This is a genomic window from Desulfatiglans sp. (genome assembly GCA_012513605.1).
In the GTDB taxonomy this organism is placed as follows: Bacteria; Desulfobacterota; DSM-4660; order Desulfatiglandales; family HGW-15; genus JAAZBV01.
Genome location: JAAZBV010000130.1, coordinates 1 through 57,671 on the forward strand (window position 1 = coordinate 1; position 57,671 = coordinate 57,671).

Genomic DNA, 57,671 nt, shown 5'->3' on the forward strand with positions numbered 1-57,671 from the left:
TAGAATGCTGTCTTTCGGCCGGGGACTCTAGCAAAGCGTCCTTGGCATCAGCATCAGAGGGAATATGAATATTTAATTTTTAAAAATAAGAAAGTCTGTGCTAATTTGTTGATTTTTATCATAGCAGCAGGCTTTAGGCTATAGTCTGTAGACAAAAGGCTAAAGGCTCATAGCGAAGGGTATAGGGGATACTTGTAGGGGCAGACCTGTGTGTCTGCCCGTATGTGGTGTATGGATTAATCAGATAGCCCATAGACAGGCATTATTAACCCGTACCCTTGCGAGAGTGGCATTGGACGGGGAGTCGTATCAGGAGTAAGGCCGACTAATATTATCTTTTGACAGCAATTTTTGGATATGGTTTATGCCTTTCAATTCTTCAGGTTTTTAATTAAGCTGTATTTTTCTATTTTTGTATCACGTTTTTTGAATTTTATTTTAAAAAAGCCTTAACTCATGTGGATATGTTTTTTGATGAAAAGGTAGAAATCCTATATCGGGGAATTTGGCTGCTGCTTATATACTGGTTTTAAGATGGCAGCAAAATAAATAATGGAACATGAAGGGCAAACACGAAAATTAAAAATGGCTATATATAACCATTTTTTGACCGGTTCTAGACCGGTTAATAACATGAACCCCGCAGTTAGCATCAATAATAGAAAGTAAAATAGATAATGAACTATTCAAAAAAAGAAATCTATGAAAAGCTTTTCCAGATTTTTATGAAATATAAAAGGCGTTATAAGAGTCCTCCAAAATCAAAACAAATGGCATGTATCTGGTCAACAACAAATCTTCCTGACATCATTGAAGGCACTCCCCCATTTAATGACATTGGAAAAGCTTTCAATATAATAATTGACGAAAACTTGGTGCACATTTATTATGCTGGTTGAAAACTACCCCTTTACCATTACAAGACCAGGGGATATAGCAATGCCTTATCTGCCAATCACAGTCATTAATCAAGAAAAATCAATTTTAATAGCAGGATATTACTGGATAAAATAGATGTAACTTCTATAAGCAACATCACACATACGGAGTAATTTATGGACACATACTTTGCGTCACCGGAAATGACTGATGATAAAGAGCTTTCTCATGAAATTGGCATTGTCAGTAATGACCCTGTAATGACAGGCCTGCTCCATTCAATCAGCGGCATTCTGGCCATCCTGGATGAAAACAGGCAAATTCTTGCTGTGAATGACTCGTTTCTAAAATTGGTCGGGATTGATGATCAAAGGGAAATTCTCGGGTTACGACCGGGCAGGGTTTTGCAGTGTGTCTACTCTGACGATGGACCCTCAGGGTGTGGCACAACAAAGTATTGCTCCACTTGTGGCGCTGCCATTGCAATCGTATCAAGCCTCGGGCAAAATATTTCGGAACAGAGGATATGCGCCTTATCAGCTAATAGAGATGGTAAGATAATAGATATAGCCCTTCTTGTTAAATCTCACCCGATCATGATAGGTTCGAAGAGATTTATTTTATTATTTTTACAGGATATTACAAACCAGCAGCAGAGAGCTGCACTGGAGAGGACCTTTTTCCATGATACAAACAACCTTTTGACCATATTGATGGGAACCAGTGAACTGATTGTTGATGAGGGGAATTTTATCTCTTTTTATGTGCACAACTCTCAGGAAATACCTCAGAAGATAGCAAACAGGATTTTTCAACGCAACTTCAGCACAAAAGAACAGGACGGGAGGGGAACAGGGACATTTTCAATGAAGCTATTCGGCGAAAAATTTCTTGGCGGGAAGGTAGATTTTTCAACATCAAAGGCGGACGGTACCATTTTCAAGTTTAGTTATCCTGTCTAGATATCAATGGTAGAAATATTCAATATGTGCAAAGTGTAAAACTTGACGTGTAGCGTCAGAGAGATCGGTACCACAAGAGCGTGATAACGAGGGTAACACATCAAAAAGGAGGTTATAAAAAAATGTGTGAGGTGGAAAACATGACTGCTTATTGCGGGATGAACTGCGCTAAATGCGAATGCTTTCAGGCAACAAAGGAAAATGATGATACCCTGAGGGCTAAAGTCGCTTTAAAATGGAGTGAAAACTATAATTCAGACATTAAGCCTGCCCAGATAAACTGCACAGGCTGTAAGGCCGAAGGGGCTAAATTTTATTTTACAGCGGAATGCCCTTTACGCAAATGCAACATTGAAAAGAATACACCCCACTGTGCCGGATGCAGTCAGTACCGGTGTGAAACACTTGATAATTTTATCGATAAAGCACCCGTGGTTGGCAAGGCTCTTGAGAAATTGCGGTGATATAAATTTACAGCTTGACACTATGATCATGTTAATTAAGAATCGGGCTTAATTTATACCTCTGGAGATTGTCAATGGCTTTTCAAAATATAGATATTACTGATGCGCTTTGCCGGAATGTTACTGACACCCGGTTTAATGACATAGATGAGGCAGTTATTGAAAATGCAAAATGCCGAGTAATTGATGTGCTTGGGTGTGCGACTGCCGGGGCAGACGCGGAATGCAACCCCGAACTTGTTAATCTTATCAGGGAGTGGGGCGGAAAGCCTGAGGCCAGCATCCTGATACATGGCAATAAGACTGTTGCCCATAATGCCGCACTCGTTAACAGCGTAATGGCCCGCTCATTTGATTTTGAATCACTCGGTCCGCTGGTTGATGGAAGGTCATACCCCGCCCACATAAGCGGCACTACTGTAATAACCGCTGTCACAATGGCTGAAACCCATGGTATCTCCGGTAAAGAACTATTAACCGCCCTCATTTCCGGAGACAACCTTACCGCCAGGATCATCGCAGCAGAAAGCACAGGGGGCCTGCCGCCAGGATGGGACAGCGTTGGCACCACAAACAGCTTTGGGGCCGCTGCAATAGCAGCCAGAATCATGGGCCTTACTGCTAAGCAGATTAAAAATAGCCTGGGCCTTGTATTCAACCAGATGTCAGGCTCCATGCAGAATATTTGGGATGGTGTCCCAGCCTTTAAACTACTTCAGGGTTTATCCTCCAGAAATGGGATTATCTCGGCAGAGCTTGCAAAGGCAGGGTGGGCAGGCCCGGATGACCCGCTGTTTGGTAAGCTCGGATATTTTAACCTTTTTGCGGGCGGGTGCGGCAACCCGGAGATATTAACTAAAGAGCTTGGTAAAAAATATTATTGTGACGCCCACTTCAAACTATACCCCTGCTGCGCTGTAAGCCATGCGGCAGTTGACTGTGCCCTGTATCTCGCTAATCATTATAACCTGGATTACAGAAAGATAAAGGAGGCAGTGCTCTATGTCTCTCGATCCGGCCTGAACAGCTTTCTTTCCCAGCCACTTGACGTAGGTGATTTCCCCCATGCTGGTTCTGCATTCAATTACAAATATCACATGGCAACTGTGCTCATGAATAAATCTATAAAGCCCGAACACTTTGAAAGAAGATACGTACACTCCCCTGAGGCCATTAATTTTATGAAAAAAATCCGGCTTGAACAACTGCCCGGTGTTGAAAGGGAACTTTTATGCGCCAAAATCAGGGTGACAATGAACTCGGGCGAACAGTATGAAAAGCTCATAGAATCCCCAAAGGGAGACCCGCTTGGCAATCCCCTTACAAAGGATGATATCTTTAATAAATTTTTATCGAACCTGGAGTTTTCTAAAAAGATCGATTCATTAAAAGGTAAAAAACTGATATCGCTACTGGACAGACTTGAAGAACTTGAAAACATTAATGAGGTTATAAACCTCTTAACCTGATCAGAGGAGATATGAAGGTAAAGGTTACCACATCGGCCCGGCTCCACCTGGGCTTTCTTGATCTGAACGGTGATCTGGGAAGATTATACGGGAGTATCGGTGTAACAGTTAAGGCCCCCCAGACACAACTCACTATTGAAGAGCAGGATGATCTTATAATAGGTGACATGGATGATCAGTCCAGAAAAAGGATATCATCATTTCTTAATGCCTTCTCTGAACATTTTAAGAGCTCTCCACGGGGCATTATAAGCCTGCAAAAACATATCCCTGAGCACAAAGGTCTTGGCTCAGGCTCACAGATGGGGCTCGCCCTTGCTACTGCATTGACAAGGATATGCAATATCTCTGAAAATAATCATGACCTTGCCCGTATGGCAGGCAGGGGGCTGCGATCAGGCATAGGGATCACCGCCTTTGAAAAAGGGGGATTCATTATTGATGGTGGAAAAACAATAGTCAGCGGTAAAAAACAGTGCACTGAACCTCCAAAGGCCGTAATGAGATATAACTTCCCATCATCATGGCATTTTGTGCTTGTGATCCCTGAAAAAAAGGTAGGACTCTCCGGTGAACAGGAAAAGGAGGCAATGGGCTATGTAAGCCCGTCAAGAAAGATCTCTGAAGAGATATGCAGGCTTGTAATGATGCAGTTGTTACCCGCCCTTGTTGAAGAGGACATTGAAAAATTCGGGGACGCAGTATCGGAGATAGATATAAGGACCGGTACCTTTTTTAAACCTGTACAGGGGGGTATCTATTCTGAAAAATCATCCTACACGATAATCAGGCATATGATAGAATCAGGCGCAGCCGGTGCGGGCCAGAGCTCATGGGGCCCTGCTGTATATGGTCTTGTCCATAAAAATGAGGCTGCAAAACTTTCCGAAAGGATGAAAGATTTTTTAGAGAGGAAAAATATCACTAGTGATGTCATTATTACACAGGCACGTAACAGAGGCGCCCGGATAGAGATCATTCCATAATTAATCGGAGGCATACCATGAAAAAAGTGTTGATCCAGATTGACAGCAATAAAATACCAAGCTCCTTTGACACCATTACAGCGCTTGATTCAGGGGTTGATCAGATAATTCCATATGGCGGGGTGCTCCCCGGTGAGGTGCGCGATATAGTCTATGGAGCAATGTTTACAAGGGGAGAATCAGACCTTAAAAACAGCGCCATCTTTATAGGCGGGTCAAATGTGTCTGTGGGAGAGATACTGCTGAAGGAGGCTGTGGAGAGTTTTTTCGGGACAACAAGGGTCTCTGTAATGATGGATGCAAACGGATGCAATACAACGGCTGCTGCTGCTGTAAGAAAAATACTATCATGCGGAAGCATAAGGGGTAAAAAGGTAACTGTGCTTGGAGGCACCGGCCCTGTAGGCATGAGGGCAGCAGCGCTTTTTGCAAAAGAGGGGGCCATAGTCACTGTAACATCAAGAAAACATGACAGGCTGAAGGACACCTGCGGTATTATAGAAAATCGTTTTAATGTAAAGGTAACGCCCGCTATTGTAAACGGGGAGGAGGAAACTGAATATATCATAAGTGACAGCTATGCGGTTATGTCATGCGGTGCAGCAGGAACCCCCATGCTATTCGAAGCAGGCTGGAAAAAGTTTCCGGCAATCAAGGTTATGGCTGATGTGAATGCAGTTCCACCTTTAGGCATAGAGGGAACAAAATCCCACTGGTCTGCAAAGGAAAAGGATGGAAAAATAATTTTTGGCGCCCTTGGAATAGGTGCCTTGAAAATGAAGGTGCACAGGGAATGTGTCTCGAATCTTTTTGAACAGAATGACCTTGTTCTTGATGCAGAAGGGATATACAGGGTTGCCAGCAGATTGAACTGATAAACTGATACAATGAAAACACTTATCACAGGTGTAAGCACAAGGGCTATTGCTGAATCAGCAGTAAAATCGGCCCATGACGTTTTCACTATCGATTACTTTGGCGATCACGATCAAAAACAGGTTGTTGGAAATTTTTCACTCCTAAGGGACTTTAACCTGCCATTCAGGGCAGAAAACCTCATAAAGGCATCCGATCAGTTTGAATTTGATTCTGTGGTCTACATATCAAACTTTGAAAATTTTCCAGAACTAATAAAAAAATTGTCAGCCAGGGCAGAAATACTTGGAAATACCCCGGACACCCTGAGAAAGGTGCGCGACTGGAAGGTGTTAAGAAAGTTCATGACAGAAAACCATATCCTTTTCCCGGAAACTCTGCTTCCCAGTGAGGAAGAGAGGGTGACAGACAAGCGTGGCTGGCTCCTTAAACCCACAAACAGCGGTGGAGGGTCGCGGATAAAGGTGTGGGAAGGTGAGGAACTATCCACAAATCAGATCATCCAGAGATATATTGAAGGAACCCCTGCCTCAGCATGTTTTATTGGTGATGGATGCAAAAGTGTATTGATAGGGTTATCCACTCAACTTATTGGACTTGATGAACTTGGCGCAACGGACTTCACATGGTGCGGAAACATCCTGCCCCTTCCTTTTGATGAAAAAGAGAGCCATTACATAATAGATCAGATGAAAAATATAACCTCTTTAATTACAGGGCATTTCAATCTGAAAGGTGCATGCGGTATTGATTTTGTCATAAAGAGAGATAAAAAAGGGAGGTTAACGCCATACATACTCGAAATCAATCCTCGATATACAGCCTCGATGGAACTTGTTGAAAATTTCTATGGCCTCAACATATACTCCATTCATATCAACTCCCTTCATGGTAAGCTCCCTGACTTTACGCTGAAAGATAAACATAACACCCGATTTTCCGCAAAAGGTATCCTTTTCGCCCGGAACGATATAAAGATAAAAGAAACTGCAAACTGGAAAAGGCGGGGCATAAGGGATATACCATTTGAAGGGGATATGATACAAAAGGGACATCCAGTGTGCACTATACTGGTGGATGGGTCAGGCTATAATGAATGCAGGTCAAATCTTTTTGCGATAGCAGAAAGGATAAGACTTGAGACAGGTGATTTACAAACTGATACCGGGATAAGAAAGGCTACATGAAGAAATATCTGTTCATAACCGGCAGGCTCGCAGCAAAGGCCCTTGAAAAATGTCTTGGGAAACTGAACCTTGATTTCCAGTATGATATTTTCGTGCTCAATTGTACTGTCGCTGCATTTATGAACACAGAATGGATAGCAACCCACCTTGATTGTGGTCTGAAGTATGAGATGATAATCATACCAGGTTTATCCGAAGGCGAGCTTTCCCTGATTGAAAATAAAACCGGCATCCCGGCTCAAAGGGGGCCAAAAGACCTTAAAGACCTCCCCCTGTTCTTCGGTGAAAATAAAGAGCTTCAAGGGTTTGGCGCACACAAACTTAAAATAATCGCAGAGATTACTGATGCATACAGCCTTTCTATTAATGACGTCATAAAGAGAGCAGAATATTTCAGGGATTCAGGGGCAGATATTATTGATCTTGGCGGCCCTTCAAAGGGTGAATTCAGGGATGTTGAAAGAAAGGTCAGAGCTCTCAAAGATTCAGGCTTTAAGGTCAGCATAGACTCATTTGATAAGGATACAATCTTAAAGGCAGACAGGGCCGGCGCTGATTTTATTTTAAGTGTCAACTCGGTTAACATTGATATTGCACAACAGGTAAATGCAAAGGTTGTTGTAATACCTGACTTTGGAAAAGGGCTCGATTCCCTGTATGAGAATATTACAAAACTGGATGCTACAGGAAAAGAGTATATAATAGACACTATAATTGATCCTCTTTGCATGGGGTTTACTCAATCCATTGAAAGGTATATAAGGCTGAGGAAGGATTTCCCTGATAAAGAGATAATGATGGGGCTTGGCAACCTGACCGAACTAACCGACGCAGACAGTGGTGGCATTAATGCCCTGATGGCAGGTGTTGCAACTGAGCTTGATATCAATTATGTGCTCACAACAGAGGTAATAAGCTGGGCAAAGGGCTCAGTAAAGGAGCTTGACAGGGCAAGAAGGTTAATGCATTACGCATATGAAAATCATATGCCGCCAAAAAGGATTAACTATGACCTGGTAATGCTTAAAGACCCGCCTTTTGACGTGTATGCTGAAGAGGAACTTAAAAGCATGCAAAAGGAGATCGAGGACAAAAATTTCAGGATATTTACCGGCAATAATAAAATATACCTGTTTAACCGTGATATCTTTTGGAGCGGTACTGATCCGCAGGAGATATTTAACAGTTTAAAGATTATGGATTCAAGGCATGCCTTTTATCTGGGCAAAGAACTTGAACGAGCAGCTCTGGCAATAAGGCTTGGTAAGAAGTATGTGCAGGAAGAATCCCTCAGGTGGGGGAGTAAATAAGGCCCAAGGCACAAGGGGGTTGTAGGGGCACGCTGCAGCGTGCCCCCATGATGGAACAAGGGAAAAAAGGACCATGAAAATAAATAATGTAGAAATAGAAGATACCTTTGCAGAGGCATTCGGCATGAAGGCTGTGGGGATTATTGTAACCGCTTTAAATGAAAAGTGGGCCATGACAGCGGCGCAGACCGCAACAGGTTTTGCAACATCCATAATAGGCTGCGGCTGCGAGGCAGGGATTGATACTTTACTATCTCCAGAAGATACCCCTGATGGCCGTCCGGGCGTAAGGGTCCTCTTTTTTACCATGTCTACAAAGGATATGGAAAAGCAGCTTATGAACCGCATAGGCCAATGCATAATGACATCCCCCACCTCTGCATGTTTTAATGACCTTGCCTCTGATAAACGAATAAAGACAGGTGGGATACTCAGGTTTTTTGGGGACGGATTTCAAAGCAGCAAACTGATTAATGGTCGCAGGTTCTGGCGTGTGCCTGTGATGGATGGCGAATTTCTCCTTGAAGAAAGCTATTCCTTAGCAAGCGCAATTGGGGGCGGCAACTTCTTTATCCTCGCCAAAGATTTGTCCTCTGCTCTCACTGCTGCTGAAGCCTCCATAGAAGAGATGAAAAAGGTGCCGGGGGTGATAATGCCATTTCCCGGTGGTATTGTAAGAAGCGGGAGCAAGGTGGGATCAAGATATAAAGGACAGCATGTATCTGTTAACACCCCCTATTGCCCGACAATCCGCTCAAGGGTAGAAACCTGCATCCCTGAAGGGGTAAATGCGGTGCTTGAAATAGTAATTGATGGCCTGAGTGAAGATTCTATTAAGGAGGCCACGAAGAGAGGGATATTAAAGGCATGTATGCCAGGGGTTATAAAAATTTCAGCAGGCAACTATGGCGGGAAACTGGGGCAATACCATTTTCATTTGAGGGAAATTTTAAAAACGGTTTAAGGTATAAGGTCTTTGGTTTACGGTGAAAGACTTTAGCAATAACATATGGAGACATTAATATATGATTACAATGAACAACAGGGCATACAAACTCGCAACCCAGATGGCCGCAGATGCTGACGCCCTTAATATAGCAGTTGAAAAACTCAAATGTGGTGCCACAGTAATAGATGCAGGTATCAATGTTACAGGATCATATGAGGCAGGAAAACTCTACAGCGAGATATGCATGAGCGGGCTTGCGAGTGTAGAGTTCTGTGAGTTGATTTATGATGATTTTACTATTCCGGGCGTTAAGGTATCGGTTAATAATCCAGTACTAGCCTGTATGGGTTCACAATATGCCGGATGGTTTATCAAGGTGGAAAGGGAAGGTAAGAAACCCTATCAGGCCATGGGTTCAGGCCCTGCAAGGGCGATCTATTGTAAGGAAGAGCTGCTTCAAAGGTTAAAGATAAAAGAGGAGAGTGATTGCGCTGTCATTCTACTTGAAAACAGTAAATTACCCGGTGATGAAGTAGCCATGTGGATTGCAGGAAAATGTAATGTATCACCTGAAAAGATTATCCTTCTTACAGCGCCAACAGCGAGCCTTGTGGGTTCAATCCAGATAGCAGCCAGGGTGGTGGAGACCGGCTTGCATAAAATGGTAGAAACAGGTTTTGATATAACATGCATCACATCAGGTTTTGGGGTGTGTCCTGTTGCACCGATCGCAGAAAATGACCTTAAGGCCATTGGGAGGACAAACGATGCAGTACTTTTTGGCGGAAAGGCATGGTACACCGCAAACTGTGGAGCAGAGCCAATCGAAAAAGTGATAGATGAACTCCCCTCATCAGCATCTGCTGATTACGGCACACCCTTTTATGATCTTTTCAAGAGATATGACTTTGATTTCTACAAAATAGACCCCCTGCTCTTCAGTCCGGCTGAAGTTTCAATTAATGATACAAAGACCGGAAAGACATTCAGGGCAGGAAGAGTTAATTCTGCACTATTGAAACAGGGGCTCTTCTCATGAAGATAGCTATACTGGGCAAAAAAGATACATGGTACACCAGTGCCCTCCAATCAGCATTCAGGAATAAAAATATTGAGGTGCCCTGTTTCCCAATTTCATCGCTGACCGCATCTGTCGGTACAGGCAAATATCTTTCATCCTCGGAAAATTCACTTGAGGGATTTGATGTCCTCCTTGTAAGGGCCATACCCTCCGGCTCCCTGGAACAGGTGATATACCGCATGGACGCACTTCACCGGCTTGAAAATCTGGGTGTGAGAGTAATCAACTCCGCAGAGACCATTGAAAGGGGTGTTGATAAATACTATACACTTACACGAATGGAAGACCTTGGAATCAAGGTGCCAGAGACAATAGTCACAGAAAGGTTTGAGGATGCTGTCGCAGCATTTGAAGAACTGAGAAGAGATGTGATTGTAAAACCGCTTTTCGGTTCCGAAGGTAAGGGCATGGTGAGGGTAACAGACAAAGATGCTGCATACAGGCTTTTCAGGGCCATTGAGATGGGCAAGTACATTTTTTATATCCAGCGATATATTCCGCATGGCAACAGGGATTACCGGGTATTTGTCATTGGTGGCAGGGTTGCTGCAGCCATGATAAGGAGAGGAAAAGACTGGAAATGCAACATTGCTAACGGGGCTGATGCGGAGCCTTTCATGCCCGATAGTGTAATCAGTGATATAAGCATAAAGGCCGCTGAAGTCCTTAAGGCTGATTATGCGGGAGTAGACATTATGCCGGGCGAAGATGGCAACAATTACCTGATTGAAGTAAATTCAATCCCAGGCTGGCGCGGGCTAGAAAAGGCAACAGGCTTTAATGCGGCATCGCATATTGTGGATTATGTGCTTAAAAAATATATCTCATGATGCTCCAAAAAAGCTTTTCACCACAGAGACACAGAGGGCACAGAGATATAAATAACAAATAAAACCTCTGTGAACTCTGTGCCTCTAGTGAGTGTAACGAACGGGTGGTAAATATAAATTACATGGATATTTCTGATAAAATCGGTCTTGCCGCAGAACTCGCCTGTCTGCTTGAAGTAAGCGCTGAAAAGCCCGGCAATGTCACACCTACCCATGATTTTGCTGATACTAAATATCAGGATTTTCTAATAAGTGCAGTTGCCATAGGAAAGGCATTCAGAAATGTATCAAACGCCTCGGTGGGCGAAACCATACTTCAGGCTGTAAAGGATACAAGGGCGCTTACCGGTGTTAATACTAATCTTGGTATCATCCTGCTGTTTGCACCCCTTGCAAAGGCATATGCCCTTGATAATAAGAATGATATTCGTGAAAGGCTGCGCTCAGTACTTGATTCTCTTACCGTTAAGGATGCAGAACTTGCATATGAGGCAATAAGACTTGCAAATCCAGGAGGACTTGGAAAGGCTGACAGGTATGATGTATCAGAGACTCCTGCCGGTATTACACTTCTTGAGGCCATGCAGGAAGCTGGTCACAGAGACAATATAGCAGGGGAATATGTAAGTGGTTACCAGACAATTTTTGGAATCGGCCTCCCAACTTTCAAGGATACAATAAAAAAGGGCACCTCCATTTCAGATGCAATTATCCAAACATTCCTGGTTATTCTTTCATGGGTTCCTGATACGCTCATCGCGAGAAAAGCTGGGATAGATAAAGCATTGGATATTTCCGGCTTCGCCAGGAAGGTATTAGATTGTGGAGGGGTATTCAATGAAAGAGGTCATGAGGAAATTAATAGGTTCAACTCCTTTCTGCTGGAACCTAGCCACAATTTCAACCCCGGTACAACCGCAGATATTATTGCTGCAATTCTGTTTGTGTATTTAATGGACAATAATTTGAAGTTTATCGAAAAAGAATAGATAGTGAACTATCTTTATCTATAAAAGTGCAATAAATTATTTAAAAACGACATATAAAAAATAATTGAATATGTTATAACACATGCTATAGTCTTGAAGCCTGATAAATCCACTCACAAAAAATAAAAGGCAAATTTATGCCATTAAGTAATAAAAAATTCTCTACCTTAATAAAAGAAGTGCGAATAAAACTGGGATTTAGCCAGGAAGATCTCGCTCGCGCACTTGGAGTCTGCTTTGCAAATGTAAATCGTTGGAAGAATGGGAAAACATCTCCATCAAAGGTTGCCTATGCCCAATTCGATTTATATTGCCAGAATATGAAGGAAAATGGGCTACAATTAAGTGAGGTAATTCATGACCGGGTTCCACCCAAAATATACAATAACCAATAAAATAACAACGGCTATTACTCAAATTGAACGCGCCAGGGGATTTTTAGAGGCAGCAAAGTTGTCTGACGATTGGGTCACCGTAATGAGTAACAAAGCCCTCATTAAAGAAGCTCATCATACAACCCATATTGAGGGCACACGGTTGACCCTGGAGCAGGCAGAACGTTTGTGGAATGGTGAAGAGGTTCCCGAAGCAGATCCGGATGATACAAGAGAATTATTGAATTATCGTTCAGCCTTTGAATTTGTTTCAGAATGCCTTGAAAGTGGAGACCCGATTACCGAGGGTATGGTTCGTGAAATTCACCGAAAACTGGTTCAAGGTGTTCGTGGCGGAAAAGCTGATCCTGGCACATATAGACGCGTACAGAATTATGTTGTTAATTCTGTAACAGGTAAAGTGATTTATACCCCGCCTTCTGCAGTAGATGTACCAATAATGATGTCTCAACTGGTTAAATGGCTCAACGCGGATCTTGAAATTCACCCTGTTTTGATCAGCGGTATTGCTCAGTTCCAGCTTGTCCACATTCACCCCTTCCTTGATGGAAATGGCAGGACATCGAGATTGCTTTCAACTCTATACCTATATAAGACCGGCTATGATTTCAAACGCCTTTTTACTATCAGTGAATATTATGATCGTGACCGACCGACTTTCTACAAGACAATCCAGGGCGTCCGTGAAAATAAAATGGATATGACAGGATGGCTTGAATATTTTGTTACAGGCCTACAGACCCAGATGATCGAGGTGAAAACCAGGGGTGAACAGGTTATTAAAAGAGATGTTATTATTAAAAAGTATAGTTTAAACGAACGTCAAGGAAAGGTTATAGAGACCCTTCTTCATCATGACAGATTAACTATTCAAGATTATGAGGAATTATGTCCTAATGTTAGCCGACGCAGCTTACAGAGGGATCTAAAAATAATGATAGAAAAGGGTCTGCTTGAATCTCATGGAGAAACAAATAAGCTTATCTATATTTTAAAGGAATAGGCTGGTGACAATCTCGTGATAAAACTTACGACAAACTTGCGTCAAAACTTGTGACACTGTTATGACAATTTCTGTAACATTTGTTATTACAAGCCTTATGTGCACTTAACAAGCACCTCGCCTCTTCCCCCTTCATTCGTGTCACCGCTGTAACGTGTGAAAAAGGCATCGGCTTCGGTTTCCGGTGCAAAACCCATTTTAGAAAGGATTCCTCTGGTTATGGGCCAGAAGGGAGGTGTGTATGTACAGTTACATGTAAAGGTGGGTAATAACTCCGGCAGGCTATCCTTATTAAGGAGCATTATGGTTCCCCGCACCATCCTTGCGCCTGCCCTGGCACCGGGTGTGCCGCCAATAATAATAGTCCCTGCCTTCATGTTAAACCCTGGCGAATCTCCGCAGCCGCCTGTAACATAAATCAGCCCGCGTCTCATCCTCGCGCCAAGCATCTGTCCTGCGTTACCTTTAATAACAATAGTCCCGCCTGCCATACCTTTTGTGTGGCCGCGATATGCTGCGGCAGTGTAATGACCTGCATTGCCATTAACCACTATAAGACCGGCCTTCATATGTGCGCCAAGATAATCGCCTGTATTGCCATTAATAATAAGCTCCCCTCCGCACATTCTTGCACCGGCATGAAAACCTACAGGGCCATCTATTCGCATTCTGCCCTGTGACATGCCCTCACCAAGCCTTTTGAACCTGGTTAAATCCCCGTTGACGATAAGGTCAGGAGGTATTATCTCAGCGCTATCATTCTGAACTTCAGCCAGATCAACATCAAACCACTCCCCGGCAGGTTCCCAGGATTTACCGACAAGTATTAGGATATCTTTTATATCTTTCGCGCTTTTACCTGCTATGTTCTCCGGTTTTATATTTTCCGCCTCAACAGGTATATCCGGTATTTTCTTGAGGATTAAATGTATTTGAATTGCCATAATTGTTTCATCTCCATTATCCGCACCTGATCAGCTCCAGCCTTGGTGTATATTCCTCTTCAACCCTGTAATTTGAAAATGCTACTGTGGAATAGCGCTCAAAATATTCCTTAAGATCATGTGCCAGTTCACCCTTAACAGGCAGTTCCAGCCCCAGCGCCTTTCCGCTGAAGCTCTCCTTTATCTCACCATCACGAACAACTACCCTTCCATCCTTGATCACATAAGAGGCTGAAGAAAACATCTTCTGCTTATCATCGGACAAAGGATAAATTGAAATATCCGCATCAGCTCCTGCGCCAAGGTGCCCCCTGCTTTTTAATCCGAGTGCCCTGGCTGGCCCTGACCTTGTTACTATTGCTATCTCTTCAAAGGTATACTCCCTTGTGAGTTCATGAAGAGATGTATATTCCCTAACCTTTGGATGCAGCCTCTCATACCATGACATCCTGAAATCCCGATCCATAAGGAGCTTTATTAAAAGGGGATAGGAGGTAAACGGCCCTGCATTCGGATGATCCGTTGAAAGAAAGACCCGCCAGGGGTCGTTTATAAGCAGCATCAATTCCAGCCCCAAACACCACTGCACCGCATTAACCAGTACATCAGGCTGGTATTTGACCGGGACAACACCTGAGCCTGTCTCCATCTCTATGTCAAGGTTTGACCACTTGCCCCCCTTCATCTGATGCAGCTTGAATTCCATAGGTGCATCTGCTGTCATAGTCATAGTGGGGCCAAAAACTACTAAACCGGCATCACATGTAAATTCAGGATGGCTGTTAAAATAATCGGCAATAGATACTGCGCCTGATGCAAACCCTCCCCTCTTTGATTTATCATAGGAGTGGAACTGTAGATGTGTAAAATGTGCCCTGCTCCCTGACAGGGCCTTCATGGTTTCTAAGGTATAGGCCATGTTTCCCGGTTCACCCAGGTGGTTGGTGTGCAAATGAATCGAATGAGGCAATTTCAATTTATCAGCAGCCTCTGCCAGCCCTGTCATGATCATCCTCGGGGTAACATCAAATGGGGGGACTGGTATGTCAAGGTCAATAAGGCCCCTGTTCCATTTCCAGTTTTCAACACCTCCGGGGTTCACTATCTTTACTGCATAACCTTTTGTGGAATTTAGGAGCCACCCCACAACCCCCATGAGCTTTTCTATTCTTGCTATCTCATCAGGTTCACTCAATGCCTTCATTACAAGGTAATTGTTTCCCATGACTGTATAACAGCCTGTATCCAAAATGGGGGTATCCCTGAGTTCTTCATGTGCGTGACGCGCCTTTAACGGAGGCACTGCCGCCTCAAATAATGTTGTATACCCCAGCCGTGCATACTCATAGCCTGTCATAAAGGTAGTAGGCACAATTCCATTACATCCTGATCTTGTGATCTCAGTATGTGCCCGAAAATGGTCAGCGCTGTCTTCAGGGCAAAGTATACGTCCGTTATTCACCTTTGCACCTGCCACATGGCTGTGTATCTCAATGCCGCCCGGCATTACAACGCAACCTTTAGCATCAATGGTCTCTGTTTCCGGTGGGAGAGGGCCTTCAACTATCTTCTGATCCCTGATACAGATATCCCTTGTTTCCCCGTTGATACGATTTACCGGATCATATAGCTTTCCATTAATAATTCTGAGCATGGGTTATCCGCTCCTTGATCCTTTTAAGTACCTCCTCGTCTGACAGGTGATCTGAATCAACAATCTTTTTAACACGAAGAGGTACGTTATCCATTCGATAAAATGTACCGGAAGCCGCTACACCTGCCTGTGCAACCGGGATTACAACCGCTGCCCATTCTGTTGTCGGGTTATTATGAGGTTCAAGATAGATTACAGGTATATTCTTTAGATGATCCACCGCATCAGCAGGTAAATGTGCACCCGGATCTGTTGCGACAATAAGCGCTGCATCCACCTCTTTTCGTGCGAGGAGACCTATCACACTGAACTCTCCCGGATTATATCTTGGGTAACCCCTGCTGAAGTTTACTGCCAGAGGATATCCTGTCTGCCATGTCATCACCTGATTTCCCCCTGCCACATTCCCGTGCCCCCTCATTGCCATGGCATAAAATCGTGTGTGATTGTTGATGTCACTCACAAGCAGGGCGAGTTGCTCTACATTTATGTCCCTCCCCCTGCACTGTGTTACGCCAAGGCCAAAAAAGATAACGCCGTATTTACATCCCCTGATCATCTCAGCAAGTTCACGCCATTTACTCACAGCGACGCCGCCAACCAGGGCATCGTCACCTTTCCCAATCGGGTTATTAGCCACAAGCGCCCTTAAGAGGGTTGCGATCTCAAATGTATTCCCGGGGGTAACCTGTATAAACCAGTCGGATGATTTTGTAGTGGGTGTGGGCCGTATATCAATGGAGACAATTTTGCGGCCTTTCCGCCCTTCAGGATGGAACATCCCTTTAGCAGATACCGAATACCGGGCAAGATGACGCATATGGGATTCAAGTGGGTTGCATCCCCAGAAGATCACGAGGTCCGCCCTGTTCTTTACCTCTCCAAGTGTGCACGAAGAGAGCCCCACCTGCTGCCTTGCCATGAGCCCCGGGCCGTGGCAGTATGAAGATGGATTATCCATTGTTGCATCAAGCAGCTCAGCTATTTGAACAAGCTCCCGCTGTGCCTCGGTGGTTGTGCTGCTTAAGCCATATACCAGGGGAAACCGCGCATTTGTAAGGATGTTTGCCGCTTCATTGAGCGCAGCATCAAGAGAGGCCGGCTTCCCTGCTACTTTAATGTCAGGGTTATTTGACTGCGCATGCATAAGCTTGTTGCGTCCGATCATGCATGCCTTTTTTACCTTGCTTATCCGGTTATCAAGAACCTCCACCTCAATGTCATCGCAAAGACACCCGCAGAAGGTGCATATTACATCACTGTGAACCTTTAATTCCTGATCCATTACTGCACCTGATGAGCAGGTTCAATGGTCACCTGCTCCCCTTTCCAGGCAGGGACACCTGTGCCATCTGTATTTGAGCCGCTTACAAGCCTGTTTGCAACAGGCCCGACTGGAAGAAAAAAGAGTTTTCTGGGTACATCTGATGCAATGCATGTCACTATGATCTCACCAAAGCGGTTTGACACCTTTACCTTCTGCCCCGGTGACATGTGCGCCTCAGCCATATCATCAGGATTAATACGGAGGGTGGAGATCTCTTCAAGATATTCGGGGTTCATTTTACCCCGCATCATCTCTGCCCCCTGCTTCCCGGTACGTACTGTTACAAGTAGACCGCTTATCCCGGCCATTTATTCTCTCCACATATTAGGCGATTATTTCAAATTTCCTGTTAAAACATTATGTTAGGCAAGGAGTATAGGAAAAGTAAAATAGCGTGTCAAGGAGATAGAAATATATCAAGGTTAAGAGTTCTTGTTTATATATGAGATTCAATCTGAAGGTATAAAAAATAGGAGAATAAGCATGCCTTCTTTAAGTGCTGATAAAACAATTGCTCAACTATCTGTTTTCTGATAATAATTTTTAAAGTTTTTTAAAAGAGGTACGGGTATAAGATATAGATGATGTCTATCCGGAAGCTGAAGAAGAGACCATAAAATGTTGAGATATGAATAAACAATCCCTTAAAGATATAATCGCTCTCGGAGAAGGTTACACTACCGAGTTTAAGCGTTCGGGAACAACCGGGCTCGGAAGGGAGATTTGTGCTTTTGCGAATGCACTTGGTGGGGTAATTTTAATTGGGGTAAATGACTCTGGTGAAATTGTTGGAGTAAAAGATCACAACCGGTTGAAATCAGAGGTTCAGACCATAGCGCGTTCTGCTGATCCACCAGTCTTAATTGAAACATCAAGTGTTGATGATGTACTATATATTGAAATTTCTGAACAGCATAGCAAGCCATATTCATTTGCAGGCAAATTTTATATTCGTGAAGGGGCCACTTCACAGCAGATGTCACGAGAAGAAATTCGAGAATTTTTCTTTAAAGAAGGTCTTATTAAATATGATCAGGTTCTATGCATTGAATATGATTTCGATAATGACCTTACTCCTGAAATATGGAAAAAGTTCGCCAAAGCAGCTCGTATACCTCCTGACATAAAAATGGAAACAGCCCTCGGCAATCTTCATCTCATAAAAAATAAGAAGATGACCAATGCCGGCGCATGGTTACTGTGTCACGACATTACCAGATACAATATTCGTGCAGGGGTGACATGCGCACTCTTTCGGGGAACAAATAATGTTCATATATTAGATCGAAGAGCTTTTACAGGATGGAGCTGGTAGAGCAAATAGGCAGCGGAATAAACCGCATTAAAGAACTTTGCGAAGAATCCGGGGTAAAAATTCCGGCATTTGATGTATCCGGTAACTGGTTTACTGTAGTGTTCAACCGCAAGAACGTGGAAGTCACCCCCCAAGTCACCCCCCAAGTCACCCCCCAAGTCACCCCCCAAGTCGAAAAACTATTATCCATCCTGAATAGAGAAATGGGGCGTGTAGAAATAATGGATATTATGGGGTGCAAGGATAAGAAAAATTTTGTAAAAAATATACTCAATAAAGCGCTCAATAATGATCTGATTGAGATGACAGTCCCTGATAAGCCTAAATCACGAAATCAAAAATACAGGCTGACCGATAAAGAGAAGGCACTGATTATTCCTGTAAGCAAGTGATTTTGCAAAATGCATGATTCCACCCCCAAAATTTTGATTCACGAATACATTACCGGTGGAGGATGGAAAGAACCGGAACTGCCTGAGAGTCTAGCATCCGAAGGATTTTTAATGCTTTCTGCTCTTTTGGATGATTTCATGAAATGGGGGCGTCTTAAAGTATGCACAACCCTTGATAATAGACTGGCTGGTGCATCAATAGTTGCTGACAGCATTACAATCATAGACCAGGCTGAATATGAAAAAACCCTTTCCTCGCTTGCCAAAGAATGTGATTTTGCCATTATAATTGCGCCAGAAAGCAATGGTATCCTCGCGGATTTAAATGGGCTGATGAAAGAAAATAATACGGTACCATTAGGTTGTAATATCGGTGCAATCCGCGTCACAGGGGATAAGTGGGAATGTCATAAAATGCTCTCTAAAGCAGGTATACCTGTTCCTGAGACAATTGTAGAGACGGGTTTTAAACCCGTCTCTACTGCCAGATTAGACAACCCTTGCGGTATCAATTTCCCTCTAATCATAAAACCAGTTGATGGTGTTGGGTGTGAAGGTGTTAACCTTGTAAAAGATGCAAAGACGCTCCGCACCCTGCTTGAAGATGATCAATTATACCCTAACAGAGTTCTTTTTCAGGAATATATAAAGGGAGAACACCTGAGCGCATCAATCCTCTCAACAGGAAAGGAATTTATTATTCTGAGTTTGAACCGCCAGCATATCAGTGAAGGCACTCCTTTCAGATACTCGGGCGGAGAGATCATGCCTCCACCTGATAAGGGAGATGAACTGCATTACATTGTTAAAAAAATAATTGAGGTCATTCCGGGCCTGAAAGGATACTTTGGAGTTGATCTGATAAAGAGTAATGCCGGATACAGGGTCATTGAGATTAATCCAAGGCTTACCACATCATACACAGGTCTCAGGAAGGTAACTAATATCAATCTTGCAGAGGCGATCTATGAATCGGTTATAAATGGCAGGTTGCCTGACTCTGTAAAAATCTCAGGCAACTATACTTTTGCAAAAGAAATGATGATATAGATGCCTTCTATCTTAGATTGCAGCCCTCTTTTTTGCGTTTGTCTCCATTATAAGGGCTATCCTGTCATTGTTGAGTGGGTACAGGAGCAGTATTATAAGAAAGGCTGCAAGGCCCGCGCCTGATGGGATATAGCATATAATGTTCATCAGCCCCTGTAAAAATTCCTCTCCTGGTTCAATATTGGGCACATACCCGATATATCCAAGCCCTGCGGTTGCCATTGTGCCGGCAATGGCAGTTGCAGCCTTACCGGGCATAGTCATCATTGACATTATAAAGGCGCTTGCATCCTTACCGGTCTTGTAAAACCCGTATTCCGCCGCATCCATATACATTGCCTGGCGTATGGGGTAAACAGTCCCAGCCCCCAGAATTGAAACCACTATTATGGCAATAAATGCATAGGGATGATACAGCCCGAATACTCTCAGGGTAATGTATCCTATTGTTCCGCATGCCCCGGCAAAAAGATAGGTGTTTTTCTTACCCAGGATGCTGACTATTTTCGGGGATATTAACGCACTCGCAAATACAGCAAGGGATATTGAGAGAGAATATGGCTTCATTAACAGCTCATTCTGAGCCGCATACTTGAAGTAATACACAGCCAGGGTCTGGAGGCTGTATACCCCGATATTGATACAAATATCGGCACACAGGATTGTTAAAAGTGGTCTGTTGACAATAATCTGTTTGACCATTTCAAGATTAGTCCAGTGCCTGGATGGATCAAGATTTTTATCAGGGTTATACCTGTCATAATTCTTTACCTGATAACCAAGAAACCAGTATCCAAAGACCTGTATCACAGCCAGAATGGCTACAGTAATAAAATATCCCCATGTTGTACTGTATGAGCTAAGTTTGTAGAGGATAGTCAGCACAAAATAGGCATATATTATCTGGCTTCCCATGCGGAACTGATAATTCCTGGTTGAAAGGCGCAATCTCTCTTTGCTCTCTTTTGCCAGAACAGAGATCAGGCCCAGGTGGGCATTATATGCAAAGTTGAGGCTGATATGGGCTATGATATATACCAGGCTCAGATAGACTATTTTCGCGCCATAACTCAAGGTAAGATTCGTAAAGGTAAGCGTGAAAAAGATGCAGGTTATCACAGGGGGGAACAAAATCCATGTCCTGAACTGACCCCACCTAAACTGGGTCCGCTGTATTATGCTGCCGGAAACTGGTATTGAAACAACATCCACAATGTGGGTAATAAACATTATAAAGGCGACGTGGCCTGCTGCTATCATGGCGACATCGGTAAGAAACATGGCATAATACTGAACAGCCAGACTCATCATCAGGGTAAATGCGAAACTGGCAAAACCATAACTGCCTACAAGTAATCCCGGGAGTCTCTTTTCCACTGACATCTCCATATGCTAAAGTCTTTTTTAACTTTAATCAAAAGGGCATGTTACCGGCTCACCTTTACATCATATATTATTGTTTTTCAAGGTTTTCGATTGAAAACTGTGCTGATTGTGCTCTGTTTTATTTACTGAGACAGACAGGCGTTGCCATTGTGCAGCCTTATTCGTTAAGGCTTTTTTTTAAAAAACAACTCCTGTGTCGCCGCTGGCCTGGTTTACTTAACTCTTTTTGTTAGCCTGTGCATACTCATACCCGCGTTCAAATGCTTTTAAATTGATATCCACTGTCTTTCTGGGCACTGATTCAGAGACTGTATTTTTTGCAGATTCAAGTGATACAACACCTGTAATACCAACCAGAAAGCCTACCATAATGATATTTGCCATCATTTTGAGGCCCATTTCTTCTGCCAGCCTTGTCGCCGGGATAGCATAGCAGTCAAAAGGTGTATTAAGTTTTATAAGGGCCTGATCTATGATAAGTATTGTATCTTCAGTAATTATATCCCTGTATTTGTCATATCCTGCCTGGGACATGCAGACCAGGATATCAGGGGCATTGATATAGGGGTAATGTATCTGTTCATCAGCTATAGTCACCTGCACACTGCATGCGCCACCCCTTGATTCAGGTCCGTATGACTGAACCAGTGAACTCTCAAGTTTGTCAAAAATTGCAGCGGCCTTGCCGATGATACGTCCGGCCAATATAACACCCTGCCCGCCAAAACCTGTAATGATTATCTTTTTCTGCATTACTATCTTCCTGAATTAAGGTATCCTGCATGTCCTGTCATAATTTTCTATGCAGGTAGGACGCTCCCTGCTTACAAATTCACCAAGAATAATCTCCTTCTCAAAATCCATATCAAGCTCTGAAGGGTCTACATTATTCTTTATTATTGTCCTGTCGCGGTAGAGTTTGAGTGTTTCCAGGGATTTTTCCTTGTTTTTTCGGCCATAGTTAGTAGGGCAAGGAGCAAGCACCTCAATAAATGAGAACCCGCTTCGGGTAAGGGCCTTTTCTATGCAGGCAGTAAGTTTACGTATATGTAGCATTGTCCAGCGCGCCACATAGTTAGCGCCGGATGCCCATGCTAAGAGAGGCAGATTAAAAGGGGCATCAGGGTTTCCGAGCTGGGTGGTGGTGGTCTTTGCATTGACAGGTGTTGTTGCAGCAACCTGGCCTCCGGTCATGCCATAGATAAGGTTATTTACGCAGATCACTGTCATGTCCACGTTACGGCGTGCGCCATGTATAAAATGGTTACCGCCTATGGCAAAAAGATCGCCATCCCCGCTGAAAACGATTACGTTAAGTTCAGGGTTCGCAAGCTTGAGTCCGGTGGCAAAAGGAATAGCCCTTCCATGAGTGGTATGGAATGAATCAAGGTTCAGATACCCTGCACCGCGGCCAGTACACCCGATCCCTGATACCATGCAGGTCTTTTCCAGATCAATACCGCTTGAGATCATTGCCTTGAGGCAAGCAGAAAAGACCGTGCCTATACCGCACCCCGGGCACCAGATATGAGGGATCCTGTCTGTCCTGATCAGATGATCAAGCGGGTGGACTATTTCCGGCTGGGATGACTGTATTTCTGCTGCCATTAATAGACCTCCTTTATCCTGTTAAGCACCTGCTCAGGGGTTATTACTGTACCCCCTGCATGGCCTACCAGATGACATTCAGCCATACCGGCAGAGCTTCGCATTACCTCAAGGTGTATCTGACCATAGTTAATCTCTACAGTAATAAATGCCCTTGTCTTTTTTGCAAGCTCTCTTACCTTTTCCTCAGCAAAAGGCCATATGGTGAGGAGCTTTAAAAAGCCGACTTTCATACCAAGCGCCCTGGCCTGATTCATGGCTGAGAGGCTTGTCCTGGCGGATATGCCGTATGACACAAGGATAATCTCCGCATCATCAAGCTGATATGACTCTGTCATGATAATATCATCCCTGTTGTCCCGTATCTTTTTTACAATACGTTCCATCATCTGGGCCTGGGCCTCAACGGTCATTACAGGGTAACCCCTTTCGTCATGAGTAAGGCCTGTAACATGTATCTTGTAACCATCGCCTGCTGATGGCATTGGCGCAACACCGCTTTCCCCGGGTTGAAAAGGCATGAAACCCTCTTTTTCGCCCTTTGGTCTTGGCCTTGAAGCTGTAATTATCTCTTTAGCCTCGGGTATTATTACCTTTTCACTCATGTGCCCAATTACCTCATCGGCCATCAAAAGCACAGGGGTGCGGTATTTTTCGCTCAGGTTAAATGCTGTAATGGTCTGGCTGAACATCTCCTGGGCAGATGATGGCGCAAGGGCTATTATTTCATAATGGCCATGTGAACCCCAACGTGCCTGCATCATATCCCCCTGGGCGCCCATTGTGGGAAGCCCGGTAGAGGGGCCTGCCCGCTGCACATTAACAACAACACATGGGGTCTCGGTGCTTACGGCCAGACCTATGTTTTCCATCATAAGGCTGAAACCGGGCCCTGAGGTGGAGGTCATGCTTTTAACACCTGCCCATGATGCCCCAATAATGGATGCCATTGCGGCAATTTCATCTTCCATCTGGATGAAGGTGCCTCCTACCTCAGGCAGGCATTTGGACATGTGTTCAGCGATCTCTGTTGCAGGGGTGATGGGATACCCGCCAAAAAATTTGCAGCCTGCTGCCAACGCCCCCTCGGCGCATGCCTCATCGCCTGTTATATAATGTTCGCCTGTTATAACTGCTGGTCTCATATTTTCTCGTAATTAAAGTTTGGATATAGTATGCACCTCTGAAAAAATGGCAAACTCCGGGCAGATAATCTCGCAATAATGGCAGTTTACACACTCATTCGGATTCTGGGCCACAGGGAGGTGGTACCCCTTTTTATTAAATCCCTTTGAAAAGGCCAATACGGATCGCGGACAGAATTCTATGCAATACCCGCAGCCTTTGCACCGCTCTTCAATAATGACCACCCTTCCTTTTGCAATTTTAATAACATCGGTGTCATATGGTTCACCCAAGAATTTCATGTCTTATTCCTTCACACCTTTAAATTATCCCGGAGCCTTAAAATTGATGCCCTGGATATATTAATTTGAATATGCAAATATATTAATCTAACAGTAAAATCAATATATTTCATCATGCATGATAATTCTTTTTGGGATACCCATAAGGTTTCGCGTCGTATAATAACACTTGTATTTAAGGCTATGATTTATTCCAGGAAATCTCTTCTTGAATAACACTTATGACTATGGCAAATTGTAATGGAGCGGTCAGCCATTAGCTTAATCCAGAAATGGATAAGTGAATTGTTAAGTTGACCGGAAATAGCTTAATCATTGATGTCAGGTTTTAATAATTATACATAAAAATTTACCTGGGTAAAGATATGGATTCGGAAATATTCGGTTTTGAGTCTTTGGAGTTTAGCCTGTACACCAAAGACTCACAAATAAACAGGCTTGGTTGCTTTTCTGAAAGGGTAATCCCTGCTGAGACATTTATTGTGGAATATAAAGGAGATATAATCTCAGATGAAGATGCATATAAACGTGAATCAGATCCTTCACGGCCAGGCATATACACATTCTGGATAAACGACAACATCGTAATTGATGGCTTAGGAAACGGGAACATTGCAAAGTATATTAATCATTCCTGTGATCCGAATTGTTATTATACCTTTGAAGGAAACCGGGTGTTGATTTTTGCATTGAAGGATATATACCAAAATGAAGAGTTGACCATTGACTATAGTTACGAATCTGAAGGTGAAAAGATTACCTGCTCATGTGGTTCAGAAAAATGCCGGGGATTTATTAACTCTGACGAATAAAACGGTATACTATTGATTGCTACCAAAAAGGCAAGATTGTGTGAAGCTATATTAACAGTGTTTTAATAATGGGCGAAAAAAGTAAAAGGGCTAATGCTATAAGGTTATTAGGTTTAATGGTTTAAACCTTATAACCTGTGTTGTCCCGCTTTATTTGGCCGGAGTAATCTATGAAATACTTTAGGTATTGGGTGAAAGAATCATTCCAGATTCATGTTAACGGCAAATTGCAAGAAATCAGTATTTTATCTGGTTCAAATGAATCCAGGGAGGATGCACATAAAGAAGCAGAAGCCAAGGCTCGAAAAATCGAAGAACGAATTAAGAATAGGAGCGTAAAAGAGGATTATGAAGTCGCCATTAAAGAACATGTACATGAAATAATTAATGATTCTAATATTATTTCAATATGTAGATACGGGGCAAAGATTCTAAATACGACCCAGTACACTATTTTGGATTTGGATGACTATCGGTTCGAGTTTTTTGATCTATTTGGCCGGCTGAGGAAGATGTCTAAAAAGGAAAGAATCGTTTATAAGTTCGAGCGAGATGTGTCAAAATTTTCAAAGCTTGGCAAGGATTTCCGTATATACGAAACAACCAAAGGAATACGCGTGATCGGCAAACAATATGTTGTACCATCAGGAAAGGAATATACATCGATGATGCGTAGACTATTTGTCGATTGGGTCTATATTGAGCTGTCAAAAAAGCAAAATTGTTACAGAGCCAGACTCACACCCAAACCGTATCGGATAAAAACAGATACAATAAAAATAAGAAGCCCACTCGATTGTGAATCAAGCAACTATCATGATTGGGCTGAAAAATATGAGGCTGCCTCACAAAAATATAGCGTGGTCAAATTGTTAAAAACTATCGGAAGAGACTTTTCACATGAAGCGATTATCAAATTACATGACCAAACCTGTAACGAGAGCATGCATGGCAGGCTCGCATAAAAAAATATAAATAAAAAAGCGGCCAACATTTTCATCAAGCTGGCTTTGCGAAAAACCCGCCAAGCCGCTTATACAAGGTTACATTCTTTCAAGGTTTACTAAATCATGAACCCTGTAACACACCTACTCACTGGTTGGGCTTTGGCCGGGTCATTCAGGATAAACCGCCTTGAACGGGCCATTGTGACAATTGCAGGCATTATCCCGGATATTGATGGTGCAGGCATTATATATGATTATCTTTCTGCCGGCCCCGGTTTTCAGCCCTGGCTATATTGGAAATATCACCATGTCCTCGGTCACAACATTGGTTTTTGCCTTTTATTATGTCTCATAACATTCTCTTTTACAAAACGCAGGCTGATAACCAGCCTTCTGGTTTTTATAAGTTTTCATATCCACCTGCTTTTCGACATTGCTGGGTCAAGGGGGCCGGATGGATACCAGTGGCCCATCCCTTACCTCAATCCATTTTCAGATGCATGGCAACTTGTCTGGCAGGGGCAGTGGGGGTTGAATAGCTGGCAGAATATTGTTGTAACATTAATTGAATTGCTGATAATGCTGTACATCGCCTGGAGAAAAGGTATATCTCCGCTGGAGATGGTATCAGTAAAGGCCAACAATGCATTTGTTAACTCTTTGAGAAAACGATTTAAAAATCCGCATGATATAAAAGAAAAAAATAATTGATCCGCATATTTGGAGTAGGAACCACAAGAAGTTTAAGGGCTCACTGGGAAATGAAAGAAAAAAATCTTAACAGGGGACAGGCTTACTGAGGCTGACATCATGGGAGTAATAAGCCTCATATGGGCAAGGAAGCTGATTCCCCATGGGGTAATTATCCCTGAGACGTGCCTTGAATATACAGATACCCTGATGGAAAGGCCGCAATTTAAATAGGATGGAAAGAAAATTATGACTAACAGCATAATTAATATCAGTCTCCATATGGAGGTTGATATATAAGCATCGATTCACTCGGCCTACCTGACTCTATTACGACATCAATATTACATGTTGACAAATATCTCATTATGAGATAATTATTTGTCATGCATATAATCACTCGAAAAAGGATATTTGAGTTTTCTAAAAAGCATCCTGATTGTTCCTCTGCCCTTGAATCCTGGTACAGGATAGTTAAAAGGACTAATTTCAATTCTTTCGTTGAACTCCGAAACACTTTTCCGAGTGCGGACAATGTTGGGAATTTAACAGTTTTTAATATAGGCGGGAATAAAGCCCGTTTGATTGCAGCTATACATTATAACACTCATCGGATTTATATCCGGCATATTCTTACTCATAAAGAATATGATCGAGGGAATTGGAGGAAATGATGAATACCCAGCTTAAAAAAATTGCAGAAGTCTGGCCTGATATTCAACCAGTATTTTCTGTGCCACATAATAAGGAAGAGTATGAAAGGATGGTAACGCTTCTTGATAGCATCATAGACGAAGTGGGGAATAATGAGAACCATCCATTAACCTCTCTTATGGAGACGATTGGAAGCCTTATTGAAGTATATGAGTCAAACCATGTTGATGAGATAGAAGGAAATCCCTGTGATACCCTGAATTACTTAATGGAGGAGCATGGCCTCAAACAATCTGACCTGCCTGAAATAGGGTCACAGGGTGTTATATCTGAAATATTATCAGGCAAACGGCAACTAAACGTCCGCCAGATAAAATCATTAAGCACACGCTTCAATGTGTCTCCGGCAGTTTTAATTTAGCTTCTAATCTATAGGTTTAAGTAATGGCAGAGGTTCCCACGATATGAACGGAGTGATTCTGCGTTTATATATTCCCAGGTCGTCGTAATATATTACATCATAGACATGTTTATCTTCCTTGAAGTACTGGTTTGCCCTGTGCAGTGATTCATAACAGGGTATGATACCGATGTTGTCCTGAGCGAGCAATCTCATACGAATACCTTCCGGGTCAGATATGGAGATAGGCAACGATGCATCATAAATGGCTAAAAACATCTTGATTGTTTCTTTTAATCTGCCGAGGGATCCCCCACGAAGTTCAATGACAAATCCTTCCTTCCTGGAAAAATGCGGACGAAACACACTAAGGTCTATATGGGTAGTATTTCCACCCCGTTTGATCTCCCATGGATGCCCGTCGCTTGTCTTTTTTGCATGCTTTCCATCAATCCAGTCTGCAAATTCCTGGTAGGAATCTTCATTAATATCAAGAAGCCCTTCATGCCTTCCATCAGCATATCGTTTGTACATCTCCCTGCCAGATAAATTTACATCGACATGATCATCCTTTCGCTTTCCGGCGATATAGGCAATCCTGCAATAGTCAAAGTATTCTTTTGCAGTCATGTTTTCGCGGATAAAGTTTTTATCTTTATGAAAATATCCCTCTTCCACTAGCCGGATAAATCTTCGGCTATCTGTTTTACCCAGATCCTTATCAAGTTTATAGAAGTCAGAAAAAGAGGCTTTTATGAGCGAGTTCTGCACAACACCATAACGGCGATTGAGTGGATATTGCTCCTGTACCTGTCTGTTCGCTTTTATCCAGTTTTTTTTGACCTTTTTTAACCATGAAACCGCCGAGGTTACTATTGGCCCCCAGACGCGCGACGGATCATCACTGCCATCTTTGTAGGACGAACCCCCAAAGGAGTCTGTCACCTGCACACCCTTTCCCGGGGAAACCTCCAAAGGGCAGTTATTTCCATCTATATGATATAGGTAGTAAATTTTATTATAGTAAACAACCTTGAGATGATGCCATTGGGATTTGTTGTCTGGAAAAATCAAATCCCATATTCTGTCAGTGCCTGAAATATTGTAATCGTAGTCTTTTAAGATCTTCACACAGTTATATATAGCTTCTTCAAATTTCATTGTTTTTTCCATACATCATTATTCAATCTTGGAGAAATTTATCAAGTTCAGATTCATTCATTTGGGGTACATTATGTTTTTTCGCCAAAGACTCTGAAAACTGATAAAAATTTTTCCGATAATCTTTATCTTTGACAATCTCCTTTATTAGAGCCATCTTTTTTTCAAATGCCAATTGGCAAACCAGTTCTTTGATCTGGTTATAATTAACATCAATATTTTTTATTCTTGCTATATACATTCCTATGGCTTCCTTTTCCACTAACCCGGCCTACCTGACCAATGCCGGCGAACCACATAAGGTTGGTTCTGCATAATAGTATCCTATCATGTTGAAAGCCAGATTGGGAGCTTAATACTCCTCCTCCTCATCATCATACTCTTCGTCATCAGTAATATATTCCCACATTTCATTTTGATGCAGCCAGATTGGATCAGCATTTCTTATAATGAATTCATCAACATCCATTCCATCAATTGTCGGTGGGCGTTTTACCCGCTTCTGTTTTCCATTTATGAATATGGTTTCATATTCTTTTTTCCGCCTCTTCTTCGCAGCATTTTCGGCGGCAGTAAGTTTTCGTTTACGTTTTGCCATTATTTATATTCTCTATTCACTCCCAATATTTCGGCTAAGAGGCAGTCTGTAGGCCGGGTTAAGCGAAGCAACCCGACTTTATTCCAATCAAATTTTACTCAACACTTCATCTCAGTTTTAAAAGAATCATTTTACTTTTCAGCCATCATTTTAAGTGATGTCTGATTATTAACCCAACCTTCTACATGACTGGCTCGGCGAGCTTTTTGCCAAATCTGGTTGATTAGCGGCTAGGCGCATTCTTTCCAATGCTTCATATATAAAGAACCAAATTCTACGATTGCCAAGCCATCACATAACAACTGTGGATGGAATAATACTGGTCTAGGCGGTTCTTCCTTATATGAATGCAGAAAAACAAAAGAAGGCCTCCCAATATTTTCTTGTTCTTCATCAATTGCATCAAATTTATCGAATTCCATGGTTTTAATTAATTTCATTTTTTCACTTTCAAGTTGATTGTAACGGTCACCTTCTTCTTTCGTCATTTCGGATGGGGGAATATAAAGTGGGATTCTATGGGCTAACGCATCACGATATGATTTTAAATATTTTTCATGCCAGTTGGTAATTGTTTCAGAAGCAAGATATTCACGAAGCGGTAGTGGGAGATGTTTGCTTGTGCTCTTTCGGAACAAACCTACACCATGTTTCCCACCCACTATTTGTAACAAATCATGGTGATAAATAAAAGCCCAAGCCCAATTATCAAAAATTCCAAAAAGGTTCATTACATACGCATGGAGATTAATCTGGACATCATAGAGTGTGTCATTTTGGAGTGGCTTTTTTGTGCCCAAGGGAAAATCATTGAAAATGTTTTTTAAACATTTATTTATTATTTTCAACCTTCGCCCCGCACCATGTAATAGGTGCTCTTTAACACCCACATGGCCTGTTTCTTGACCAGCCATTACTGTTTGTAATATAAGGATTTGAAGGCTTTGACACACTTTTTTGTATTGTTCATTAAATTGTCTAATCTGATAATCTGAGTATGCCATGCAAATTTACTCTCTTTGCGCCTAACTCTTCCCCTTACTGCGGGGTTCGGTGTGCATTAAGGGCCGGGGCGCTTTATCGCCCGGTCACTGTAGCTGCGCTTGTTAGCGATTTCAAGTAATTACATAAATTGTTTGCTGTAATTATATATTGTTCGGTACTTGTATTTGATATTTCAATTTCTGATGCATGAACTGCGTCATTTCTAAGTGCACGAAGGTCATGCAACAAGACCGCTATGGGGCCACTTATGATTTCTGCTTTTCTAAACTGGTCTATAAACCTTTTTATATTTCCCTGCTTTATATCTTGTAGATTCATTCGTTTTGCGGCTTCTTTCAATTCATATTCCACTGAACGCCATGCTTCCATTATAGCAGCACGGGGTGATATATCTGCTATTTCTCTTAAAGCAGTAATAGGAACTATGGTGTGCTCGATAAGCTTTTCAGATTCCAAAGGCAAGATAGCTTCAGCGCGTTTTTCCAACTCTCCGAACTCTAAGTTTAAGTCCTTATATTGAAATTTTTTGATTTGAGGAAGTAATTTTCCTAAAGGTTTCCTCAGAATTATTACCGCAATTATTACCGTTATTGGCCAAGCTAAGTTTCCTATAAGGCTAGATATAAATGTGAGCCAGTCCATATTCCCTCTTTTATTTAATCGCTAACATTGATTATATAGTTACTGTCTATTTACTAAGCCCAATAAACCTTGCTTAATATACAATACATTTTTTGATTTGATTAACTGTTTATCCTGCTATATGGGCAAATAAAAAAACTGCCTATAATAAAATTTCTCATTTTAAACTACAGCTCTCACTTTTTCGGTGCTGGCATTTCACAGCCATTCGGGCAGACTGTTAAAGTGTGCACATAACGCACCTTTCCATTTTCCACCCTGAATATATGTGAGTCAGGCCAGCCATCCTTGGCGCCAAAATCCGCAAGACCTATAACCGTACCCATATCAACATCCACAATAAACCTGCGGTTTGAAATCTCAACACTCCCTTCAAGGGGCGGGCCGCCTGTGCAGGATGCATCCGGTTTATCATCAGGGTTTGTATATATGCCCCCTTCGAGCCTTGCGCAGGGTATATTCCATGGCACATCATCTGCGGTAGAAAAGTCTTTGAATACATCGAAATAGGCGTTTGCCACACGGATAAGTGTCTCACGGCTGCTTCTCATTTGAGGGGCAAGGATATCCCATTTTTCTTTTGGGGAATATTTCAGGTAATTGGCCGCATTAAAGAGCCAGTCATTTTCCCCAGCTTTAATTTCATTTGCCTGAATAAAAAAACCTGTTAAGAGTAACGCAAGAACCACCAGTTTACGAGACATAGGCCCTCCGATCTTTTATATTGGTTAACATGTTTGATGAGAAAGATGACAGAGCATAGGACTCACTGTCCTGTGAGTCAAGAAATTATTAGTATGCAGGTCTCACAGTTTGACAAAAAATAAAATAATCAGCATAAAAAATTATTACCTAAAAACAATAAAATGGATTAATATCATGCATATTTTAGTTACCGGAGCTGAATAAATTGGAATCTGAAACCTTCTCTATTGAGATGAACGTAAGGGATTATGAATGTGACATGCAGGGGATTGTTAATAACTCTGTTTACCAGAACTACCTTGAACACGCACGGCATGAATACCTCAGGTCAATTGGTATTGATTTTAAAATGTATGCTGAAAAACGCATAAACCTGGTGGTAATAAGAATAGAGCTGGACTATAAACACCCCCTCACCAGCGGAGACAGATTTCTTGTCACAGTGGATATAAAAAAGGAATCCAGGATAAAATTTGCATTTTTTCAGGATATATACCTGCTCCCTGATAAAAAACCTGTATTATACGGCAAGGTAATCGGGGTGGCTGTTAATTCTCAGGGAAGGCCCCATATACCTGATGAATTTAAAGACATATTTGCTTTATAATAAGGCCATATGCATTTTTATCTTCAGATAAATCTAACCTTTAATGGAGGAAAAGAATGCCGCTTATAAATTGGGAAGAGAGCCTAAGTGTAAAGGTTTCTGAAATAGATAATCAGCATAAAAAACTTGTCGGGCTCATTAACACACTTCATGATGCCATGAAGGAGCGAAAAGCAAATGAGGCCCTGGGAGGAATAATAGACGAGCTTGTTAATTATGCACTTAACCATTTTCAGACTGAGGAAAGGTATTTTGATAAGTTCGGTTATTTAAAAGCTACTGCACATAAAAAAGAGCACAAGGATTTTATAAACAGGGTTGCTGCCTTCAAGGATGATTTTGCCAGAAACAGGATAATGTTATCTATGGAGATAATGGAGTTTTTAAAGGGCTGGCTCATAAACCATATAAAGAAGGTGGACATGGCCTATTCGGATTTTTTTATCGAAAATGGTTTGAAATAATCTCTTTCAGCAGAGGCTAAATTACATATTTTCATTTCTTTCCAGAGGATTGACAGCATCATTGTTTTTTTGCTAATGTGCCCCAATATTTTCCCCGGAGTGATAAAACAGTCACCCCGGGAATTTTTTTATACCAAGGAGGATTATTAATGTCCGATGAGACTAGAATGGACCCAGAAATGCTTTCCATGGTGCTTGACACCATAAATAAACTTGAAAAAGAGAAGATTACCCTTGAAACAAAGCTTGAGATGGATAAGGAGGGTGAATTTCCTAAAGAGCTGATAAATTTTATGCTGAGCCCGGAGGTAGCCCTGCATCTTATCTTTATCCCCGCAGAATATGGCGGACTCGGCGCAGGGGCTATGGATATAGCTATTGTCTCAGAGAGGCTCGCCAAAATGGACCTTGCGATTGCCACATCATTCTTGGCAATATGCCTTGGCACAGACCCCATAAGGGTTGGATCAACGCCTGAGCAAAAGGCAAAATATATAGGCCGTATAGCAGAAGAGGGGCTTATTGTAGCTTACGGCGTAACAGAACCCGATGCAGGCAGCAATGTTCAGGCCCTCAAAACAAAGGCCGAGAGGGTGCTTGATGAAAAGGGTGAGATAAAAGGTTACATACTAAATGGCCAGAAACAGTTTATCACAAACGGCGGTGTAGCGCAGATATACACCATACTGGCAGAAACACCCGGCGGCCCCACATTCTTTATAGCAGAGGCAGGCGACAAGGGTTTAATCCCCGGAAAACATGAAGACAAACATGGCATCAGGGCATCTGATACCTGCCCTCTTACACTTGAAGATCTCTATATACCAAAAGAAAACCTGATAGGTGGTGTTGAGGGCCAGGGTCTCAAGCTTTCAAACGAGGTTTTCGGCTATACCCGGCTCATGGTGGCCACATTCGGCCTTGGCGGCGGCATGGCAGCCCTTGAAAAGACCATAGCATATGCCAAAGACAGGGTCCAGTTCGGCAGCCCTTTAATTGAAATTGAGGGTTATACACACAGGCTTCTTGTCCCGAATGCTGTAAGGCTTGAGGCCGCCAGGGCATATATCGAAGAGGTGGCAACAAGGCTGGATACAGATGAAAAGGATCTCCAGGTAGAGGGATCAATCGCCAAATATTTTGCTACCGAGGCCGGTGATGCAATGGCCAATGATGCTATCCAGGCACTTGGCGGATATGGCTACATCAGGGAGTATGAAGTAGAAAAGATTAAAAGGGATATAAAGATCTGCTGTATCTATGAAGGCACAAGCGAGATCCAGAGGCGGCTTATCTCCATGTTCCGTCTTCAGGCAACAGTACGTTCAAAGGGCGACTTCTATAAAAGTATGGCCGACAAAGTCTCAATGCTCCCGGAAGATACCTGCGGCCCGACACTGGCAAATTCCATAAACCTCACGAATGATGTAATACTTGCAGCAAGAAAGAACAAACTCACCAAATCACAGTATGTAATGTTCCTGCTTGCGGACATGATGACATGGACAGAGGTTGCAAAGGCTATCTGCATAAAGGCTGCTAATTATGCCGGAAAAGATAAATCTCCTGAATACATGAAGGCCGCGGCAAGACTTTTTGTGCGGGAAGCAGTGGAAAAGGTTTACATAAACGGGCTGAAAATCTGCCAGGGATGCGATACACCTGTTGATGAGCTTTCAGAGAAACTTTCAGCCATGAACATGGCCTCAGTTATGAAAGCCACCCTCAAAGACATGGATTTCGTTGCAGAAGAGCTTAAAAAATAATAACTAAAAAGGGGCACTGTAAACTCAGTGCCCCTTTTATAGTTTATACTTCCGTACTATATCGTAATTATGGTAAAGTCAGCAAACAGTTAACCCTCAAAAGGCTTTATTATGTCACAACTATCCAAAGGCAACCTGGAAAACAGATCATCTATTACACTTCCCTCCTCGAAGGCTTTTCTTTCTCCGGCGATCTCCTTTGCAGAGAAAACAGCCATCGCCCTGGGCCTGGACAACAGGGAAGCAATGGCCGTAACCCTTGCGATAGAAGAAATTTTTACCTACCTGTGCGGAATAACATTTGAAAATCAGGTTATTGAAATTATTTTTTCAGGCAGGGGTCATTATATAGCCATCGAGATTGTTTTTTCAGCAGAGAAATTGAACATAAGGGCATTCAATATTACATCTGCCATATCCCCTGATGACGAAACTGAAATGGAGGAAATGGGGCTTCTCATAGCCTCCAGGTTTGTCGACCGCCTTAGAGTCAATTACAGCGAGGACAAAAAATACAGAATGCTGCTGATAAAGGAAAAGGCATATCCAGACTCGGCCGAAGAACCGGTACCATCAGTCGGCAACCTTGATAATTTTGAAATAAGGACCCCAAACCCGGAGGAATTGAAACTTTTAAGCAGGCATATTCAATACCACTATAGAGATGCATTCTTTCCCTCTGCCCTTCACTATCCTGGCAAGCTGGTCGACATGGTTAATGGCGGAGAATATGCCGCTATGATTGCTTCCGATTCAAAGGGACATATAGGAGGCGGAATAATATGGCACTATTCTGAGGGCAAAACAGTTGAATGCTGGGGACCCTATGTCTTTGATCACAATCCCGGCTTGGGCCTTGCCGGCCGTCTTCTGGAGGATTGTATCGCGGCCGTTGCAAAGACACCTGCAATCAGCCTTTTGAACCGCTATCCGGTGGAAGAATTTTCTGGAGATTACTTTGAACTGCTCGGAACCCTTGAAATTGCTGACAGCAGTGGCAATACCCGCGAAATTCCATCATGGTACAGACAGTTGAATGAGGATTTGGGAGCCTCCATATGGGCACCTTCAGAAATTGAACATTATCTTCGTTTAGAATACGATAGGCTTTTCCTGCCGCGGGAGATAAGGCTGGTCAGGTATGATGGTGAATCCGACAATCTTTTCTCTGTCCTGTCGGTTGATTTTGACAGATCCAGTGACAGCGCAACAATGCACCCGGTGCAGGCGGGAAGGGACATTGCGGAAAACCTGAGGAATCATCTGCAGCTGTTTATGAAAGAATCAGTTAACAATCTGTTCTTTGAAATGGACCTGGGTATTTACTGGCACTCCTATTTCGCTCCCGCACTGGTTTCAGAAGGCTTTATTCCGCGTCTGATTCTCCCCTATGGGGGAAAGGGCGATATAGTTGTCTTTCAAAGAGGGGGTATCCCTGAATGACCTTTTCTGCGCTGGAGCGTCTTATTCCGGATTACATAAGGCGTTTCGAAGCCTATATCCCCAGTAAACCGGATGACGAGCTTAAAAAACTCTATGGCTGCAATCGTATTTTCAGGCTGAACAACAATGAAAACCCGCTCGGACCGCCTATCGAGGCTCAAAGGATAATTTCCGGCTTTCCGCCCGTAAAGGCATCCATATACCCCAGCGGGGATGTCTATTACCTGCGGCAGAAACTTGCCGATCTGACCGGACTGCACCCGGATCAGTTTCTTGTGGGGAACGGAGCAAACGAAGTAATAGCATTTGTTATTAAGGCCTTCTGCCGTGAAGGCGACAATATCATAACAGCAGACAAGACCTTTGCGGTCTATGAATGGGTTGCCGAATTTTCAGGATTCGAGGCAAGACTAGCACCCCTGATAAATTTCGAATTTGATGATGAAAAAATGCTCTCCATGGTAGATGAGCGGACAAAGATTCTCTTTATCTGCAACCCTAATAATCCCACCGGCACCTACTGGTCTCTGGACAAATTGTCCCGCTTTATGGACCGGATCAACGGAAGCCGCATTGTGGTTATTGATGAGGCCTACTTTGAGTTTGTTGAGAAAGAGGATTTTCCGGATGGAATAAAGCTTATCAAGAGATACCCAAATCTGGTTGTCTTCAGGACCATGTCCAAGATGTACGGCCTTGCAGGACTCAGAATAGGCTACCTGGCCGGAGACAGGGAAGTTGTGGATGTAATAAGAAGGACATGCGTTGTCTATTCCGTAAACACGGTTGCGCAGGAGGCGGCATGTGCGGCCATTATGGATACAGGCCATATAGAAAAAACCCGTGAGATGGTAAAAAGGGGCAGGGATTTCCTCGAAAAGGAGCTTTCACTACTCAAACTCCCATTTGTGAGCAATGAAGGGAATTATATAATGGTAAAGCTCCCCATGAGTGACAGCCTTGCCTATAGAAAATTGATGAAACACGGGATTATGGTGCGCACCATGACAGGCTTTCGTTTTCCGAATTACATTCGAGTGACTGTTTCACACATGGAATATCTCGAGGCATTTATAGAAAGGCTCTCCACTGTCATTAACAGGGAAAAATAATATGGACAACAGGAAAAACATTATACCCCGAATAGGTGTTACCTTTCCCCGCCAGGACGCCTGCAGCAAGGTTATGGGAAGGGAAAAGTTCTCCTCTGACTTCTACTCATCCGATATGCTTTATGCAGGAGTGAAAAGGGCCGGCATACCCCACGGCCGTATCAGAAATATCAGCACAGAAAGCGCCCTTTCAACAGAAGGGGTTATAGCAGTGCTCACATTCAAAGACATTACAGGATCAAACAGGCAGGGTGTGATCAGGAAGGATCAGCCTGTTCTGGCGGATGACAGGGTAAGGCACTGCGGAGATGCAGTTGCCCTTGTAATTGCTGAAAGCCCTGAATCTCTCAAACAGGGGATAGATTCTGTAACAGTTGATTATGAACCCCTTGAAGCAATCTTCAGCACTGAACGTGCGCTTGAGGATGGAGCAGTAATCATTCATGATGATAACCCCACCGGCAACCTTCTTCTAAAGGGTTCCCTTGAGAGGGGAAATATCACCAGGGGTTTTGAGGAATGCAATCATATTGTTAAAGGCAGTTTTTACGTGCCCATGCAGGAACATGCATACCTTGAGACAGAGGCTGGATGGGCTATTATGAAGGATGACGGCAGGGTATATATTACTGCGGCCACTCAGACACCATTTCGTGACCGGATGGAAATAGCTCATGCTACAGGCATTGAAATGGAAAGGGTCGCAATAAAGGCGCCATTCTGCGGCGGCGCCTTTGGCGGAAAAGACGGAATAAGCGTTCAGAGCCTTCTCTGCCTTGCTGCACTTAAATGCCCCGGCAGACCTGTAAAGATGTGGTGGAGCAGGGAAGAAAGTTTTCTTGCCAGTCCGAAGAGACATTCGGCCATGCTTGAGTATCGCCTTGGGGCAAAATCCGATGGGACACTTCACGCCCTTGAGGCAGAAATCACCTATGACACAGGGCCATATGACCATCTTGGCGGGGCAGTCATGGCTCTCGGCCTGGAACATGCCGGAGGGCCCTACCGGATTTCAAATACATCCCTGAAGACCAGGGCAGTCTATACAAACAATCCCCTGGGCGGCGCCTTTCGCGCCTTTGGTGTGGCTCAGGTTGCCGCTGCCGTAGAGCAGATGATAGATATGCTGTCAACGGATACAGGTATCTCCCCCCTGAAGATCAGGGAGATCAACTGTGTCAGAAAAGGGGACATCAATTCGGCAGGCATGACCATTGTAACGAGCACTGGAATTTCAGACTGCCTTGAAAGAATAAAAAGCGATCCCATGTACAGGCAAAGCAAAACCTGGAAATCAAACGCCTCTCTATTCAAAAAACGCGGAGTGGGCCTGGCGGCAGTTATGCAGGGAATGGGTTACGGCCCGGTTGTCCCGGATGTTGCTCATGCAAAGATAGAGCTCTTAAAAGATGGGATTATCCGCATATATTCTGGAGTAACGGATATGGGGCAGGGTAATTCAAGCACATATGTACAGATCGCAGGAGAGATGCTGAATCAGGGAGCAGAACAGTTTGAACTGCTTCAGCCTGACACGGACAAAAGCCTGCCGTCAGGATCCGCCACTGCAAGCCGGACTACCTATACCTTTGGAAATGCACTAATCGGGGCATGTGAAATCTTCAGGGAAAGGCTTCTGGTCCGGGCTGCAGACATGCTTATGGTGACGGGACAGGAGATGGCCATTCTGCCCGGGCGTGTCAGGCATCTCCCATCGGGAAGGGAACTGGGCCTTGCCCAACTTGCCTCATTTCTTTCTGACTCTGAAAGATGCGTTTCACACCGTTTTCGAATGCCTGTATCTGAAGACAGACCCACCGGTGATGAAATGCTGAGATTACACGGTATACCTCATGCCATTTTCTCCTATGCCGCCCATCTGGCATTTGTAGAGGTGGATCTGCTTACAGGAGGGGTTGAGGTTTTGAAATATCTTGCTGTTACCGACTGCGGACGCATTATCAATCCCCAGCTCTATGAACAGCAGATACAGGGAGGAATTTCTCAGGCCATGGGATATGCCCTGAGCGAAGAATTCCTCTCAAATGAGGGGGTGGTTCGATCCGCTGATTTTTCCACCTACATAATCCCCACATCCCTGGACATTCCGGATATGGTATCCCTTCCCGTTGAAATACCCGAGAGCACCGGGCCCTTGGGGCTGAAGGGTGTCGGTGAAATATCAACAAACGGCCCCCTTCCGGCCATAGCAAACGCGGTTTATGATGCTGTGGGTGAGAGAATCTTCCAGTCGCCCCTGACTTCCGAAAGGGTACTGACAGCCATTGAATCTTCGAAAAGAAATGGAGATGCATGATGAATATAAAGTTTCAACTGAATAACAGACCAATCACAGTTAATGTACCACCCGACAGAAGGGTTATAGACCTGCTGCGTGATGACCTTGGACTGACCGGTACAAAGGAGGGATGCGGATCAGGAGAATGCGGTGCCTGCTCGATTCTTGTGAACGGGACCACCAGGCTCTCGTGCCTGATGCTCGCGCCGCAGCTTAACGGGTGTATTGTAGAAACCATAGAGGGCCTCACCCATGGTGATGATATGAATCACCTGCAGGAAGCATTCGTAAAACACGGCGCAGTTCAATGCGGGTTCTGCACACCCGGGATGATTATTACTGCAACAGACCTGTTAAGAAAGAACCCTCACCCATCCAGGGATGAAATCCGGCAGGGAATAAGCGGAAACCTGTGCAGGTGTACTGGTTATCAGAAAATTGTGGATGCCATAGATGCAGCAGCAGAAAACAGCGATGATGAGGCAGTAAGATGACAAAGGTGATGTTACCCGAAACACTTGATGAGTTATGGCCGATCCTTGAAAATGAGCCTGAAACCGCCATCTATGCCGGGGGGACCGATTTTCTGGTAAAACGGCGCAAAGGATTATGCGGCCACGGGCCATTAGCCTGCCTGGAAAGGATCGGAGAACTGAGAGGGATAGAGGAAGACGCTAGGCATGTTAATATAGGGGCCTGCGCCACCTTTTCCGAGATCCTTGCCAGCGCTCCTGTGCGGAATCACTTTCCCCTGCTCATAAAGGCCCTTAGTGTCCTGGGGTCCCCTCATATAAGAAATATGGGCACCATAGGGGGCAATATCGCCACTGCATCACCTGCCGGTGACAGCCTTGCGCCGCTTTACGTGCTGGGCGCTGAGATAAAACTTGTCACCAGTGAATCATTCAGGCTGGTTCCCGTAAAGGATCTTATAAAGGGGCCGGGACAAACAGATATCAGGCCAAAGGAGATCATTTCCGGTGTTGTACTGAAAAAGAGCGGGGCCTATAATTTACACCATTATGAAAAAATCGGCCGAAGAAAGGCGCTTTCCATAGCCATAGTCAGCCTTGCCGCTCTCATGAAGATCGATGAAAACAGTATTATCAAAGAGGCGCACTTTGCCTGGGGCAGTGTTGCGCCGACTGTTTTTTATTCCCCTGAGGCGGAGAAGGCGGTAAAGGACAGGCCTTTTACCATGCAGGTTCTCAAAGATGCGGCTGACATTATTCGAAGGGATGTTCAGCCCATAGATGATATTCGCGCCTCTGCCGGTTACCGCAGGTCTGCTGCTGCAAACATACTTTTCAGACTATTACAGGCATCTTCAGATTTTTCTCATGGCTCACATGATATAGAGGTATCTGGTAAATGAGATCCCTGCCTTTTCTTAAACCGCTGGACATGGGAAAAGGCAGGGTTTCCTCCACCCTGTTTATGCTTGCTGTTCCCACAATGATATCCCTCTTTTTTCAGAACCTGTACAGCCTTGTGGATATCATGTTTGTTTCATGGGTAGGCACAACACCCCTTGCGGCCCTTTCTCTTTCTGTTCCTGTTTTTTACCTGGCACTCGCACTGGTAAGGGGAATAGGCCTGGGGACTACCACCCTGATGAGCTCAGCGCGCGGTGAGGGTGACGAGAAAAAGGCCGATTCTCTGGCCGAGGCATCTCTTCCTTTGATGCTGCTGATACTCTGCCCTCTGCTTATTCTCACTCTTCCCGGTCCATGCAAATACATATTTTCCCTTCTCGGGGCGAAGGGAGAAGTGCTTTTAACGGTCCACGATTACGCCCTCTGGCTCTCACTGAGTTTTCCTGTAATGGGGTATGCCATGCTGTGCGAGTCCATACTTATGAGTCATGGTGATTCCGTTACACCCATGAAGGGCATGGTACTGGGTAACATTTTGAATCTTATACTCGATCCGGTTCTCATCTTTAGTGCCAACATGGGAGTCGAAGGCGCATCTCTGGCATCTCTTATCGGGTGGATATTTACTGCTTATTATCTGAGAAGAAAACTCATCACATACGGATACTCGGTTCCGGTTGTTAAAAAAACCGGGGATATGATAAAGCAGTGGAGGCGTATATGGGGAATAGGTTATGTTATTACCCTCTCCATGATTGTAGTAACCTTTTCAGTGGGGGCCATGAACTGGTTTCTTGCCCGTGAAGGAGCGGCTGCAATAGGGGCATGGAACCTTATGAGCAGGGTGGAACTGATGATAGTTCTTCCCTTTATGGGAATAAGTCACTCCCTTGTGCCATTTGTCGGATTCAATTTCGGAAGACGTAATAAAGAACGTATCATTGCGGCTGTAAAGACATCACTCTGTATCGAATTATCCGGAATGGCGGTTTTTTCACTGCTGTTTATCTATTTTTCAAAAGAGATCATAGGATTATTCAACCCGGGGCAGGATGTCCTGCAATGGGGGGCCTATGCCCTAAGGGCCTCTGCAACAGCCTACATATTTTTCCCCTTTGAACTTACCCTTATGGGCACAGCCCAGGGCCTTAGAAGGCCGGTCTTTTCTCTGGTAACTTCCATATTCAGGCAGATATTTCTGAGGATCCCCCTGGCGGCCCTGCTGTACGGCATGAGCGGTGTTAAAGGTATCTACTGGAGTCATCCCCTCTCCATGGTTGCGGGAGGGCTTCTGTCCGCAGCATTGATTATGGTACTGTTACGTAATGAAAATATTCTGGACCGTTCGCGTATGTCACAACACCATACAGGAGCAAATGATGAATAAATCAAATGAAAAAGAATACTATATTGAACCGGGGCAGGAATGGGAAATAGACCTGTTCAAACCCGAAGATGCGGAAGGGGTGGTAAATCTTTTTCTGTCTGTCTACGGAAAAGAATACCCGGTAAAGACCTATCTCGACAAAGAGAGATTAACAGATGAAAACCATGCAGGGACCACCATTTCAACCGTGGCCAGAACCACAAAGGGCGATATAGTCGGACACGTGGCACTGTATCAGAGCGCACCATTTAAAAAGATCTATGAGGCTGGAGCTGGAGTGGTGCACCGTGACTACCGTGGTGGAAAGGGTATCTTCACCAGGATGACAGCGCACACGCAGAATGTATCCGCAAATAAATTCTCTGTGGAGGTGATATTCGGAGAGCCTGTATGCAATCACATCTTCTCTCAGAAAATGACCAGCAACCTTGGATGGATAACCATGGCCCTTGAACTGGACCTTATGCCTGCATCCGCCTATATAGCTGAAAAAAGCGCTTCCGGGCGGGTCTCCTCTTTTATTGATTTTAAGACCCTGATACCTCATCCTCACAGGGTCTTTCTTCCGTCACAGTACCGGAATGAGCTTGAATATATCTATGAAGGACTGGATGACGAGCGGGACATGTATGTCAGCCAGGCGCCTTTTCCTGAAGAGGGTTTTACTTGCATAAATACTCAGATTTTTGATTTCGCACAGGTTGCCAGGCTTACTGTCAGTAAATCAGGCAAAGATTTTTCTGAAATATTTTTCAGGGAGGAAAAGAGTGCTGAAAGCAAGGGAATTACACTGATTGAGGTATGGCTTAACCTTTCAGAACCATGGATCGGTGAGACAATCAATCTTCTGAGAGGAAAAGGGTATTTTTTTGGAGGTCTCCTTCCAAGGTGGTTCAATGAGGACGGACTGCTTATGCTCAAGACAAAACACCGTCCATATTGGGAAGAGATGCAAATATATTCCGAACGGGCAATAGAGATCACCGGGTTTGTACGAAGGGACTGGGAGGACCGGACGCGTCAGTCAAAAGAACAATAGGGAATCAGCATGATACTTTTTAAATAGGTTAAACTCGAATGGTTCAAATTTGTATTTGATTGCAGGTAAGGAATGGATTATAAATTCTTATACAGAAAAATCCGGTATGGGGGTAAAAATGGAGATAGAGCACAGGAAAGATGTTAAGGCGGATATCATGACTGTAAAGGGAAGAATGGACGCCATAACCACTGCGGAATTTGATAAAAAAATCGAAGAGATTATTCAGCAGAAGGGAAACACTATTATTGTGGATTTTTCCGGGCTGGATTATATAAGCAGCGCTGGTCTTAGGAGTATCCTGTCGGCATCAAAAAAACTTAAAGGTAAAGGCGGAACTATAATCCTCACGGCATTAAAGGATGTGGTAAGGGATGTGTTCGAAATATCCGGTTTCAGCTCCATACTGACGATACATGAATCCGTGGAAAAGGCCCTCGTGGAGATATGATTTAATCACCATTTACAAAAGGACTGTCCGATCGATTATGAGCAATATAATATTGCAGGCCGGTCTGGAAAATCTGGGCAGATTTACTGAATTTGTCACTGCATATGCGAGAAAAAACGGTTTTCAAAGGATGCAGACAGACAGAATAGCCCTGTGTCTTGAAGAAGCAGTCGTTAACATTTGCAGTTACGCCTATCCGGATAATCCAGACGGAAAAGTAGAGATATCCCTCCACATGGAAAACGGAGATACTCTGATCATAAGAATAAAGGACAGCGGCATCCCCTTTGACATTCTATCTCAGAAGGATCCGGATATAAAAGCGGGTGTATCGAAGCGTGAAATCGGTGGTTTGGGAATATTTATTATAAAAAAAATGATGGATGACGTGAAATACGACAGGGTCGATAATCAGAATATATTGACCATGACCCTTAAAAGGGAGGCATGATATGAGATCAATCTCTACAGCCCTGTTTCTGATCATCTCTATCCTGCTTTCCACTGTTCAATCCTTTGCCGGAGAAAATGCCTTGAAAAAGGTGTCCCTGATCCCCCAATGGGTACCCCAGGCCCAGTTTGCAGGATATTATATGGGGCTTGAAAAGGATTTCTATAAAGAGCGGGGCATTGATCTGACGATAATCACAGGGGGGCCGGATAGCCCGCCCATTGACCTTCTAAAGGATGGCACCGCCGATTTCGCGACTGTCTGGCTCACATCAGGGCTGGAGGCAAGGGATCAGGGAATTCCCGTGATTAACATCGCCCAGATGATGCAGCGTTCATCCCTGATGCTCGTTGCCAAAAAAGCTAGAGGCGTCAGGGAACCCCGCGACATGGAAGGCAAAAAGGTGGGCTTGTGGGGTCCTGTGTTCCAGCTTCAGCCAAAGGCTTTTTTTAAAAAATATAATATAACCCCGCAGATTGTGAGGCAGTCCTACTCGGTAAATCTCTTTCTGAGAGACGGCGTGGATGTGGTTTCCGCCATGTGGTACAATGAATACCATACCATTTTAAATTCCGGACTCAACCCCGAAGAACTCACCACCTTTATGTTTCATGAACACGGGCTCAATTTCCCTGAAGATGGAATATACGCACTTGAAGACACCTGTGCAGATGATCCTGGCCTGTGTGAATCCTTTATAAGGGCATCTGAACAGGGGTGGAGATACGCCTTTGCTCATCCTGAGGAGACCATAGATCTGATTATGAAAAATCTCGAAAAAGAGCATATCCCTGCCACAAGAGTTCACCAGAGATGGATGCTGGACAGGATCAGAGACCTGATGATTCCTCAAGAGGATGTGCCAATGGGAATGCTGTCTGAAGAGGACTACTACAGGGTGGCGAACGCACTATACTCGGGCGGCTTTATAAAAAAAATCCCCAAACTCTCCGATTTTTACAGAAAGCCTGGTGAGATCAATGAAAAATAGAGGAATCGCCCTTAAACTTGCACTTCTGATTCTGACCAGCATCACGGTTATATTTGCGGTTGTCTTTACCTACAATTATTTTTTTTCTCGGCAGATCATATCGGAAAATGTTGAAAAAAATGCCAGAAACCTCGCACAGTCCACTGTAAACAGAATAGATACAGTTCTTATGTCAGTAGAAAAGGTTCCCCGAAGCCTTTCCTATTTCTATGAAGACATGAATAGTGAGGGAGAAGAGCTGATCAGCCTTCTGCGCTCGGTTGTGGATAACAATCCCGAAATCTACGGCACCACTATGGCATTTGAGCCATACGCATACCAGGGAGACAGAGAAAGATATGCGCCCTATGTGTACAGGGGCGATGATGGCACAGCCATATCACATATCACATATGATTACATATTTTATGACTGGTATCAGATTCCCTGTGAGCTCAACATGCCAACCTGGTCTGAGCCCTACTTTGATGAGGGAGCAGGGAATATCATAATGGTAACCTATTCCATGCCCTTTTACAGAAACATTGACGGTAAAAGGGTTTTCACCGGCGTGGTTACTGCCGATATCTCACTTGAATGGCTTCAGAAAATCATCTCATCAATCAAGATTGGTCAAACCGGTTACGGGTTTCTGCTTTCTAAAAACGGGACCTTTGTGACCCATCCAAATCCGGATTTTGTGATGAATGAAACCATCTTCAGTGTTGCTGAGGCACTTGAAGATAATGACGTCCGTGAACTGGGAAGAAAAATGGTAAGCGGAAACAGCGGATTTTCACCCTTTACCAGTACAGTCTCAGGCAAGAAGTGCTGGATGGTCTATATGCCTCTCTCTTCCAACGGCTGGTCCCTGGCAGTGCTTTTTCCTCAGGATGAACTCATGGCCGATATTTCTCGTCTCAGCCACACAGTGCTCCTTATAAGCATTCTTGGTTTTTTTATAATCCTTATTGTTACCATATGGATCGCCAGGACAATTACCAGCCCCCTCAGGGCACTCTCCAGGGCAACCGAGGAGATAGCAGCCGGGCACTTGGATATAGAAATCCCCTTTATTAAATCCAGGGATGAGGTTGGAAGACTCGCCGATTCCTTTACATATATGAAGACTTCTCTTAAAAAATATATTCTTGAACTGACTGAGGCTACTGCCGCGAGGGAAAGGATTGAGGGTGAGCTTCAGGTAGCCCATGACATTCAGATGGGTATACTGCCTAAAAAATTTCCCCCGTTTCCCGAAAGAACTGAATTTGATCTATACGCCATACTTGAACCGGCAAAGGAGGTCGGAGGAGACCTGTACGATTTTTTCCTGATGGATGAAGATCATCTGTGTTTCACGGTAGGTGATGTCTCCGGCAAGGGGGTTCCTGCGGCAATCTTTATGGCCATCACTAAAACCCTTATAAAAAGCAAGGCAACTCAGGGGCTCTTTCCGAACAAGATTTTAAAAAGCGTCAATGAAGACCTGTCTTTAGATAACCCTTCATTGATGTTCGTTACCCTGTTTCTCGGAATACTCGACCTGAAGAGCGGAGAACTTGAATACTGCAACGGAGGGCATAATCCACCCTATCTGATGAAAGCGGACGGAGGGTTGGAGCCTCTGGCCACAACACACGGAATGGCGCTTGGGGTTATGGAAGATTTTTTGTATAAATCCAACCGAATTCAGCTTCAAAGGGGAGACAGGCTGTTTTTGTATACAGACGGTGTTACAGAGGCTGCGAACAAGGATGATGAACTCTTTTCAGAGACTCGTCTTGAAAAAGATCTTAGAAGTTTAAATAACTGCTCACTTACGAAGACAGTAAACAGTGTCCTTGATCATGTTAAAGACTTCTCTCAGGGCCTTCCTCAGACCGATGATATCACCATGATGATAATAAATTACTCAGGGCAGTAATTTTCTTCAGGTGAACCACAGTCTCGGAATATTAACCCAAGTTCGACAAGAAAAATAAGAAGCTGCAATAAAAACAGCATGTTAGGTAAAATCAGACCAAATTTTCCCCACTACATTTTTCAGTAGTTGGTTTTTTGAGTGGTATTTTGATCATGATACGATCCATGGGCTGCTGTTTTACCTTCAGACTTTTGTAAATGGCCACCTGGTTCATTATCGGCACTGTGCTGTTTCTGATATTTACAGTAGAACCATCATCGGTCTTAAACATGGTCGTAACCCTTACATGAGTAGACAGTATATTTCTGATGCTCTGCCAGTTATATTGGATACCATCCTGACGCAACTGACGTAAAACCCCGGCAAGAAAATGATAGGCCATCACAGAAACGAAGATATGCTCTGATCTAAGTTTTTTACCTTTTCTAAAATAACACATACCTGTGTATATTCCACGCCAATCCTGATTACGGGGAATACACATACCTGTGGGTTTCTGAAAATAGAGTAAAATATATAGGCTGACACTGGCCTGCTTCCGGTCTTCGTTTTATCTGCCGGGGACTGTAACCGTTTGCTCCTTTTTCAGTGTCTGGTAATGTGGTCTCAGTGAGAACACTGTTTTTGATGCGCTGCGGTAACTTTCAAAGCTGACGTACCGCATTTTTTTATATCGTAGTCTTTGAAGCTAGAGGAACAAATCAGAGAACCCAACACAGGGCGTCATTCCCGAGGAGCGGGTTATTGATCCTGCTCTATCGTAGGGTTCATATCACTGTCATTCCCTCGAAGGAGGGAATCCATTTTTCTTCTCAAACCACCCTTGACTTTATACGTCCTTTTAAGAAAAAAATATCTACATAATTTCTTTCGCAGTTTATACCAGTAAGACATAAAAGCATAGACGTTTGTACTTAGGATGTCACCTGGTCCATTCTTCCTGATATCGACTAAGATCCAATATCCATATGAACTAAACTGTTACGTATGCACACTTTGATCAATCGTTTCAACAATCCACTGGTTCAGGCTTTTTCCCTCTGCGGAGGCAAGTGAGGCTATTTCAGCATGCAGTTCAGGTGGAATGCGTAAGTTAAATTTTCCAGAAAATTCTTTATATGGTTCAATGCCTTTTTCTTTGCATGCCTCCAGGAAAACATTTAAAGATTTCTTGAATTCCTGACGCAATTCATCGGGTGTTTTTCCATAAAAATCCGCCCCGCCATTGAGACCAAGTATTTCTCCCCGAAACATATCTATATCGGGGTCATATTCTATTTTTGCTTTATGTCCTTTAAAAGTCATTATATTCATGATGTAACTCCATGCATTTCCAACCATTTACGAATGCTTATAACTGCACCTTTATCAGTGTCTGGTGTAGGATGCGGCCTATGAAATATTCTTACTTCATTAAACAAAAACACTGCAACTCTGGACCCTTCACGTTCACTTACCTCAGCGCCAAGCGCTATAAATAATTTTTCAATATCAACCCATTTAATATTACCGCTAACAGGCCTGTTAAAAATAAGTTCCAGTGTTTTTTGATGCTTTGGCTTCATGTGTTGAATAGTACCAAATCATGGTACTTTGTCAATAAATTTTCATGGCATATTGATGCAGGTTAAAAGAGATAACCTTTACATAAACTTAACATGAAATATAAAAGGCAATTAAGATTAATACCTTAACTGCCTTGATATTAGTGCATCCTGTTTGTTTTTTGTTTATCATGGATTGTAGCGCTCTCTTCGTCTAAGCCGGTGTTAACAAAAGGTTAACACTATGAGCAATATGCCGTTGAACTTATGGAATTCAGCATCAGACCTTCAGCCTGTAACTTTCCAGAATCTTCTTTCGCTCCTTCCAGTCCGGCATACATGAATATAAAAAGGCATAGAAAAACCTGGAATGGTTTAGATACCGCAGATGACACAGCTCATGCATTATAATGTATTCGATGCAGACCTCGGGCAGGTAGATAAGCCTGAGGTTTAATGTGATTATACCTGCCCTTGTGCAACTGCCCCACCTGTTTTTCATGTTCCGTATCTTAAGCATGGGGGTGCGAAGGTCATGATCAGACATGATGGCAAGGCCTTTATCAAGATATTCCCTGAACACCTTTTCCGCCTGATCCCGGTACCATTTATCAACCACCCTCTTCACGCTGTCAGCATCTGAAGTTTTTGTCTGGACAACAAGCTCTCCATCCAACAGTATGACCTGAACCCTTTTGGCAGTTGCTACATTGAGCGTATATTCCTTTCCAAGGTATGATGTTTTTTTACCTGAAATGTATTCACTGGGTAAAGGCAGCATCTGGCGGTTTTGAAGCTTCAGGATGGTTTTAATGATCCATGGGGTTTTTTCCTTTACCACCTCACTGATATAGGAATTGGATGCGCGAAGGGGTGCGGTGATCCTTACCTGCTGGTCAGCGTCAACAGTAATACGCAGGTTTTTGCATGACTTCCTGTAAAGGGTGCAATGGATATCACGATCGATATCCCTGATAATATATTCCGCTTTTAAAACCCTTTTAGCCATTGATATTTCCTTAAAAACTGGGCACTATTAATACCCTTGACACATAACATCACCTGTGACATTTACAAATGAAACTGTCATTCAGGAATCTATTTTAAAAACCGTTTAAAAACAAGGCACTATGTGTCAGATTTTTTGCGAAAAGGAATAATATGAAAAAAAGTCTTTTATACCACCCATTTAAAATCAGGAATATTGAGATAAAAAATCGTGTAATTATGGCACCTGGCGCAAACCTCCTTTGCAGTGACACGGGTGTTATGACCCAGGAGGGGCTTGAGTGGGCAAAGGCAAGGGCAAAGGGCGGCCTTGGTGTCGTGGGCGTGGGGCAGAGCATGGTCAACCCGACTCCTCCAGCCATGTCCGGGTTTGTTATTGACCTCACCACTGATAAATCCATAAACGGCATGTTCAGGATGACTGAGATGATCAGGCAGATGGGTGCAAAATCTACCATAGAACTGGTCTACATGGATTTTGGCGATGTGAACAAACCAGATAATGAGATGAGTGAGGAAGATCTCTCAAAGATACGAACAGAGGACTCCACTGGTATTAATGACAAGCTTGCAAACAAGATGCCCGCAGACCTTACTCTTCAGCAGATACACAAGATAGTCGGCTATTATGTTGATGCTGCTGTCAGGTGTAAAAGGGCAGGTTTTGATATGGTGCTTGTACATGGGGCGCATGGCATGTTCATAAGTGATTTTTTGTCACCTGTGCGTAACAGACGCACTGACGAGTATGGCGGCTCATTTGAAAACAGGTGCAGGATCGTTGATGATATACTGACCGGCATTAGGGAGGCCGTGGGGCCGGACATGGCCATTGAATACCGCCTGAGCGCAGAGGAAAAGAAAAAGGATGGCCTTACCTTAAATGACCAGCTTGCCTTTGCGAAACATATACAGGATAAGATTGATATACTCTATGTCTCCACCGGTGTTATGGAAAATGATGAGACAGCTACCTTTATTTTCCCGCCTGCCTATTATGAGCGGGGTGTTAATGTCCATTATGCAAAACATTTCAAGGATGCCCTTAAGATACCTGTAGGCACTGTGGGTGGAATAGATATGGCGCTTGCAGAGCGGATCGTGGATGAAGGAAAGGCGGATGTGGTCACCATGTTAAGGGCGACCATTGCTGACCCGCACCTTGTTAACAAGGCAAGGCTGGGTAAATTCGATGAGATACGCCCCTGCGTGAGGTGTAACACCTGCATAAACCAGCCCCATTACTTTTTCCTGCCGGTCAGGTGTGCTGTAAACCCTGAGGCAGGCAGGGAATGTGATGTGCTAAGGATACCCTACCCCAGAAAATCAAAAAATATTGTGGTGATAGGGGGCGGGCCGAGCGGCATGCAGGCAGCGCGTACCGCTGCCCAAAGGGGGCACAACGTAACCCTTTATGAAAAAAATGCTGAGCTTGGCGGTATGCTGAATATTGCAGCCGCAGGAAAATTAAAGACAGATTTAAGGGCATACCTGAACTGGGCAGTCAGAGAAACTCTGAAAAACCCTGACATAACACTGAGACTGGGCGCTGCTGCAACATATGATGATATCAGGGCACTTAACCCCGACGCTGTAATTGTATCAGTAGGGGCAACCCCGCTGATACCGCCTATCCAGGGGATCAATGGAAAAAATTCTGTATGGGCAGGTGATGTGGAGTCAGGCAGGGTAAGTGTCGGCAAAAGGGTCATAATAGCTGGTGGCGGTCTGACCGGGCTTGAAACAGCCCTCTCACTCGCTAGAGAGGGTAAAGAGGTTACCATTATAGAGATGATGCCCTTTGAAAGGGTGATCATGTCCGCACCTGTGGTTAATATGGTTGCACTCTCCATGCTGATAAGGGAACAGGGAATAAACTACATGGCAGAGACAAGACTTATTGAGGTAAGAGAAAACAGGATCAGGGTTGAAGGCCCGGACAAAAAGGAAACCTGGATGGAGTGCGACACCCTTGTGCATGCCCTTGGCATGAAACCTGACAGGGCAGGGGCCTTGTTATTTGGAGATACAGCCGATGAGGTGTATTACACAGGCGACTGTGCTGTTGCACGGGGCAACCTCTGGACTGCCACATCGTCTGCTCATCACATTGCCCTTGAGATTTAAAAAATCCGCCCCGGCTTCAGACATCGGGGCGGATTACCTTGAAACAACCTTATTTGCCAGCAGAGGACTTTATTAAAAACTCATGCTCTTCGCCCATGACATTAACTATTATCTTGATCTCATGTGGTTTTGAGGGTTCAGCAAGTTTTGCCAGCTTAATTTCTCCAGGATACCACTTATTCGCAGGAACATTTGTCTTTACATGGTATGTTGATAAAAGAGTCTTAAGGTTCCTTTCTGTCTCTTGTTTCAGTGTTACCAGCTCAGCCTCTGCGATTTCTGAAGACTGCAGTTTGGTCTCCTTAATGGACTTAAAATCATACTTATACTGTGATTTATAGGATTGTCCCGGCATATTTGCAGAATCAAGTTCACTTGGGCTAAAGACAGCCGGATCGCTGGGATCCTTTTTGCTTGAATCTACTGCTTGTTTGTTTCTGTCATCTTCCTGTTTTTTTATTGACTCGGCGCTAGCAGTGTAATTCTCCTTAATTAGTGTCACCATATCATCAATAGTCATGACCTTGTGTGGTTTGCCACCCACAAATGCCTTGATACTGTCAGGTGAAAATTCAAATGACTTTTCGCTGAACAGACCGATTTCGATCCCCGGATAATCATCACGGGAATAGGCATCCTTAACTGAACGCACATACACGGCGCCCGCCTTTTTATTGGAAACGATCCTTTTTACACCCTGCTGTTCATTTACCTTCTGGCCTGCAAGCACCTCGGGAGCAAGCCTGTATGATTTTGCTGTAACACACCCCTGGATCAATAATGCTACCAGACACAAGACCAAAACAATAATTCTCTTTTCCATTTTTCTCCTTTTAATACCTTTCAAGCTACTACCAGATGAAAAGTGTGGACATCAAAATAACCGGCTGATCTCCACACGCCAAATAAAAACTCAATACTGTTCGTTTTCATTATAACAGTCTGCTAATAAGGGGCATTTTACATCAAGAGATTTACTTATGTATAATCCTTAAGAAATGAGTTTCAATAATCGAGAATATTAATATATCAAACTGAATTGTTCAAGAACAAAATAATATTGCTCAAATCGATTAATATACCCCTTAGATATAATGATTTTTGGTCAGCAATATCTAAGACTTTATAAAAAGGTATTTTAAAAGGTGTTGATCGGGAAACAAAACTGCCTGCTGTATTAAAAAAACGTCTTTATCAGGATATCTAAAAAGGAAGCATTTTTCATAGTCCCTGTCGCCTGAAAGCGATATTCCTAATGAAATAGCACCTTTAATGGAAGAGGCCGGATAAATAATAGGATTTTATCTTCCAGCAATAGTTATCCCGCATAACCTTCCCTGCCAGGTATCCCTTTCCACCAGCCTTTTTTTGATAAGGTTAAGGTTCTCAGTCTTATAAAGTGTCCATTCCGGAGCTAGTAGGGTTTCCCTGTCCGGGTCACCTGTTAATCTCTGGATAATAAAATGGGAAGGGAGCAGCTCCAGAAAATCAATGAGACATTCAATATACTCATCCCTCTCCATGCATGAAAACCTTCCTGCAAGATATATCTTTTCAAGCCCTGTCCCCTTTGTTACATAGAGGGAGTGTATCTTTACCCCGTGAATGGGCTGATCTGCCAGAAATCTTGCTGTCTCCAGCATCATTTCTTTTGTCTCGCCGGGGAGCCCCAGGATCACATGGGCACAGATCTTTATATCGAATTCGATGGTCAATCTTACCGCATCAATAAATGCCGCCACATTGTGACCACGGTTTATGGCCTCAAGTGTTTTGTTATGACACGACTGGAGACCGTATTCAATCCACACAAGATGCCTGCTGCTGAATGATTGCAGTATCTCCAATTTTTCACGGTCTATGCAGTCAGGTCTTGTGCCCACAGAGAGTCCTACAATCCCGTCAAATGATAGCGCCCTGCTGTAGAGGTCTCTTAAAACATCTCTCGGACCATTTGTATTTGTATAAGACTGAAAATAGGCAATAAATTTTTCCGCACCGTATCTCTTTTTTGCCCACTCTATACCCTCTAATACCTGCACCTCTATTGATTTGCCATTAATGACCTTTGCCCCGCTCCCTGAACCTTTTGAATCACAGTATATGCAGCCACTGCCGGATATACCCCCATCCCTGTTCGGGCACCCAAGGCCCGCATCAATAGAGATCTTCTGCACCCTCTGGCCGAACAGTCCTTTCAGATAGCTGTTGTAATCATTATATCTGTTTATCATTTTCACCTTGATTCGCACATGTAACATAAAGCTCTTTTTTATATGATTCCATTATCTTTATAAAAAGGATTTCAGGATTAGTATTAAAAGTCAATCTGCTATTTTTTTATAATCGAGATGTTCTGCCTGATTAACAGGCTGATTACTCGCAAGAGAAAATAAGTATGATATAAAAATGGCACAGGTTTTGCTTTTATTCAGGGTGTGATAGGTATGAATAAATAATGCAACCTGAATAACTTTGATAAATTGGTCTTGTTTCTGTTTATTTTATTTATTCATATGAAGCAAAAGGCCCGGATATCCGGGAATCTTTTGATAGGCTATAAAAATAGCCAAAAAATTGACGATGTACAGGGAAGAGTATGGTTATAAAAAAGAAGATCAATTATAAACTTGATTCAAACGCATGGATGTCAACCTACACCGATCTCATGACCCTGTTATTGACCTTTTTTGTACTTTTGCTCAGCCTTTCTACCGTTGATAAAACCAAAAAGCTCCGCGCCCTGAATTCACTTGTAGGGGCCTTTGGTTTTAAGCCAGGAGGGCAGTCAGTACTGGGAGAGCAGAAAGGGATTAATATAACTACAGGCGCGGCGCCTATTACCCCGGAGGAAGTACAGTTTGAAAGACTTCGTAATATAACGCTCAAGCATGGACTTAAATCTGAGCTGACCATGAGCCAGCAGCTTGAACGTACAATAATCACTATTAAGGATAATGTAATCTTCGGGCATAAATCATCCGTACTGTTAGCTGAAAAGTCAGGCTTTCTTTCCGATCTTGCAGATGTGTTAAAGGAGGGCCATCAGATGATAGAGCTCCGCGGATACTGTGATTCTTCAGAATCTATTATGGAAAAAGACCCATACAAGGAATCAATGTTTTTGTCATCAAAAAGGGCAATAGCCATGTTTGATTTCTTTGTGGAAAAAGGGCTTTCCCCCGGGGATATTGTCGCACACGGGTTCGGGCAGAATTATATGGGTGCATCAAAAAAGGGAAAAGAATCATATCTGAACCGGCAGGTTGAGATCATCCTGGATTACAGAGAGAAGGTGCCATTCAGATTGAGAAATCAAGGTGGTAAAAAGGATTTTCTTGATTTCAAGGGCTTCTTTTTCAGGCAGAGAGGGGTATAAATGGCTGAAGACAAGGTCATAATTGAAGAGGTAAAGATGGGTGCAATACCGGCCTGGATGGTGACTTTTTCAGACCTGACAACCCTTCTTCTCACCTTTTTTGTGCTTCTCCTCTCCATGTCCTCCATGGATGACAGATCATTGAAAAGCCTTTTTACAAATTTTACCAGCGCAAGCGGCATCTTGAATTTCAAGGAGCTTGGAGAGATATACAGGCCAAAGGATGTAATGATAGATGGCATATATGACAGGCTCAAAGATGCCATGGTTATCAAACGTTCGGATGACCCGGTTGATATCCCTGCTGATACCGATGAGATATTCATGACAGAATCAGGCGGCCAGGTGGTATTGCAGAATATTGAAGGCGGTTTCAAGCTGGTATTCGGTCACAAGATCATGTTTGAAAGTGGAAAGGCCGAGATAAAAGATGAGGTGAAGCCAATCCTCAATGAGGTGGCAAAATTTATAAAGGCATCCTATTTTCAGATATATATTGATGGCCACACCGATCCCCTGCCCATTAACAATGAGGATTTTCCATCCAATACCATCCTTTCGCTGATCAGGGCCTATAATGTGATGAAATATCTTATCGACGAGGGCGGTGTAAACCCGGATACCCTTGCATTAGGCGGGTATGGTGAAAAGCATCCAATTGATAGCAATGATACCCCGTCGGGGAGAGACCGGAACCGGCGGGTTGAGATGATCTTTAAAAGCAAGACCTACTTCTGATTTCTTTTTCTCTCTCTGAAAATCACCCTTACGGGTACATTGTCCAGTCCAAGGGTGCTCCTTATCTGGTTTACGATAAACCTTTCGTATGAAAAATGTACAGCCTTCGGGTGGTTTACAAAAAGCACAAAGGTAGGAGGCCTGGTTCCTGTCTGGGTCGCATAAAAAAATTTAAGGCGTGTCCTTCCGACAAGGGGCGGGGGCCTTTTGAAGATCATCTCCTCCACCAGTTTATTCACATCACCTGTACTTATCCTCATGTCAAACTGTTCAAACACTGCATCTATTTTTTCAAATATTTTGTTAACCCGTTCGCCGGTGAGTGCGGACATGTTGATGCGTGGTGCATATGAGACAAACTGGAGTTGTCTGTCTATATCAAGGCCAAGCTGTTTTATGCGTTCGGGCTCCTTTTTTACAAGGTCCCACTTATTGACAGCAAGAATAACCCCGCGCATACGGTCAAGGGCATATCCGCATATCCTGGCATCCTGTTCAGATACACCCTCATTTGCGTCAATCATGATAATGGCAATATGACACCTTTCAATGGCGCGAATAGCCTTTATCATGGAAAATTTATCTATCTTGTCACTGACCCTGCTCTTTCTTCTTATACCTGCGGTATCTATCAGAAGATACTCCTGTTCGCCCCTGTTAATCCTGATATCAACAGAATCCCTTGTTGTGCCGGGTATTTCACTGACAAGCATCCTCTCATGACCCAGTATCCTGTTAATGAGGGAGGATTTACCCGCATTTGGCCTTCCGATAATGGCTACACGTATCTGGCGCTGATCTTCTACCGGTTCAGCATCATCAGGGACAGAGCCTGCTATATCATCCATAAGCGTTCTTAAGCCATAGCCGTGGGCAGATGAAAGGGGATAAATGGTCTCTACCCCAAGGCTGTAAAAGTCATGAATCAGGGTCTCCTTTTCAGGGCTGTCTATCTTGTTTACCACAGTATATGTCTTTTTATCGTACCGCCTCAGGATATTTGCAACCTCTTCATCAGCAGGCACAAGCCCGCTTCTGCCATCCATCATAAAGAGTATCTGGTCAGCCTCTTCGATTGCCTTTATTACCTGCTGCCTGACCTGTTCTGAAAAAGGTCCGTCATCCTTTTCATCAAACCCGCCTGTATCAACGATGATGAATGATTTGCCTTCCCAGTTGACAGTGGCATAGTTGCGATCCCTGGTAACCCCCGGCTGATCATCCACAATAGAGTCCATAGACCTTGAAAGGCGATTGAAAAGGGTGGACTTGCCTACATTAGGGCGTCCGACTATGGCTATTATTGAAGTCATGATTACCTATAGATTAAAAATACTCTATTTTAAATTTTCTGTACGACTGGAGGCGCCGCCTGATAAATGGATCAGGCACAGGCGGCAAGATTGTCACATATTGTTTGGTTCAGGTCCATAAGTTTAACAGGCTTTCTTAAAAGCCTCAGGGCCAGCCCTTCATTTATGGTCTT

General features: G+C 43.6%; 62 protein-coding genes (1 of these 62 running past the window's edge). 39 read left to right on the forward strand and 23 right to left on the reverse strand.

All coding sequences use genetic code 11. The features are described 5' to 3' along the window. The first annotated feature begins 677 nt into the window (after positions 1–677). The 14 genes from GX654_17350 to GX654_17415 all read left to right on the forward strand — a co-directional run bounded on the left by GX654_17350 (position 678) and on the right by GX654_17415 (position 13,380). Positions 678–899: a hypothetical protein gene (locus GX654_17350; GenBank protein ID NLD38629.1), complete on the forward strand. Its 222-nt coding sequence runs from the start codon at positions 678–680 to the stop codon at positions 897–899. Positions 900–1,055: 156 nt separating this feature from the next. Further along, positions 1,056–1,841 (forward strand): hypothetical protein, encoded by a 786-nt coding sequence (locus tag GX654_17355; protein ID NLD38630.1) that lies wholly within the window; start codon positions 1,056–1,058, stop codon positions 1,839–1,841. A 140-nt stretch (positions 1,842–1,981) separates the two neighbouring features. Beyond that, on the forward strand, positions 1,982–2,305 hold the full coding sequence (locus GX654_17360) for a DUF3795 domain-containing protein (GenBank protein NLD38631.1): 324 nt from the start codon (positions 1,982–1,984) through the stop codon (positions 2,303–2,305). A 74-nt stretch (positions 2,306–2,379) separates the two neighbouring features. Next, the gene (locus GX654_17365; protein ID NLD38632.1) at positions 2,380–3,774 is read left to right on the forward strand and encodes an MmgE/PrpD family protein; all 1,395 of its coding nucleotides are present in this window, start codon (positions 2,380–2,382) and stop codon (positions 3,772–3,774) included. An 11-nt stretch (positions 3,775–3,785) separates the two neighbouring features. Further along, on the forward strand, positions 3,786–4,760 hold the full coding sequence (locus tag GX654_17370) for a hypothetical protein (GenBank protein NLD38633.1): 975 nt from the start codon (positions 3,786–3,788) through the stop codon (positions 4,758–4,760). A 17-nt stretch (positions 4,761–4,777) separates the two neighbouring features. After that, complete coding sequence (locus GX654_17375) at positions 4,778–5,635, forward strand: methylenetetrahydromethanopterin dehydrogenase (protein ID NLD38634.1); 858 nt, start codon at positions 4,778–4,780, stop codon at positions 5,633–5,635. Positions 5,636–5,647: 12 nt separating this feature from the next. After that, positions 5,648–6,823: an ATP-grasp domain-containing protein gene (locus GX654_17380; protein NLD38635.1), complete on the forward strand. Its 1,176-nt coding sequence runs from the start codon at positions 5,648–5,650 to the stop codon at positions 6,821–6,823. Further along, entirely contained in the window at positions 6,820–8,133 is a 1,314-nt protein-coding gene (locus GX654_17385) for a dihydropteroate synthase (GenBank protein ID NLD38636.1), read from the forward strand. The genes GX654_17380 and GX654_17385 overlap by 4 nt, the downstream gene beginning before the upstream one ends. Positions 8,134–8,206: 73 nt before the next feature. After that, a complete protein-coding gene (fhcD, locus tag GX654_17390) occupies positions 8,207–9,097 on the forward strand; it encodes a formylmethanofuran--tetrahydromethanopterin N-formyltransferase (protein ID NLD38637.1) in 891 nt (296 codons plus the stop codon). Positions 9,098–9,158: 61 nt separating this feature from the next. Continuing rightward, positions 9,159–10,121: a methenyltetrahydromethanopterin cyclohydrolase gene (locus GX654_17395; GenBank protein ID NLD38638.1), complete on the forward strand. Its 963-nt coding sequence runs from the start codon at positions 9,159–9,161 to the stop codon at positions 10,119–10,121. Next, positions 10,118–10,993: a RimK family alpha-L-glutamate ligase gene (locus GX654_17400; GenBank protein NLD38639.1), complete on the forward strand. Its 876-nt coding sequence runs from the start codon at positions 10,118–10,120 to the stop codon at positions 10,991–10,993. Before GX654_17395 ends, GX654_17400 begins: the two co-directional genes overlap by 4 nt. 122 nt (positions 10,994–11,115) lie before the next feature. Further along, positions 11,116–11,982, forward strand: a complete 867-nt coding sequence (locus GX654_17405; GenBank protein ID NLD38640.1) for a triphosphoribosyl-dephospho-CoA synthase — start codon at positions 11,116–11,118, stop codon at positions 11,980–11,982. Positions 11,983–12,119: 137 nt separating this feature from the next. Then, positions 12,120–12,377 carry a helix-turn-helix transcriptional regulator gene (locus tag GX654_17410; protein NLD38641.1) on the forward strand — a complete coding sequence of 86 codons (258 nt, stop codon included), beginning with the start codon at positions 12,120–12,122 and terminating at the stop codon, positions 12,375–12,377. After that, on the forward strand, positions 12,340–13,380 hold the full coding sequence (locus GX654_17415; protein ID NLD38642.1) for a Fic family protein: 1,041 nt from the start codon (positions 12,340–12,342) through the stop codon (positions 13,378–13,380). Before GX654_17410 ends, GX654_17415 begins: the two co-directional genes overlap by 38 nt. 95 nt (positions 13,381–13,475) lie before the next feature. Here the strand turns inward: GX654_17415 and GX654_17420 are convergent, their stop codons facing one another. The 4 genes from GX654_17420 to GX654_17435 are packed head-to-tail and all read right to left on the reverse strand — an operon-like array spanning position 13,476 to position 17,613. After that, positions 13,476–14,324, reverse strand: a complete 849-nt coding sequence (locus GX654_17420; protein NLD38643.1) for a formylmethanofuran dehydrogenase subunit C — start codon at positions 14,322–14,324, stop codon at positions 13,476–13,478. A 16-nt stretch (positions 14,325–14,340) separates the two neighbouring features. Further along, entirely contained in the window at positions 14,341–15,978 is a 1,638-nt protein-coding gene (locus tag GX654_17425; protein ID NLD38644.1) for a formylmethanofuran dehydrogenase subunit A, read from the reverse strand. After that, positions 15,962–17,263, reverse strand: coding sequence for a formylmethanofuran dehydrogenase subunit B (locus GX654_17430; GenBank protein NLD38645.1), 1,302 nt, complete (start codon positions 17,261–17,263; stop codon positions 15,962–15,964). Before GX654_17430 ends, GX654_17425 begins: the two co-directional genes overlap by 17 nt. After that, entirely contained in the window at positions 17,263–17,613 is a 351-nt protein-coding gene (locus tag GX654_17435) for a hypothetical protein (GenBank protein ID NLD38646.1), read from the reverse strand. Before GX654_17435 ends, GX654_17430 begins: the two co-directional genes overlap by 1 nt. A 320-nt stretch (positions 17,614–17,933) precedes the next feature. Here GX654_17435 and GX654_17440 point away from each other — a divergent pair, with 320 nt between their 5' ends. The 3 genes from GX654_17440 to GX654_17450 are packed head-to-tail and all read left to right on the forward strand — an operon-like array spanning position 17,934 to position 20,062. Continuing rightward, complete coding sequence (locus GX654_17440) at positions 17,934–18,620, forward strand: hypothetical protein (protein ID NLD38647.1); 687 nt, start codon at positions 17,934–17,936, stop codon at positions 18,618–18,620. Beyond that, positions 18,608–19,012, forward strand: a complete 405-nt coding sequence (locus GX654_17445; protein NLD38648.1) for a hypothetical protein — start codon at positions 18,608–18,610, stop codon at positions 19,010–19,012. Before GX654_17440 ends, GX654_17445 begins: the two co-directional genes overlap by 13 nt. Before the next feature lie 9 nt (positions 19,013–19,021). Next, entirely contained in the window at positions 19,022–20,062 is a 1,041-nt protein-coding gene (locus tag GX654_17450) for an ATP-grasp domain-containing protein (protein ID NLD38649.1), read from the forward strand. Between the two features lie 12 nt (positions 20,063–20,074). Here GX654_17450 and GX654_17455 read toward each other — a convergent pair whose 3' ends face one another. The 5 genes from GX654_17455 to GX654_17475 form a co-directional block, all read right to left on the reverse strand. Then, positions 20,075–21,439, reverse strand: a complete 1,365-nt coding sequence (locus GX654_17455; protein ID NLD38650.1) for a hypothetical protein — start codon at positions 21,437–21,439, stop codon at positions 20,075–20,077. 225 nt (positions 21,440–21,664) lie between these two features. After that, on the reverse strand, positions 21,665–22,201 hold the full coding sequence (locus GX654_17460; protein NLD38651.1) for a pyruvate ferredoxin oxidoreductase: 537 nt from the start codon (positions 22,199–22,201) through the stop codon (positions 21,665–21,667). Between the two features lie 15 nt (positions 22,202–22,216). Continuing rightward, positions 22,217–23,056, reverse strand: coding sequence for a 2-oxoacid:ferredoxin oxidoreductase subunit beta (locus GX654_17465; protein ID NLD38652.1), 840 nt, complete (start codon positions 23,054–23,056; stop codon positions 22,217–22,219). Beyond that, complete coding sequence (locus GX654_17470) at positions 23,056–24,201, reverse strand: 2-oxoacid:acceptor oxidoreductase subunit alpha (GenBank protein ID NLD38653.1); 1,146 nt, start codon at positions 24,199–24,201, stop codon at positions 23,056–23,058. Before GX654_17470 ends, GX654_17465 begins: the two co-directional genes overlap by 1 nt. 12 nt (positions 24,202–24,213) lie before the next feature. Continuing rightward, positions 24,214–24,483 (reverse strand): ferredoxin family protein, encoded by a 270-nt coding sequence (locus GX654_17475; GenBank protein NLD38654.1) that lies wholly within the window; start codon positions 24,481–24,483, stop codon positions 24,214–24,216. A gap of 365 nt (positions 24,484–24,848) precedes the next feature. Here GX654_17475 and GX654_17480 point away from each other — a divergent pair, with 365 nt between their 5' ends. The 5 genes from GX654_17480 (at position 24,849) to GX654_17500 (ending at position 28,007) form a co-directional block, all read left to right on the forward strand. Beyond that, positions 24,849–25,295, forward strand: coding sequence for an SET domain-containing protein-lysine N-methyltransferase (locus tag GX654_17480; GenBank protein ID NLD38655.1), 447 nt, complete (start codon positions 24,849–24,851; stop codon positions 25,293–25,295). Positions 25,296–25,465: 170 nt separating this feature from the next. Continuing rightward, the gene (locus GX654_17485; protein ID NLD38656.1) at positions 25,466–26,260 is read left to right on the forward strand and encodes a hypothetical protein; all 795 of its coding nucleotides are present in this window, start codon (positions 25,466–25,468) and stop codon (positions 26,258–26,260) included. 105 nt (positions 26,261–26,365) lie between these two features. After that, positions 26,366–26,953 carry a metal-dependent hydrolase gene (locus tag GX654_17490; protein ID NLD38657.1) on the forward strand — a complete coding sequence of 196 codons (588 nt, stop codon included), beginning with the start codon at positions 26,366–26,368 and terminating at the stop codon, positions 26,951–26,953. 365 nt (positions 26,954–27,318) lie between these two features. After that, positions 27,319–27,606 (forward strand): type II toxin-antitoxin system HigB family toxin, encoded by a 288-nt coding sequence (locus tag GX654_17495; protein NLD38658.1) that lies wholly within the window; start codon positions 27,319–27,321, stop codon positions 27,604–27,606. Further along, positions 27,606–28,007, forward strand: coding sequence for a transcriptional regulator (locus GX654_17500; GenBank protein ID NLD38659.1), 402 nt, complete (start codon positions 27,606–27,608; stop codon positions 28,005–28,007). The genes GX654_17495 and GX654_17500 overlap by 1 nt, the downstream gene beginning before the upstream one ends. Positions 28,008–28,010: 3 nt before the next feature. Here GX654_17500 and GX654_17505 read toward each other — a convergent pair whose 3' ends face one another. The 6 genes from GX654_17505 to GX654_17530 form a co-directional block, all read right to left on the reverse strand. After that, the gene (locus GX654_17505) at positions 28,011–29,147 is read right to left on the reverse strand and encodes a hypothetical protein (protein NLD38660.1); all 1,137 of its coding nucleotides are present in this window, start codon (positions 29,145–29,147) and stop codon (positions 28,011–28,013) included. A 22-nt stretch (positions 29,148–29,169) separates the two neighbouring features. After that, on the reverse strand, positions 29,170–29,382 hold the full coding sequence (locus GX654_17510) for a hypothetical protein (GenBank protein NLD38661.1): 213 nt from the start codon (positions 29,380–29,382) through the stop codon (positions 29,170–29,172). Between the two features lie 117 nt (positions 29,383–29,499). Beyond that, complete coding sequence (locus tag GX654_17515) at positions 29,500–29,745, reverse strand: hypothetical protein (GenBank protein ID NLD38662.1); 246 nt, start codon at positions 29,743–29,745, stop codon at positions 29,500–29,502. A gap of 230 nt (positions 29,746–29,975) precedes the next feature. Then, complete coding sequence (locus GX654_17520) at positions 29,976–30,749, reverse strand: hypothetical protein (GenBank protein NLD38663.1); 774 nt, start codon at positions 30,747–30,749, stop codon at positions 29,976–29,978. A gap of 73 nt (positions 30,750–30,822) precedes the next feature. After that, on the reverse strand, positions 30,823–31,392 hold the full coding sequence (locus GX654_17525; protein NLD38664.1) for a DUF4145 domain-containing protein: 570 nt from the start codon (positions 31,390–31,392) through the stop codon (positions 30,823–30,825). A gap of 176 nt (positions 31,393–31,568) precedes the next feature. After that, entirely contained in the window at positions 31,569–32,096 is a 528-nt protein-coding gene (locus GX654_17530) for a hypothetical protein (GenBank protein NLD38665.1), read from the reverse strand. 233 nt (positions 32,097–32,329) lie between these two features. Here GX654_17530 and GX654_17535 point away from each other — a divergent pair, with 233 nt between their 5' ends. The 14 genes from GX654_17535 to GX654_17600 all read left to right on the forward strand — a co-directional run bounded on the left by GX654_17535 (position 32,330) and on the right by GX654_17600 (position 47,389). After that, positions 32,330–32,704 (forward strand): acyl-CoA thioesterase, encoded by a 375-nt coding sequence (locus GX654_17535; protein ID NLD38666.1) that lies wholly within the window; start codon positions 32,330–32,332, stop codon positions 32,702–32,704. A 56-nt stretch (positions 32,705–32,760) separates the two neighbouring features. Continuing rightward, the gene (locus GX654_17540; GenBank protein NLD38667.1) at positions 32,761–33,168 is read left to right on the forward strand and encodes a hemerythrin family protein; all 408 of its coding nucleotides are present in this window, start codon (positions 32,761–32,763) and stop codon (positions 33,166–33,168) included. 149 nt (positions 33,169–33,317) lie between these two features. After that, positions 33,318–34,934, forward strand: a complete 1,617-nt coding sequence (locus GX654_17545; GenBank protein NLD38668.1) for an acyl-CoA dehydrogenase — start codon at positions 33,318–33,320, stop codon at positions 34,932–34,934. A 111-nt stretch (positions 34,935–35,045) separates the two neighbouring features. After that, positions 35,046–36,377 carry a hypothetical protein gene (locus GX654_17550; protein NLD38669.1) on the forward strand — a complete coding sequence of 444 codons (1,332 nt, stop codon included), beginning with the start codon at positions 35,046–35,048 and terminating at the stop codon, positions 36,375–36,377. Beyond that, on the forward strand, positions 36,374–37,489 hold the full coding sequence (gene hisC / locus GX654_17555; protein NLD38670.1) for a histidinol-phosphate transaminase: 1,116 nt from the start codon (positions 36,374–36,376) through the stop codon (positions 37,487–37,489). Before GX654_17550 ends, hisC begins: the two co-directional genes overlap by 4 nt. A 1-nt stretch (position 37,490) precedes the next feature. Then, positions 37,491–39,806, forward strand: coding sequence for a xanthine dehydrogenase family protein (locus GX654_17560; protein ID NLD38671.1), 2,316 nt, complete (start codon positions 37,491–37,493; stop codon positions 39,804–39,806). Then, positions 39,806–40,282: a (2Fe-2S)-binding protein gene (locus GX654_17565; GenBank protein NLD38672.1), complete on the forward strand. Its 477-nt coding sequence runs from the start codon at positions 39,806–39,808 to the stop codon at positions 40,280–40,282. Before GX654_17560 ends, GX654_17565 begins: the two co-directional genes overlap by 1 nt. Beyond that, entirely contained in the window at positions 40,279–41,163 is an 885-nt protein-coding gene (locus GX654_17570) for a xanthine dehydrogenase family protein subunit M (protein ID NLD38673.1), read from the forward strand. The genes GX654_17565 and GX654_17570 overlap by 4 nt, the downstream gene beginning before the upstream one ends. Next, positions 41,160–42,551, forward strand: a complete 1,392-nt coding sequence (locus GX654_17575; protein ID NLD38674.1) for an MATE family efflux transporter — start codon at positions 41,160–41,162, stop codon at positions 42,549–42,551. Before GX654_17570 ends, GX654_17575 begins: the two co-directional genes overlap by 4 nt. Next, positions 42,541–43,590 (forward strand): hypothetical protein, encoded by a 1,050-nt coding sequence (locus GX654_17580; GenBank protein ID NLD38675.1) that lies wholly within the window; start codon positions 42,541–42,543, stop codon positions 43,588–43,590. Before GX654_17575 ends, GX654_17580 begins: the two co-directional genes overlap by 11 nt. 118 nt (positions 43,591–43,708) lie before the next feature. Beyond that, entirely contained in the window at positions 43,709–44,041 is a 333-nt protein-coding gene (locus GX654_17585; GenBank protein NLD38676.1) for an STAS domain-containing protein, read from the forward strand. A 37-nt stretch (positions 44,042–44,078) separates the two neighbouring features. After that, on the forward strand, positions 44,079–44,492 hold the full coding sequence (locus tag GX654_17590; GenBank protein NLD38677.1) for an ATP-binding protein: 414 nt from the start codon (positions 44,079–44,081) through the stop codon (positions 44,490–44,492). A 1-nt stretch (position 44,493) separates the two neighbouring features. Beyond that, positions 44,494–45,483, forward strand: a complete 990-nt coding sequence (locus GX654_17595) for an ABC transporter substrate-binding protein (protein ID NLD38678.1) — start codon at positions 44,494–44,496, stop codon at positions 45,481–45,483. Next, positions 45,473–47,389 carry a SpoIIE family protein phosphatase gene (locus GX654_17600; protein ID NLD38679.1) on the forward strand — a complete coding sequence of 639 codons (1,917 nt, stop codon included), beginning with the start codon at positions 45,473–45,475 and terminating at the stop codon, positions 47,387–47,389. Before GX654_17595 ends, GX654_17600 begins: the two co-directional genes overlap by 11 nt. A 91-nt stretch (positions 47,390–47,480) precedes the next feature. Here the strand turns inward: GX654_17600 and GX654_17605 are convergent, their stop codons facing one another. From GX654_17605 to GX654_17620, 4 genes are all read right to left on the reverse strand, one after another. Next, on the reverse strand, positions 47,481–47,771 hold the full coding sequence (locus tag GX654_17605) for a hypothetical protein (protein ID NLD38680.1): 291 nt from the start codon (positions 47,769–47,771) through the stop codon (positions 47,481–47,483). 599 nt (positions 47,772–48,370) lie between these two features. Further along, positions 48,371–48,703 carry a type II toxin-antitoxin system HicB family antitoxin gene (locus GX654_17610; GenBank protein NLD38681.1) on the reverse strand — a complete coding sequence of 111 codons (333 nt, stop codon included), beginning with the start codon at positions 48,701–48,703 and terminating at the stop codon, positions 48,371–48,373. Beyond that, on the reverse strand, positions 48,700–48,954 hold the full coding sequence (locus GX654_17615; protein NLD38682.1) for a type II toxin-antitoxin system HicA family toxin: 255 nt from the start codon (positions 48,952–48,954) through the stop codon (positions 48,700–48,702). The genes GX654_17610 and GX654_17615 overlap by 4 nt, the downstream gene beginning before the upstream one ends. Before the next feature lie 259 nt (positions 48,955–49,213). After that, positions 49,214–49,942 (reverse strand): M48 family metallopeptidase, encoded by a 729-nt coding sequence (locus GX654_17620; protein NLD38683.1) that lies wholly within the window; start codon positions 49,940–49,942, stop codon positions 49,214–49,216. 152 nt (positions 49,943–50,094) lie between these two features. Between GX654_17620 and GX654_17625 the strand changes: the two genes are divergently transcribed. Then, complete coding sequence (locus tag GX654_17625) at positions 50,095–52,068, forward strand: FAD-dependent oxidoreductase (protein NLD38684.1); 1,974 nt, start codon at positions 50,095–50,097, stop codon at positions 52,066–52,068. Positions 52,069–52,117: 49 nt separating this feature from the next. Here the strand turns inward: GX654_17625 and GX654_17630 are convergent, their stop codons facing one another. Together GX654_17630 and GX654_17635 are read right to left on the reverse strand one after the other, a co-directional pair. Then, entirely contained in the window at positions 52,118–52,891 is a 774-nt protein-coding gene (locus GX654_17630) for a hypothetical protein (GenBank protein NLD38685.1), read from the reverse strand. A 478-nt stretch (positions 52,892–53,369) separates the two neighbouring features. Then, positions 53,370–54,302, reverse strand: coding sequence for a TIGR01212 family radical SAM protein (locus tag GX654_17635; GenBank protein ID NLD38686.1), 933 nt, complete (start codon positions 54,300–54,302; stop codon positions 53,370–53,372). Between the two features lie 365 nt (positions 54,303–54,667). On the opposite strand from GX654_17635, the gene GX654_17640 reads away from it, so the two are divergent. Both GX654_17640 and GX654_17645 read left to right on the forward strand, forming a co-directional pair. Then, the gene (locus GX654_17640; GenBank protein ID NLD38687.1) at positions 54,668–55,447 is read left to right on the forward strand and encodes an OmpA family protein; all 780 of its coding nucleotides are present in this window, start codon (positions 54,668–54,670) and stop codon (positions 55,445–55,447) included. After that, complete coding sequence (locus GX654_17645) at positions 55,448–56,185, forward strand: OmpA family protein (GenBank protein NLD38688.1); 738 nt, start codon at positions 55,448–55,450, stop codon at positions 56,183–56,185. Here the strand turns inward: GX654_17645 and GX654_17650 are convergent. After that, positions 56,176–57,498 (reverse strand): ribosome biogenesis GTPase Der, encoded by a 1,323-nt coding sequence (locus GX654_17650; protein ID NLD38689.1) that lies wholly within the window; start codon positions 57,496–57,498, stop codon positions 56,176–56,178. The genes GX654_17645 and GX654_17650 overlap by 10 nt on opposite strands. 71 nt (positions 57,499–57,569) lie before the next feature. After that, a protein-coding gene (locus tag GX654_17655) for a response regulator (protein ID NLD38690.1) crosses the window boundary here: on the reverse strand, positions 57,570–57,671 show its final stretch. The gene runs 276 nt beyond the window's last position; 102 of the gene's 378 nt are visible here — the last part of the coding sequence; its start codon lies off the right edge, out of view; it ends in the stop codon at positions 57,570–57,572.

What these genes read in the sequence shown, in the direction of transcription:
- GX654_17590 (NLD38677.1), top strand. Translation starts at nt 44,079, where the DNA reads ATGAGCAATATAATATTGCAGGCCGGTCTGGAAAATCTGGGCAGATTT.
- GX654_17505 (NLD38660.1), bottom strand. Translation starts at nt 29,147, where the DNA reads ATGAAATTTGAAGAAGCTATATATAACTGTGTGAAGATCTTAAAAGAC.
- GX654_17480 (NLD38655.1), top strand. Translation starts at nt 24,849, where the DNA reads ATGGATTCGGAAATATTCGGTTTTGAGTCTTTGGAGTTTAGCCTGTAC.
- GX654_17565 (NLD38672.1), top strand. Translation starts at nt 39,806, where the DNA reads ATGAATATAAAGTTTCAACTGAATAACAGACCAATCACAGTTAATGTA.
- GX654_17450 (NLD38649.1), top strand. Translation starts at nt 19,022, where the DNA reads ATGCATGATTCCACCCCCAAAATTTTGATTCACGAATACATTACCGGT.
- GX654_17385 (NLD38636.1), top strand. Translation starts at nt 6,820, where the DNA reads ATGAAGAAATATCTGTTCATAACCGGCAGGCTCGCAGCAAAGGCCCTT.
- GX654_17610 (NLD38681.1), bottom strand. Translation starts at nt 48,703, where the DNA reads ATGAATATAATGACTTTTAAAGGACATAAAGCAAAAATAGAATATGAC.
- GX654_17640 (NLD38687.1), top strand. Translation starts at nt 54,668, where the DNA reads ATGGTTATAAAAAAGAAGATCAATTATAAACTTGATTCAAACGCATGG.
- hisC (NLD38670.1), top strand. Translation starts at nt 36,374, where the DNA reads ATGACCTTTTCTGCGCTGGAGCGTCTTATTCCGGATTACATAAGGCGT.
- GX654_17605 (NLD38680.1), bottom strand. Translation starts at nt 47,771, where the DNA reads ATGGCCTATCATTTTCTTGCCGGGGTTTTACGTCAGTTGCGTCAGGAT.
- GX654_17500 (NLD38659.1), top strand. Translation starts at nt 27,606, where the DNA reads ATGAATACCCAGCTTAAAAAAATTGCAGAAGTCTGGCCTGATATTCAA.
- GX654_17620 (NLD38683.1), bottom strand. Translation starts at nt 49,942, where the DNA reads ATGGCTAAAAGGGTTTTAAAAGCGGAATATATTATCAGGGATATCGAT.
- GX654_17415 (NLD38642.1), top strand. Translation starts at nt 12,340, where the DNA reads ATGACCGGGTTCCACCCAAAATATACAATAACCAATAAAATAACAACG.
- GX654_17425 (NLD38644.1), bottom strand. Translation starts at nt 15,978, where the DNA reads ATGCTCAGAATTATTAATGGAAAGCTATATGATCCGGTAAATCGTATC.
- GX654_17650 (NLD38689.1), bottom strand. Translation starts at nt 57,498, where the DNA reads ATGACTTCAATAATAGCCATAGTCGGACGCCCTAATGTAGGCAAGTCC.
- GX654_17645 (NLD38688.1), top strand. Translation starts at nt 55,448, where the DNA reads ATGGCTGAAGACAAGGTCATAATTGAAGAGGTAAAGATGGGTGCAATA.
- GX654_17570 (NLD38673.1), top strand. Translation starts at nt 40,279, where the DNA reads ATGACAAAGGTGATGTTACCCGAAACACTTGATGAGTTATGGCCGATC.
- GX654_17430 (NLD38645.1), bottom strand. Translation starts at nt 17,263, where the DNA reads ATGGATCAGGAATTAAAGGTTCACAGTGATGTAATATGCACCTTCTGC.
- GX654_17470 (NLD38653.1), bottom strand. Translation starts at nt 24,201, where the DNA reads ATGAGACCAGCAGTTATAACAGGCGAACATTATATAACAGGCGATGAG.
- GX654_17350 (NLD38629.1), top strand. Translation starts at nt 678, where the DNA reads ATGAACTATTCAAAAAAAGAAATCTATGAAAAGCTTTTCCAGATTTTT.
- GX654_17460 (NLD38651.1), bottom strand. Translation starts at nt 22,201, where the DNA reads ATGCAGAAAAAGATAATCATTACAGGTTTTGGCGGGCAGGGTGTTATA.
- GX654_17375 (NLD38634.1), top strand. Translation starts at nt 4,778, where the DNA reads ATGAAAAAAGTGTTGATCCAGATTGACAGCAATAAAATACCAAGCTCC.
- GX654_17465 (NLD38652.1), bottom strand. Translation starts at nt 23,056, where the DNA reads ATGGCAGCAGAAATACAGTCATCCCAGCCGGAAATAGTCCACCCGCTT.
- GX654_17370 (NLD38633.1), top strand. Translation starts at nt 3,786, where the DNA reads ATGAAGGTAAAGGTTACCACATCGGCCCGGCTCCACCTGGGCTTTCTT.
- GX654_17560 (NLD38671.1), top strand. Translation starts at nt 37,491, where the DNA reads ATGGACAACAGGAAAAACATTATACCCCGAATAGGTGTTACCTTTCCC.
- GX654_17400 (NLD38639.1), top strand. Translation starts at nt 10,118, where the DNA reads ATGAAGATAGCTATACTGGGCAAAAAAGATACATGGTACACCAGTGCC.
- GX654_17615 (NLD38682.1), bottom strand. Translation starts at nt 48,954, where the DNA reads ATGAAGCCAAAGCATCAAAAAACACTGGAACTTATTTTTAACAGGCCT.
- GX654_17535 (NLD38666.1), top strand. Translation starts at nt 32,330, where the DNA reads ATGAACGTAAGGGATTATGAATGTGACATGCAGGGGATTGTTAATAAC.
- GX654_17445 (NLD38648.1), top strand. Translation starts at nt 18,608, where the DNA reads ATGGAGCTGGTAGAGCAAATAGGCAGCGGAATAAACCGCATTAAAGAA.
- GX654_17595 (NLD38678.1), top strand. Translation starts at nt 44,494, where the DNA reads ATGAGATCAATCTCTACAGCCCTGTTTCTGATCATCTCTATCCTGCTT.
- GX654_17525 (NLD38664.1), bottom strand. Translation starts at nt 31,392, where the DNA reads ATGGACTGGCTCACATTTATATCTAGCCTTATAGGAAACTTAGCTTGG.
- GX654_17625 (NLD38684.1), top strand. Translation starts at nt 50,095, where the DNA reads ATGAAAAAAAGTCTTTTATACCACCCATTTAAAATCAGGAATATTGAG.
- GX654_17635 (NLD38686.1), bottom strand. Translation starts at nt 54,302, where the DNA reads ATGATAAACAGATATAATGATTACAACAGCTATCTGAAAGGACTGTTC.
- GX654_17515 (NLD38662.1), bottom strand. Translation starts at nt 29,745, where the DNA reads ATGGCAAAACGTAAACGAAAACTTACTGCCGCCGAAAATGCTGCGAAG.
- GX654_17550 (NLD38669.1), top strand. Translation starts at nt 35,046, where the DNA reads ATGTCACAACTATCCAAAGGCAACCTGGAAAACAGATCATCTATTACA.
- GX654_17395 (NLD38638.1), top strand. Translation starts at nt 9,159, where the DNA reads ATGATTACAATGAACAACAGGGCATACAAACTCGCAACCCAGATGGCC.
- GX654_17540 (NLD38667.1), top strand. Translation starts at nt 32,761, where the DNA reads ATGCCGCTTATAAATTGGGAAGAGAGCCTAAGTGTAAAGGTTTCTGAA.
- GX654_17420 (NLD38643.1), bottom strand. Translation starts at nt 14,324, where the DNA reads ATGGCAATTCAAATACATTTAATCCTCAAGAAAATACCGGATATACCT.
- GX654_17475 (NLD38654.1), bottom strand. Translation starts at nt 24,483, where the DNA reads ATGAAATTCTTGGGTGAACCATATGACACCGATGTTATTAAAATTGCA.
- GX654_17580 (NLD38675.1), top strand. Translation starts at nt 42,541, where the DNA reads ATGATGAATAAATCAAATGAAAAAGAATACTATATTGAACCGGGGCAG.
- GX654_17490 (NLD38657.1), top strand. Translation starts at nt 26,366, where the DNA reads ATGAACCCTGTAACACACCTACTCACTGGTTGGGCTTTGGCCGGGTCA.
- GX654_17575 (NLD38674.1), top strand. Translation starts at nt 41,160, where the DNA reads ATGAGATCCCTGCCTTTTCTTAAACCGCTGGACATGGGAAAAGGCAGG.
- GX654_17520 (NLD38663.1), bottom strand. Translation starts at nt 30,749, where the DNA reads ATGGCATACTCAGATTATCAGATTAGACAATTTAATGAACAATACAAA.
- GX654_17495 (NLD38658.1), top strand. Translation starts at nt 27,319, where the DNA reads ATGCATATAATCACTCGAAAAAGGATATTTGAGTTTTCTAAAAAGCAT.
- GX654_17545 (NLD38668.1), top strand. Translation starts at nt 33,318, where the DNA reads ATGTCCGATGAGACTAGAATGGACCCAGAAATGCTTTCCATGGTGCTT.
- GX654_17410 (NLD38641.1), top strand. Translation starts at nt 12,120, where the DNA reads ATGCCATTAAGTAATAAAAAATTCTCTACCTTAATAAAAGAAGTGCGA.
- GX654_17435 (NLD38646.1), bottom strand. Translation starts at nt 17,613, where the DNA reads ATGGCCGGGATAAGCGGTCTACTTGTAACAGTACGTACCGGGAAGCAG.
- GX654_17440 (NLD38647.1), top strand. Translation starts at nt 17,934, where the DNA reads ATGAATAAACAATCCCTTAAAGATATAATCGCTCTCGGAGAAGGTTAC.
- GX654_17630 (NLD38685.1), bottom strand. Translation starts at nt 52,891, where the DNA reads ATGGAAAAGAGAATTATTGTTTTGGTCTTGTGTCTGGTAGCATTATTG.
- GX654_17530 (NLD38665.1), bottom strand. Translation starts at nt 32,096, where the DNA reads ATGTCTCGTAAACTGGTGGTTCTTGCGTTACTCTTAACAGGTTTTTTT.
- GX654_17365 (NLD38632.1), top strand. Translation starts at nt 2,380, where the DNA reads ATGGCTTTTCAAAATATAGATATTACTGATGCGCTTTGCCGGAATGTT.
- GX654_17360 (NLD38631.1), top strand. Translation starts at nt 1,982, where the DNA reads ATGACTGCTTATTGCGGGATGAACTGCGCTAAATGCGAATGCTTTCAG.
- GX654_17380 (NLD38635.1), top strand. Translation starts at nt 5,648, where the DNA reads ATGAAAACACTTATCACAGGTGTAAGCACAAGGGCTATTGCTGAATCA.
- GX654_17355 (NLD38630.1), top strand. Translation starts at nt 1,056, where the DNA reads ATGGACACATACTTTGCGTCACCGGAAATGACTGATGATAAAGAGCTT.
- fhcD (NLD38637.1), top strand. Translation starts at nt 8,207, where the DNA reads ATGAAAATAAATAATGTAGAAATAGAAGATACCTTTGCAGAGGCATTC.
- GX654_17405 (NLD38640.1), top strand. Translation starts at nt 11,116, where the DNA reads ATGGATATTTCTGATAAAATCGGTCTTGCCGCAGAACTCGCCTGTCTG.
- GX654_17600 (NLD38679.1), top strand. Translation starts at nt 45,473, where the DNA reads ATGAAAAATAGAGGAATCGCCCTTAAACTTGCACTTCTGATTCTGACC.
- GX654_17585 (NLD38676.1), top strand. Translation starts at nt 43,709, where the DNA reads ATGGAGATAGAGCACAGGAAAGATGTTAAGGCGGATATCATGACTGTA.
- GX654_17485 (NLD38656.1), top strand. Translation starts at nt 25,466, where the DNA reads ATGAAATACTTTAGGTATTGGGTGAAAGAATCATTCCAGATTCATGTT.